This window comes from Burkholderia ubonensis subsp. mesacidophila, assembly GCF_002097715.1.
In the GTDB taxonomy this organism is placed as follows: Bacteria; Pseudomonadota; Gammaproteobacteria; order Burkholderiales; family Burkholderiaceae; genus Burkholderia; species Burkholderia mesacidophila.
On sequence record NZ_CP020740.1, the window covers coordinates 57,672 to 114,703 of the forward strand.

General features: G+C 61.5%; 53 protein-coding genes and 2 pseudogenes (1 of these 55 only partly in view). 28 read left to right on the forward strand and 27 right to left on the reverse strand.

Annotation, left to right across the window (positions count from 1 at the left end):
- The 5 genes from B7P44_RS35290 to B7P44_RS35310 all read left to right on the forward strand — a co-directional run.
- Positions 1-328, forward strand: partial view of a hypothetical protein gene (locus B7P44_RS35290; RefSeq protein ID WP_133118016.1) — the 3' portion only. It extends 8 nt beyond the left edge of the window; the window shows 328 of its 336 coding nt (coding positions 9-336); its start codon lies beyond the left edge, outside the window; the stop codon is at positions 326-328.
- The gene (locus tag B7P44_RS35295; protein ID WP_084910842.1) at positions 325-1,554 is read left to right on the forward strand and encodes a DUF1173 family protein; all 1,230 of its coding nucleotides are present in this window, start codon (positions 325-327) and stop codon (positions 1,552-1,554) included. Before B7P44_RS35290 ends, B7P44_RS35295 begins: the two co-directional genes overlap by 4 nt.
- Positions 1,555-1,607: 53 nt before the next feature.
- Positions 1,608-2,027, forward strand: a complete 420-nt coding sequence (locus tag B7P44_RS35300; protein WP_084910844.1) for a hypothetical protein — start codon at positions 1,608-1,610, stop codon at positions 2,025-2,027.
- A 110-nt stretch (positions 2,028-2,137) separates the two neighbouring features.
- On the forward strand, positions 2,138-2,809 hold the full coding sequence (locus B7P44_RS35305) for a Lar family restriction alleviation protein (RefSeq protein ID WP_084910846.1): 672 nt from the start codon (positions 2,138-2,140) through the stop codon (positions 2,807-2,809).
- 82 nt (positions 2,810-2,891) lie between these two features.
- A complete protein-coding gene (locus B7P44_RS35310; protein ID WP_084910848.1) occupies positions 2,892-3,476 on the forward strand; it encodes a cold shock domain-containing protein in 585 nt (194 codons plus the stop codon).
- 201 nt (positions 3,477-3,677) lie between these two features.
- Here the strand turns inward: B7P44_RS35310 and B7P44_RS35315 are convergent, their stop codons facing one another.
- Positions 3,678-4,823 carry an integrase domain-containing protein gene (locus tag B7P44_RS35315; protein WP_084910850.1) on the reverse strand — a complete coding sequence of 382 codons (1,146 nt, stop codon included), beginning with the start codon at positions 4,821-4,823 and terminating at the stop codon, positions 3,678-3,680.
- A gap of 1,520 nt (positions 4,824-6,343) precedes the next feature.
- Between B7P44_RS35315 and B7P44_RS35320 the strand changes: the two genes are divergently transcribed.
- The 4 genes from B7P44_RS35320 (at position 6,344) to B7P44_RS35330 (ending at position 8,218) form a co-directional block, all read left to right on the forward strand.
- A complete protein-coding gene (locus B7P44_RS35320; protein WP_084910852.1) occupies positions 6,344-7,348 on the forward strand; it encodes a PRTRC system protein D in 1,005 nt (334 codons plus the stop codon).
- Between the two features lie 9 nt (positions 7,349-7,357).
- Positions 7,358-7,693 carry a hypothetical protein gene (locus B7P44_RS35325; protein WP_084910854.1) on the forward strand — a complete coding sequence of 112 codons (336 nt, stop codon included), beginning with the start codon at positions 7,358-7,360 and terminating at the stop codon, positions 7,691-7,693.
- A 118-nt stretch (positions 7,694-7,811) separates the two neighbouring features.
- The gene (locus tag B7P44_RS37310) at positions 7,812-7,967 is read left to right on the forward strand and encodes a hypothetical protein (protein ID WP_167389846.1); all 156 of its coding nucleotides are present in this window, start codon (positions 7,812-7,814) and stop codon (positions 7,965-7,967) included.
- Entirely contained in the window at positions 7,964-8,218 is a 255-nt protein-coding gene (locus B7P44_RS35330) for a hypothetical protein (RefSeq protein WP_084910856.1), read from the forward strand. The genes B7P44_RS37310 and B7P44_RS35330 overlap by 4 nt, the downstream gene beginning before the upstream one ends.
- Before the next feature lie 44 nt (positions 8,219-8,262).
- Here the strand turns inward: B7P44_RS35330 and B7P44_RS35335 are convergent, their stop codons facing one another.
- Together B7P44_RS35335 and B7P44_RS35340 are read right to left on the reverse strand one after the other, a co-directional pair.
- A complete protein-coding gene (locus B7P44_RS35335) occupies positions 8,263-8,490 on the reverse strand; it encodes a hypothetical protein (protein WP_231716887.1) in 228 nt (75 codons plus the stop codon).
- A 93-nt stretch (positions 8,491-8,583) separates the two neighbouring features.
- Complete coding sequence (locus B7P44_RS35340) at positions 8,584-9,726, reverse strand: DUF7146 domain-containing protein (RefSeq protein WP_084910858.1); 1,143 nt, start codon at positions 9,724-9,726, stop codon at positions 8,584-8,586.
- A 230-nt stretch (positions 9,727-9,956) separates the two neighbouring features.
- Here B7P44_RS35340 and B7P44_RS37705 point away from each other — a divergent pair, with 230 nt between their 5' ends.
- Positions 9,957-10,112 carry a hypothetical protein gene (locus B7P44_RS37705; RefSeq protein WP_231716888.1) on the forward strand — a complete coding sequence of 52 codons (156 nt, stop codon included), beginning with the start codon at positions 9,957-9,959 and terminating at the stop codon, positions 10,110-10,112.
- Between the two features lie 49 nt (positions 10,113-10,161).
- Here B7P44_RS37705 and B7P44_RS35350 read toward each other — a convergent pair whose 3' ends face one another.
- The 4 genes from B7P44_RS35350 to B7P44_RS35365 form a co-directional block, all read right to left on the reverse strand.
- Complete coding sequence (locus tag B7P44_RS35350) at positions 10,162-10,716, reverse strand: single-stranded DNA-binding protein (protein ID WP_084910860.1); 555 nt, start codon at positions 10,714-10,716, stop codon at positions 10,162-10,164.
- A gap of 11 nt (positions 10,717-10,727) precedes the next feature.
- Positions 10,728-11,561 (reverse strand): hypothetical protein, encoded by an 834-nt coding sequence (locus tag B7P44_RS35355; protein WP_084910862.1) that lies wholly within the window; start codon positions 11,559-11,561, stop codon positions 10,728-10,730.
- Positions 11,549-11,998: a hypothetical protein gene (locus B7P44_RS35360; RefSeq protein WP_084911021.1), complete on the reverse strand. Its 450-nt coding sequence runs from the start codon at positions 11,996-11,998 to the stop codon at positions 11,549-11,551. Before B7P44_RS35360 ends, B7P44_RS35355 begins: the two co-directional genes overlap by 13 nt.
- A gap of 114 nt (positions 11,999-12,112) precedes the next feature.
- Entirely contained in the window at positions 12,113-12,475 is a 363-nt protein-coding gene (locus tag B7P44_RS35365) for a hypothetical protein (RefSeq protein ID WP_084910864.1), read from the reverse strand.
- Between the two features lie 555 nt (positions 12,476-13,030).
- Here B7P44_RS35365 and B7P44_RS35370 point away from each other — a divergent pair.
- The 6 genes from B7P44_RS35370 to B7P44_RS35395 all read left to right on the forward strand — a co-directional run bounded on the left by B7P44_RS35370 (position 13,031) and on the right by B7P44_RS35395 (position 18,141).
- Complete coding sequence (locus tag B7P44_RS35370; protein ID WP_231716889.1) at positions 13,031-13,600, forward strand: nuclease-related domain-containing protein; 570 nt, start codon at positions 13,031-13,033, stop codon at positions 13,598-13,600.
- Positions 13,601-13,828: 228 nt separating this feature from the next.
- On the forward strand, positions 13,829-15,061 hold the full coding sequence (locus B7P44_RS35375; RefSeq protein ID WP_084910868.1) for a coiled-coil domain-containing protein: 1,233 nt from the start codon (positions 13,829-13,831) through the stop codon (positions 15,059-15,061).
- Between the two features lie 49 nt (positions 15,062-15,110).
- A complete protein-coding gene (locus tag B7P44_RS35380; RefSeq protein WP_084910870.1) occupies positions 15,111-16,313 on the forward strand; it encodes a FlhC family transcriptional regulator in 1,203 nt (400 codons plus the stop codon).
- Positions 16,300-16,497 carry a hypothetical protein gene (locus B7P44_RS35385; RefSeq protein ID WP_084910872.1) on the forward strand — a complete coding sequence of 66 codons (198 nt, stop codon included), beginning with the start codon at positions 16,300-16,302 and terminating at the stop codon, positions 16,495-16,497. The genes B7P44_RS35380 and B7P44_RS35385 overlap by 14 nt, the downstream gene beginning before the upstream one ends.
- A gap of 7 nt (positions 16,498-16,504) precedes the next feature.
- Positions 16,505-16,870 (forward strand): hypothetical protein, encoded by a 366-nt coding sequence (locus B7P44_RS35390; RefSeq protein WP_084910874.1) that lies wholly within the window; start codon positions 16,505-16,507, stop codon positions 16,868-16,870.
- Positions 16,871-17,091: 221 nt separating this feature from the next.
- Positions 17,092-18,141 (forward strand): CAP domain-containing protein, encoded by a 1,050-nt coding sequence (locus tag B7P44_RS35395; protein WP_084910876.1) that lies wholly within the window; start codon positions 17,092-17,094, stop codon positions 18,139-18,141.
- Positions 18,142-18,880: 739 nt separating this feature from the next.
- Here the strand turns inward: B7P44_RS35395 and B7P44_RS35405 are convergent.
- The 14 genes from B7P44_RS35405 to B7P44_RS35470 form a co-directional block, all read right to left on the reverse strand.
- Positions 18,881-20,095 carry a hypothetical protein gene (locus B7P44_RS35405; protein ID WP_084910880.1) on the reverse strand — a complete coding sequence of 405 codons (1,215 nt, stop codon included), beginning with the start codon at positions 20,093-20,095 and terminating at the stop codon, positions 18,881-18,883.
- Between the two features lie 9 nt (positions 20,096-20,104).
- Positions 20,105-20,698, reverse strand: coding sequence for a hypothetical protein (locus B7P44_RS35410; protein WP_084911023.1), 594 nt, complete (start codon positions 20,696-20,698; stop codon positions 20,105-20,107).
- A 10-nt stretch (positions 20,699-20,708) separates the two neighbouring features.
- Positions 20,709-21,839: a type II secretion system protein gene (locus B7P44_RS35415; RefSeq protein ID WP_407924056.1), complete on the reverse strand. Its 1,131-nt coding sequence runs from the start codon at positions 21,837-21,839 to the stop codon at positions 20,709-20,711.
- The gene (locus B7P44_RS35420; protein ID WP_084910884.1) at positions 21,839-24,100 is read right to left on the reverse strand and encodes an ATPase, T2SS/T4P/T4SS family; all 2,262 of its coding nucleotides are present in this window, start codon (positions 24,098-24,100) and stop codon (positions 21,839-21,841) included. The genes B7P44_RS35415 and B7P44_RS35420 overlap by 1 nt, the downstream gene beginning before the upstream one ends.
- Positions 24,097-24,681: a hypothetical protein gene (locus B7P44_RS35425; RefSeq protein WP_084910886.1), complete on the reverse strand. Its 585-nt coding sequence runs from the start codon at positions 24,679-24,681 to the stop codon at positions 24,097-24,099. Before B7P44_RS35425 ends, B7P44_RS35420 begins: the two co-directional genes overlap by 4 nt.
- A complete protein-coding gene (locus B7P44_RS35430; protein WP_084910889.1) occupies positions 24,668-25,999 on the reverse strand; it encodes a type IV pilus inner membrane component PilO in 1,332 nt (443 codons plus the stop codon). Before B7P44_RS35430 ends, B7P44_RS35425 begins: the two co-directional genes overlap by 14 nt.
- Positions 26,000-26,003: 4 nt before the next feature.
- Entirely contained in the window at positions 26,004-27,608 is a 1,605-nt protein-coding gene (locus B7P44_RS35435; RefSeq protein ID WP_084910891.1) for a type II secretory pathway protein, read from the reverse strand.
- A 5-nt stretch (positions 27,609-27,613) separates the two neighbouring features.
- Complete coding sequence (locus B7P44_RS35440; RefSeq protein WP_084910893.1) at positions 27,614-28,159, reverse strand: toxin co-regulated pilus biosynthesis Q family protein; 546 nt, start codon at positions 28,157-28,159, stop codon at positions 27,614-27,616.
- A 2-nt stretch (positions 28,160-28,161) separates the two neighbouring features.
- Complete coding sequence (locus B7P44_RS35445; RefSeq protein WP_231716881.1) at positions 28,162-28,503, reverse strand: lytic transglycosylase domain-containing protein; 342 nt, start codon at positions 28,501-28,503, stop codon at positions 28,162-28,164.
- An 80-nt stretch (positions 28,504-28,583) separates the two neighbouring features.
- Positions 28,584-29,870: a TrbG/VirB9 family P-type conjugative transfer protein gene (locus B7P44_RS35450; protein WP_084910897.1), complete on the reverse strand. Its 1,287-nt coding sequence runs from the start codon at positions 29,868-29,870 to the stop codon at positions 28,584-28,586.
- On the reverse strand, positions 29,867-30,673 hold the full coding sequence (locus tag B7P44_RS35455; RefSeq protein ID WP_084910899.1) for a transglycosylase SLT domain-containing protein: 807 nt from the start codon (positions 30,671-30,673) through the stop codon (positions 29,867-29,869). The genes B7P44_RS35450 and B7P44_RS35455 overlap by 4 nt, the downstream gene beginning before the upstream one ends.
- Positions 30,670-31,944 (reverse strand): TraB/TrbI/VirB10 family type IV secretion system protein, encoded by a 1,275-nt coding sequence (locus B7P44_RS35460; RefSeq protein ID WP_084910900.1) that lies wholly within the window; start codon positions 31,942-31,944, stop codon positions 30,670-30,672. The genes B7P44_RS35455 and B7P44_RS35460 overlap by 4 nt, the downstream gene beginning before the upstream one ends.
- 7 nt (positions 31,945-31,951) lie before the next feature.
- The gene (locus B7P44_RS35465) at positions 31,952-32,827 is read right to left on the reverse strand and encodes a TrbG/VirB9 family P-type conjugative transfer protein (RefSeq protein WP_084910902.1); all 876 of its coding nucleotides are present in this window, start codon (positions 32,825-32,827) and stop codon (positions 31,952-31,954) included.
- Positions 32,824-33,540: a VirB8 family type IV secretion system protein gene (locus B7P44_RS35470; protein WP_084910904.1), complete on the reverse strand. Its 717-nt coding sequence runs from the start codon at positions 33,538-33,540 to the stop codon at positions 32,824-32,826. Before B7P44_RS35470 ends, B7P44_RS35465 begins: the two co-directional genes overlap by 4 nt.
- 2,021 nt (positions 33,541-35,561) lie before the next feature.
- Between B7P44_RS35470 and B7P44_RS35480 the strand changes: the two genes are divergently transcribed.
- Entirely contained in the window at positions 35,562-36,413 is an 852-nt protein-coding gene (locus B7P44_RS35480) for a replication initiation protein (protein WP_084910908.1), read from the forward strand.
- Between the two features lie 128 nt (positions 36,414-36,541).
- Here B7P44_RS35480 and B7P44_RS35485 read toward each other — a convergent pair whose 3' ends face one another.
- The 4 genes from B7P44_RS35485 to B7P44_RS35505 form a co-directional block, all read right to left on the reverse strand.
- A complete protein-coding gene (locus B7P44_RS35485) occupies positions 36,542-37,618 on the reverse strand; it encodes a ParB/RepB/Spo0J family partition protein (RefSeq protein WP_084910911.1) in 1,077 nt (358 codons plus the stop codon).
- Positions 37,615-38,304, reverse strand: a complete 690-nt coding sequence (gene parA / locus B7P44_RS35490; protein ID WP_084910913.1) for a ParA family partition ATPase — start codon at positions 38,302-38,304, stop codon at positions 37,615-37,617. The genes B7P44_RS35485 and parA overlap by 4 nt, the downstream gene beginning before the upstream one ends.
- Positions 38,305-39,654: 1,350 nt before the next feature.
- Positions 39,655-41,298, reverse strand: a complete 1,644-nt coding sequence (locus B7P44_RS35495) for a site-specific integrase (protein WP_133118015.1) — start codon at positions 41,296-41,298, stop codon at positions 39,655-39,657.
- A 543-nt stretch (positions 41,299-41,841) separates the two neighbouring features.
- Entirely contained in the window at positions 41,842-43,977 is a 2,136-nt protein-coding gene (locus B7P44_RS35505; protein ID WP_084910916.1) for a site-specific integrase, read from the reverse strand.
- Between the two features lie 556 nt (positions 43,978-44,533).
- On the opposite strand from B7P44_RS35505, the gene B7P44_RS35510 reads away from it, so the two are divergent.
- The 10 genes and pseudogenes from B7P44_RS35510 (at position 44,534) to istB (ending at position 54,748) form a co-directional block, all read left to right on the forward strand.
- The gene (locus B7P44_RS35510; RefSeq protein WP_096645221.1) at positions 44,534-45,331 is read left to right on the forward strand and encodes a hypothetical protein; all 798 of its coding nucleotides are present in this window, start codon (positions 44,534-44,536) and stop codon (positions 45,329-45,331) included.
- A gap of 559 nt (positions 45,332-45,890) precedes the next feature.
- Positions 45,891-48,887 (forward strand): Tn3 family transposase, encoded by a 2,997-nt coding sequence (locus B7P44_RS35520; RefSeq protein WP_084910922.1) that lies wholly within the window; start codon positions 45,891-45,893, stop codon positions 48,885-48,887.
- Positions 48,884-49,249, forward strand: coding sequence for a Tn3 family transposase post-transcriptional regulator TnpC (gene tnpC, locus B7P44_RS35525; RefSeq protein WP_017335016.1), 366 nt, complete (start codon positions 48,884-48,886; stop codon positions 49,247-49,249). Before B7P44_RS35520 ends, tnpC begins: the two co-directional genes overlap by 4 nt.
- Before the next feature lie 231 nt (positions 49,250-49,480).
- Positions 49,481-49,777 (forward strand): hypothetical protein, encoded by a 297-nt coding sequence (locus tag B7P44_RS37025; protein WP_157721152.1) that lies wholly within the window; start codon positions 49,481-49,483, stop codon positions 49,775-49,777.
- Between the two features lie 42 nt (positions 49,778-49,819).
- The gene (locus B7P44_RS35530; protein WP_017335015.1) at positions 49,820-50,404 is read left to right on the forward strand and encodes a DUF1003 domain-containing protein; all 585 of its coding nucleotides are present in this window, start codon (positions 49,820-49,822) and stop codon (positions 50,402-50,404) included.
- Positions 50,405-50,615: 211 nt separating this feature from the next.
- Positions 50,616-51,119, forward strand: coding sequence for a hypothetical protein (locus B7P44_RS35535; RefSeq protein WP_017335014.1), 504 nt, complete (start codon positions 50,616-50,618; stop codon positions 51,117-51,119).
- Between the two features lie 252 nt (positions 51,120-51,371).
- Positions 51,372-51,644 carry a hypothetical protein gene (locus B7P44_RS35540; RefSeq protein WP_017335013.1) on the forward strand — a complete coding sequence of 91 codons (273 nt, stop codon included), beginning with the start codon at positions 51,372-51,374 and terminating at the stop codon, positions 51,642-51,644.
- Positions 51,645-51,687: 43 nt separating this feature from the next.
- On the forward strand, positions 51,688-52,227 hold the full coding sequence (locus tag B7P44_RS37710; RefSeq protein WP_231716882.1) for a type II toxin-antitoxin system HicB family antitoxin: 540 nt from the start codon (positions 51,688-51,690) through the stop codon (positions 52,225-52,227).
- Between the two features lie 176 nt (positions 52,228-52,403).
- A pseudogene (istA, locus tag B7P44_RS35555) lies at positions 52,404-53,978 on the forward strand (IS21 family transposase).
- Between the two features lie 2 nt (positions 53,979-53,980).
- Complete coding sequence (gene istB / locus B7P44_RS35560) at positions 53,981-54,748, forward strand: IS21-like element helper ATPase IstB (protein WP_017335011.1); 768 nt, start codon at positions 53,981-53,983, stop codon at positions 54,746-54,748.
- A gap of 182 nt (positions 54,749-54,930) precedes the next feature.
- On the opposite strand, the pseudogene B7P44_RS37715 reads toward istB, so the two are convergent.
- A pseudogene (locus tag B7P44_RS37715) lies at positions 54,931-55,247 on the reverse strand (acyl-CoA desaturase); the annotation flags it as partial.
- A gap of 168 nt (positions 55,248-55,415) precedes the next feature.
- Entirely contained in the window at positions 55,416-56,288 is an 873-nt protein-coding gene (locus B7P44_RS35570) for a slipin family protein (RefSeq protein WP_084910924.1), read from the reverse strand.
- Positions 56,289-56,543: 255 nt separating this feature from the next.
- Here B7P44_RS35570 and B7P44_RS35575 point away from each other — a divergent pair, with 255 nt between their 5' ends.
- Positions 56,544-56,966, forward strand: coding sequence for a type II toxin-antitoxin system HicB family antitoxin (locus B7P44_RS35575; RefSeq protein WP_084910926.1), 423 nt, complete (start codon positions 56,544-56,546; stop codon positions 56,964-56,966).
- Positions 56,967-57,032: the final 66 nt, after the last annotated feature.

A 57,032-nucleotide genomic window follows, 5' to 3' on the forward strand; every position in this document is an offset into this window, starting at 1 on the left:
CACACTCGCGGTCGCGGTGATTGTCGACCTTGTGATGTTCTTCACCCGGCTCGGCCCGCACACCACGATGGTCTTTGCCTGCGCGGTGGCGGGACTGTTCGCCGGCGGATGGGCGATCGCGGAAATCCTCCGACACCTGAATCATTGGCGCAAGCATCGAAATGCCAACGAGACGATGCTCATGGAGCAGCGCTTTCCTTTTTGCCACGTTACCCGGCTGTCGCACGGGCAGTGGTTCCTTACCGAGAAAGCCACTGGACGCAAATTCGATCCGCCGGGACTCCGCACGCACCGGCCCACTAGCCAGATAGACCGGAGTGCAACATGACCGATGTTTTCTTCGCCGGCGTCACCGTGTCGCTCGAGGACGTCCAGGAACATCCCGTTGCCTTCGTCCGCCAGCTCGAGCGCGCGAAGATCAATCCGGGCCACGCGCAGTGCCTTTGCCGTGGCGCCGCGGCCCCGCTCCGCCTCCAGATCCGCCGATACGGTAGCCTGCTGCACCTCGCCGGGTGGCCGGATGAAGGTCCTCTGCACGACCGCCAGTCTTGTTCGTTCCACAAGGACGCGAACGAAGGCGGAAGCGACGCAGGCAAGACCCTGCCGGGAATCGTTGCCACCGCGGCGGGCTTGCGGGTGAAGCTCGACGTCGCCCTCACGCAGCGCGCGGTCGGCGCGGCGTCCAAGAGCCCTCGGCAAGCCGGCGCACCCGCAACCTCACGCCGGTCGGCGCCGCTCCTCGGCTTCCTGCAAGCGCTCTGGCAAATCGCCGGTCTGAATCGATGGTCCGGGACCGACCGAACGCGGAACTGGGGTGTCTGCAATGCGCGTGTCCTCGCCGGGGTGGGTGACGCCGTGATCAACGGCGAACCTGCTGAACAGGTACTGCACGTCATGCGCAGGTACCAGGAAGCCGACCGAGCAGCGATCAACGCCGAGTTCGATGCATTTCTCGGCCGTGTCGGCCAGCGAGAAGGTACGAACCATCGCGGCCTCGTCGTCGGCGAGATCTCGGAAATCGGCACGACCCCTTACGGCCGGTCGATCACTTTGCGCCAGAGCGCGAAGCGGTACTACTGCAGCACCGATTTGGTCGCCCTCGCAGAAAAGCGGTACAGCCACGCGCTACGCCCGCTCGGTAACCGTGACGCCAGGGTGGTTGCAATTCTCGTAATCGAGTGCACGCCCAAGGGACATCACGTGGTGGTCAATTTCGCCGCCATGCTCTGTTCCGCCAACTACATCACCTGCGATTCGATCCACGAAGTCGCAATGGCAAATCGGCTCGTTGCCGAAGGCCGCCGCTTCGACAAACCGATCCGGCTCGAAGATGGGGCCGAGATGCTGCCCGACTTCATCCTCACGGACACGACAGTTCCAACCCACATCGAGGTGTACGGCATGAACGGCGTGGCCGAGTACGAGGCTCGCAAACGAGAAAAGCGGTGTCTTCGAGTCGCGCGCGGGATCCATGCTGTCGAGTGGGATATCGACGTGACCGCGCTCGGCGACGTCCCATTACCACCCGCCGCACGACGAAACGCCGGGCCTTGACTTCGCCGTGCGCGCGGCAAGATGGATGCACCTTCTCAACCAGGATGGTTCCAATGCACGGCAAGGCGCTGTTCCTCCAACGCGCGGTCTCCCGAACCGACCAGTGGGGCCCGCAATTCCCCGCCCTCTCCATGGCATGCCACCAGAGCGACTCCATCTCCGGCGGCCGCCAACTCGCCATCGCGGTCACCGATGCTCACGGCATGCGGTGCGCGGTCTTCACCAGCTTCGGTGCGATCCTCGAGTTCCGGGCGTCGTGGGGCGAGCTGGAACGCGCGAGCACCTGGTGGCACTACGCGCGCGCGTGGCATTTCTGGGTCGTCGACAATCAGCAGTCCGCGCTGCGAGTATCTCCTACCGACTCGAGTCACGTCGTCGTGACATCCTCCGGTAAAACCAACCCCTCGGGACCATCTACTGGCGCGCTCTTGTCCCTTATTCGCGCCGCGGAGAAGCGCGCGTCGGGCGGCTAATCCGGACGGAGCAAACAACAATCGGAAGGAATATCAGCGCTTTTCTCGGTATTGCCGACTCGCAAAAACAGGAATAATGCGGGCGACTTGAAAACAATATTCTTTCTAAAATGATCGAACAGCTCTATCCATGTGAGCATTGTGGCGGCCGGCCGACCGTCGGCCGATCGCAACGACTCGTTGAATGCGACGAGAATCACCGATTCGATTTTAGCCAGTTCGGCCGTTTCGGCGGCCCTCCTCGTTTTGGTGATGTACTTCCCCGCCCCCCTGAAGCCCCTCTTACCGAATCGCTGGTCTGCATCTGCTGCACCGGATGCGGGATGTCGACGCAATGGGAACCGGTTGGAGACGACGAGACGGCCGCGAAAAACCGGTGCGCTGAAACATGGAACCGGCGCCTCAACAGACCGGCGGTGACGCAAAATGATCTACGCAAGCTCATCGAGCGCGAGCTCGGCGCGTGCGACGCGCAGCTGGTGCTCGACATGTTGTCCCGCGCAGACGGAGACTGGACGGAGATCGGCCCGATCTTCAAGATGCTGGCCCAGCGAATTGTCGATGCGACTGTCGTGACCTTCGACACTTGGCCAATCGCACCCGTACTCGAAGACTCGGCAAGGTATCGAAAGCTCGTGCAGTTGGCGAAATGGATCGAGATCGATGGCGAGGACTACGTTCAGTTCCCGAAGATTCACTCTCCGAACGAGCACCGCGACTTCCTGTTCGAGGATCGGATCGCAGTCGCCGTCGACGCCATGCCTGATCGCGACCGCTGGTAGAAATAGAGCAACACTGCGGAATCCGGCAAGAGAGTGCGAGCCGGATATCATTACGCACTCAACCAACTACAACTACAGAACTATGCGAGGAACCATAAAGTGGTTTTCGAAGGATAAGGGCCACGGCTTTATCCACGGGGAGACGGCCACCGACTATTTCTTTCACGTGAGCGACGTCATCGGCGCCGAGGCCCCACGCGACGGGTACGTCGTTGAGTTCGAAGCCACTTCGGGAAAGCGGGGTCCGCGCGCCGCGAAAGTGCACATCATTGAGAAACCAGCATCCAGCGGCTCGACTTCGCAACACCGTGATGACCGAGTCGAATGCATCGCCTGCAAGAAGAAGATGGTCCCGCGCATTATTACGCATCGGGGCCGGCCTGAGCGGTCCGTTTGCCCGTACTGCGCGGCTACGTTCAAGCGGTTCGGTATGTGCTTTATCGCGTCGGCCGTCTACGGCGATTATGACGCGCCGGAAGTTCTCACTCTCCGCGCGTACCGTGACGGCGTCCTCCGGACCACGAAGCTGGGGCGATGGGCAATCCGGACGTACTACCGGACATCACCGCCGCTTGCGCGATTCCTCCATGCGCACCCGAAACTTGCGTCGGGCATCAGACCACTACTTGACCTGGTAGTGCGTGGCGCTCAAAGACACCGGCGCTGAGCGAAAAAAAAGCCGGCTTTCGCCGGCTTAAAGATGGTTCTAGCGATTTCCGAGGGCCGTGCCAGAACCTGAGAGACACACTCAGTTTAGCCGGCGAAGGTGCGTCGCAATCTCCGTATCACCGCATAATTTCAGGCGCATTCCGGCGACCCGATCATCGACCACGGGAACTGCGCGATCCGTCTGCGTCAGTGCGTTCAATCAAGTCACTTCTCTCTTGGGCGCGCCAAGAATTCGGTACAACGCCTGGCGCGAAATGCCCAGCGCCGCCGCGGCATGACTCTTGTTTCCTCTCGCCGCCTCGAGCGCAAGCTTCACCGCGTCGACGGTCGGCGGCGCCTTCTTCAGCTCCTCCTGCCGGGCGAAGGTCGACAGGTAGGCATTCGCCTTGGACGTTCGGCTATGACCGGCCGCCTCGACCACCCGCCGCTTCGCATCCTCATGTGCAGCAGGATCGGGGCGCGCCGACGAACCCTTGATAGGCGCCGCCACTTCGGCTACCTCCTCATAGAGTGTCTGCAGATATTCATGACGCAGTCCGTGGCTCGTCACACCGATCCCGCTTTTTGTCACGCCGTGCTTGGCAAGAACGTAGTAGTACCAGTCACGCCACTGCTTCAGCGTGCGGCCGACCGGAATCGTAGACCCCGTGACGCCATTTCTCAGGCGTGCAGCCTCCTCCAGGATCGCGATCTTCCGCTCGATCGGTACTTCACGTGGTCGACCACCCTTCGTTCCCCTCGTCACCGCAAGCGTTCGCGGATCGCGCACGGCTTCCACTGGGCGGAGCATAAAGCTCTCCTCGACGCGCAGCCCAAACGCCGCCTGCAGCTTGAGTTGTACCGCCGTGTACGGACACGTCTTCGCGATCTCCTCGATCTTGGCCGCGGCGTCCACCCCGTTCGCCACCCACGATTTGTCCTCTATCGCCACGTAGCTCCGCTCAAGACCCGCCTGACGACGATCGACGTAATCGCCAAGCGTGCCGACGAGATTCGCCTTGCCCAGCCACTGCGCGAGCGCCCGCAGATACGTGAGCTTGTTCTCGATCGTGCCGCCCGACTGCTCATCCATCACCCATCGATCGACGAGGTATTCGACGTGCTTGGTTTTCAACGACCAGGGGGTTTGCAAGGCGAACCCGCCTTCGCGTAGTTCAACGAACGCCTTGCAAATCGCCGTTGCCCGGTATTCCTGCGTCTTGATCGACAACGCGCGTTTGCTGATCCGCGTCGTGCTGTGGATCTCCGCGACGTGCTGATCGAAGAGCACCAGCAGCGCATCGCGCAACTCGGGCGACAGTCGATAGCGGCCCACAACAGCGCGAACGTTGAGGATCGCAGCCATACACCTACTCCTTGCGGCCGACGCCGCTCACACCCGGCGGGATTCACCCACCGCTCAATACCGTTAACCGTTCATCCCGAGCTCGTCGCACCTTTCCGCGGCGCCCGCGCAGATCTCACGCTCCGCGACGTCGTCGGCCTCAACCGATAGAGCGAGTGTCGATCCTATTCGCGAACCCATCGTACGACGCGAGGGAGCACCGTCAAGAACCGACGTTCGCTGCACCACGCTCGAGTGCCGCCCCACCCAAGAAGCCTACTTCGTGCGGCGCCGTCGGCTCGCGCGACATCCGCTCGGTACCGCGGATCGTGCATCAATCAACGGCACTCGCTCCGCGCTGCCTTTCCCAAGGTCGGCCAGCGCGATCCATTCCTGATTGTTTGTGCCGTCTCAAGAAGACGCTCCATCATCCATCGCGTGAGCGCCCCTACCTGGCGCTGCCCCGGTCCCTTCCTCTACCGCCATTGCTCTCGCACAAATGGCTCCGCCGATATCCGTCGGCGCGGTCCTGCTGCTTCCGGTCCTTTAGCGATTCCATCCGATCAGCCCGGTGCATGGGAAGTGCATGCAATCCGACCGTCCATCCTGCTGCCGTGACCGACGCAGCCCGCGCTTCGCGCAAGCCGTCGCCGGTCATTTCTCGCCCGCTTTGTCGGACGCGCTGCGCGGATTGTCTCCGCACAGTTCAGCTTCGTGGCTACCCTGCCAGCCTGACGCTTGCGCGTCTCGACGTCGACGATCCTCGCGGTCGCCGGCGCCGGGCTAAGTGCCGGGCAATTCCTGCTGCGCATTTGGGTTACGGCTGCGCCTACCGTTCGTTCTTCCAATCAGGGAATCGCGATACCGGTCTCTCCGGGTCGCAAGACTTCCCCCGCCCCCAAGCACGTTCATGTCAGCCGCGGTGTATCGGGCTTCCTGAACGCACCCAGCTCGTTCGCTGAAAGGGCGTGAGCAGACGCCAACGAGGCCGCGTGGACTGTCCGGTGTCCGGTGTCCACATGTCCTCATTGCGTCCCATTGCGGCAAACCGCCGCCGATCGTATGGATATCGCACTGTCCAGGGGTCCTCAAGGTGGACCACTGTGTATTTGATTTGCTTCAGAAAAAGGCCGCTTCAAAGTGCGGCCCGGACATTTCACTGCGTAGGAGGCCCAGGACGGGCCAGAAGGGGGGCTTGAGCGCCTGACGCTCAGGTTCGATGCGTCGATGACGCGGTAGGTGATGCCAAGAATAGGCCGATTTGTCACGCACGGACGCGCGAAAGCTGGTGGGAAGTGCGCCGCTTTCCGAAACTTGACTTTGCACCGCGCTAGATAGACTGAATCACGCAATCTCGGACTTTATCCGGGAGATTCAAGGGCTCGCCACTGCTATCTCCCACTTTATGTCCGACTTCGGAAATGGCCCGTTGTCAACGTCCGACTTTATCTAGGACTTTTGAATGGATGTTGTGCCGGAGTCCGACTCCGGGTTCGACGTTGCACCTGCCATCCCCAAACCATCGACCGAAGGAGTCGCTCTTGAGAACTGCAGTCTTTGCTATCGACGTCGGCTACGGCAATACGAAGTACGCCCACAGGGCCGCGAACAACTCTGTCGCCACCGGCATGTTCCCCTCCCTTGCGCCACTTGCGGCCAGTCGCTCCCTCGCCGGCTACGGAGAAGGGATTCTGACCGCGCGCAAGGTCGCCCCGATCGTAGTCGATCAGGTCGAGTACGAGGTCGGCCCCGACGTCTCGCTAACCGCCGCCTACGGCAACACGGGGCGCACACTTGCGGACGACTACGTCCTCTCGGACAACTATGCCGCGCTGCTCTTCGGCGCAATCCACTTCGCCGGCGTCTCACACATCGAACGCCTGGTGCTTGGCCTGCCGGTCCACAATATGAAGAAGTACGCGGCCGAACTCAAGGAACGCTTCGCCGGCGAATTGGATTTCGGCGCCGGCCGCGTGAAGATCGACAAGGTCATGGTGATCCCGCAGCCGCTCGGCTCGCTCGTCCTCGCGTCCAGCAACCGCCAAGGCGGCTTCGCGCGAGATGTCGAGCACCTCGTCATCGACGTCGGCTACTTCACGACAGATTGGGTCTACGCGAGCGGTTTCACGATGGACGACAAGCGCAGCGGGGGCATGCCGGGCGGCGCATCGCAGATCTATCAGCGGATCGCGTCGCTGATTGCGCGGGACCAGGGCGACGCTGTAGAAGATATCGAGCGGATCGACAAGGCGCTGCGCGAACAGAAGCCTTTCTTCTTCTACGGTACCAACATCGACCTCGCGCCCTATCTCGAGCAGGCGCAACCGCTGATCTCGGGTGTCGTGAAGGAAATACAGAACAACGTCGGCCGGCTGGCGAACGTCCGGTCGATTATCCTGGCCGGCGGAGGCGCGGCACTATACGCGGCGATCATTCGCCGCGCGTTTCCGCGCGTTGTGATTGAGGTGATCGACGCGCCGTGTTACGCGAACGTTCGAGGATTCCTGTTGGTCGGTGAATCGACCATCGCTCGCGAACGTCGATAAGGAGCCGACATGAGCGACAAGATCGAGATGACCATCACGATCAACGAGCTCGTGTCGCCGCTGCTGTTCGAGCGGTTGAGCACGTGTCCCTCGGCCCGTCGCCGGGCAGCCGTTCTCAAGTCGCTGGCGGAAGCCGCGCTGCGTCAGGAGTTGACTGGGCACGGCATCACCGCCCCGCCGGCGGCCGCGACGTTTGCGACGCCGACACCACGACAGGCACCACCCGCACGCAACACGGACGCGGGCGGTAGCGAGGAGTTTCAGATGCTCCGCGTCGGGGATGGAAGCCTCGACAGGGTGGGCTTTGACGACTCGCTTAACGATCAGCTCGGGACGTGGATGTGACAGGAGACCACCGCGTTTGATCGCGACTTGCTTTTCGAATAGACCTGAGAAAATGGCAGTACGAGGTCGGTGTTCAAGGCGTGTTCCACGCCCTGCACCGGTGGATAAGGAGAACAACATGCTGGAACTGATCGACTGGGTCCGCAACGGGGAATTGATCCACAAGCTGGCGTCCCCGTTCTTTTGGCTCGCCGCAGCGGCGGCCGTCATCGCAGCCGAGTACTTCGTCGCCGCGTGGCACGCCCACATGGCCAACAACAAGGACGGGAAATGAACGCCGTCGCCGGAGCGCTGTCAGCGATCGCCCGCAGGTTCCGCGCCCTCCCTTTTGTGCTGCGCCGCCTCCTCATCGTGATGGCGTGCTCGGCGATCTGGCTGGTCGGTTGCTTCATGCGCAAGGCGGGTGCGGGTGACCTCGCCATGCTGTTTCTCTTCGGTGGCGCGATCGGCGCACTGTGGGCCAGTGGGACGTGGCGGATCTTCCGCTTCGTGCTCCTCCTGGTGCTCATCCTCGTGGGCGATTGAGCAAAAAAAAGGCGACTTCCCGAGGGAAGCCGCCTTTTGCCACGTTAATGCGTCTTGCTCTTCGCTTTTTCTTCGAGCCAAGCCATACAAAAATCGACCGCCGGCTGGAACGCTTCATCCCGGAGGATGTAGCGATCGTCACCTTCAAGCTGCCGGTCGATCACGTCGAAGCGCGGGCCTTCGGAGTGGTCCGGCGATCCCTCAGGCGCCACCGCAGGTGGTGCCTCGACCACCTCAAACTCATCCAGCACAAGTCGAAACGAGCCCATCATTCACCTCGTGATGTGGCCCGGCGCTATACGGCCCGGAGGGGACGTATCCCCACCGGGTAAGAAAAGATGTGCCGGCAAACGCCGGCGTCAAAGTCACACTGCTGCGCACATCTCAAAACTGCGGATTCGCGCCAAGTTCCGCTTCCGCGTTTCCTCGCGCGCTAGTTGTCGGGCCCGGACGAGTTCACGCTGTCGCGTCCGCCGCTGGTGCTGCATCTTCCACACGTCGCAGAAATCCACGCCGTCGACCACTGACGTCACGATCGAAACGCGCTTGCCGTGTTCGCGAATACGATCGGCAAGGACCTGCGCGTGATGTTCACCTGGCCTAAAGCCCCGCAGACGGTCGACCTCATCGCGATCGGCGTAGATGATCACGTGGTCGTAGTCGGTCCAGTTGATATCGGCATGTTCGAGGGCACCGCAATTCAGCAGGCTGCGTACCTCGATGCGATTCTCATACCGAGCGACGACCGCAAAACCAGTCTCTGCGCCTTCCACCAACGCCAGCGTGCGAGACCGCGTCGTGTTGAGCAACACCGACGACCCGAAACTTCCGGCCGGCGCGCTCATCTCCAACTTCGCTCGCTGTTTCCCTTTCTTCGTGCGAAAAGGAACCTTCTCGCCGTCAACGGTGACGTAGGTCCGGTGGAGGCGCCGCGGCTTTCCGACCTGCGATCGCGCTCGCAGCAGCATCACGGGAAACTTCCCCTGCTTCTTCCCGAAGGCGTCGATGTACTCCATGCCAGGGTGATAGCGCACATCACGTCCGATCCATTCAAGCCGCAGCCCCGGAACTCGCGTGGACAGGTAGGTCCACACAGGCGAATCGCTCGTGACCGGGGCGGCACCATCCCATGCTGCCTGCATCTCGCAACATTTCTGCTTGTCGCTCTTTTCAGGCCGGGCCGGGACAGGCTTCGCCTTGCGCGCTACTGCGACGGGAATGCCGCCGTTGTAGTTGCCGGTCTCGAGCTCATAGTAGATCTCGCGATACGGCTTGCCAGTCACCTCACGGATAAGCTGCACACCCGTGCCCCCCTTCAGGCAACGTGCGCAATGCCAACCGCCGCTAGGGTCTTTTTCGGCGGGAAAGAGCCGAAATGTCTCTTCCCCATCACAGAGCGGGCACGTCCACCAACGCTTGCCATTGCCAAGAAATCGACTGTCGATGTAGTGCGGAAAGATGTTGTTCCAGTCCAGGGCCGCAAGATTCAGCTTTTTCAGTTCACGCATGATTCGTCCTCCATTCGACCGACGGCGGAAACGCGTGCATCGGCCGCCACTCGAGCAGTCAGCACGGATGGATCACCAACTCCCTCGACCGTCGAGTCCTCCAACGTCGCGTCGAATCGACGTGACACGAAGAGCCCCGTGCGGCGCGAAAGGCAAAAACACTTCACGTTCATAGATCTCTCCTTTCGGATTGCGGGTTTTATCGATGCCTGAGACAGGCGCAGAAACGCTTGCTCAACGAAGCCGTGCGCGAGCGCGTCGGCTTGGTTCAGCAACGTCAGCGGACCAAGGAAATGCGGGAAGGAAGAAAGACGGCGTGTGACGTGCCCAAGGGCACGTCACACGCTAAAGGTGAGAAAAATCGGGAGAGCGAAGCTGAATGGTGAGCTTTCCCGGGATCAGAGCGCGGCCCTCGGCTTGCTCGGATACGGGAAATCAGAACGGAATGTCGTCATCCATGTCGTCGAAGCCGCCGCCGCCACCATGCGACTGCGTCTGAGCCGGCGGGGGCGCCGAATGCTGGGGACGTGCCGAGGTGTTTGCAGGCGGTTGGCTGGATGCCGGGCGCGATGCCGGGGCAGCTACCTGACGGCGCGTGCCCTGCTCGAACTCACCATCGCCACCGTGACCACCGCCTTCGCCGCGGCCGCCATTATTGCGGCCGCCGAGCATCTGCATCTGGTCAGCAACGATCTCGGTCGAGTAGCGATCCTGCCCGTCCTGGCCTTGCCATTTGCGTGTGCGAATCCTGCCTTCGATGTAGATCGAGCTGCCCTTCTTCAGGTACTCGCTCACGATCTCGGCCAGCCGGCCAAAGAACGCGATGCGATGCCACTCGGTCATTTCCTTGAACTCGCCGCTCGCCTTGTCCTTGTAGCGGTCGGTCGTCGCAAGACGCACATTTGCCACGGCATCACCACTCGGCAGGTAGCGTACTTCCGGATCCGCACCGAGATTGCCGACGAGGATCACTTTGTTAACAGAGGCCATCTAGAACTCCTTCATTTGGTAATTGACCACAGCCACTTGTCCCACATGACTTGCTGGCCGTTCTTGTGAATGGGTGAACCGTCGTCCTTGCGGAACGCCGGTACCTTGATCTTGCGCAGACGCTTCACCGTGACGATGTCGCCGACGCGGCAACCACAGTCGTTGATCGCTTCTTTCAGTCCCTCGCCCTGTAGTACCTGCTCACCGCCCCGCGTCTCGAGACGAAGTGCAAACGAACGATAGGTACGAGATTTACCCTGTCGACGATCGGGGAAGGTTTCTTCGCCCCAACCCGTGATCCGGCCTTCAACCGCGGACGAACGCCACGCGTCATCACTGCCACCACGCTGATTCCAGGACCGACTGGACTCGCCTGTTGGTGATGAGCGGCGTCGTTCGCCTTCTTCGTCAGATGTCGATTGCGGCGCGTCCGACGGTTGCGGCGGCCGAGGATCCGAATCTGCAGATGCCGAGGTACCGCCCGGTGCGGCAGACGCCGGTACGCTTTCGCGACGGATCGCCGTGGCAATCGCATCCTTCAGCGGAACCGCGTGCTCGTTCACCAGCGCCCAATGTGGCGCCAGCGCCGGCAGGATCTTCGTACCGAACATCGTGTCGCCTGGTGCGTCGTCAAATGCCGGTGCGAACTCGACCACGCAATCGCCTTCGTCGACGAACAGATGGGCGATCCCATCGATCGTCACGAACGTTTCGTTGGATGCGCCAGTCCCGACCGTGCGTTCACCGCTTCCAGACGCCGGCGGCTGATGTGCCGTCGACGCCCGGGGGCCGCCGGGAAACGCTTGCGCGAGCAGGCGTGTGAAAAACATCGCTACGCCACCCATTGCGCCTCCAGCGACAGTTGACCGCTACACCAGCGGTTGAGTCGGATGAAGTCATAGTTGAGCAACGGATTGTCTCGGATCGCGTCCTGCATTGCGCGCGGCCGCACTCGCCCGAGCGCGCAGACGACTTGGTACGGGATCGCTCCCGTCCAAAGCTCCATGATCCAGCCGAGCGTCGCGTAGTAGTCGACCTTGTCGACCGGCCGGTTGCACAGCCGTTGATGCAGCATTTCGGCGCAGTCGATCAACGCTTCGGGCACGTTGTCGCTATGTCGGCTGTCGAGGGCGAAGAAGACCACCGCCTCGGCAAGCTTTTCCCGCACGTGCGGCTCCCAGAGATCGGGATCCGGCAGGGGATCGGGTTTAGGTGGGGTGATGAGAATCGGCGATTCGCTGCCGAACATGTCGAGCTGCCAACCAGCCACATGCGGTTCCATGAACGTGCTCCGTGTATCGACCGGGCACCTCATTCCCCTTACCGGGAACGTGGTTCCCGGTGGGAGATAGGGGGCGACCGTGCGAATTTCTTCGCATGGTCGGACAGGGGCGACTTACTTCGTGCCCGTCTTCAGAGATTGGGCGCTCGTCGGACTAGACCGCGCCTTCATGGGGATGACAACGGCCGATTTCGCGTACTGCCGTTGCGGGGTCGGCGATGCCTGCACAACGGAACGTGCAGATGCGCCTTGGCGGCGATTCGCCTGTTGGGGAGCCTCGTCAACATCGTAACGGTCGCCACTATCGCGCTCGGCAGAGCGCGGTGCACTCTTCGCGCTGTTCTTGAAGTGGTTGAATGTTGCAGCGATCAGGAAGATGAAAACGAGAACTGAGTGCGCGGCGATATATACCGCCAGGCACAGAGCGAGGAGCTTGGCCGGCGATTTGACCGCGCCGCTGATCAGGGACTTCAACATCTTTCTCTCCAGAGAAAATCGAACAAGGGAATGTCCGGACAATGCCCGGTGGTTTCGATGCTCAGAACGAGCAAGGAAATCGGCGCGAAGCACTTTCGTCCGCAACCATGTGGTCAGCGCACGAAACAGCTCAGGGCCGATCGAAAGGAAGGTGCGGGCAGGCCGCGAGGTGGCAGAGCCAGTTGGCTCAGGAATGTCGATGCGTCAGGAACGCGTGATAGAGGTAGAGTAAGCCGCGCCGAAGCGCGGTCCGCGTGGAATGCTCGCCAATCGGGTACAGCTTTGGCCCCATCGCTCGAACGCAACCGGTTGAGGGACTAAACCGAGAATGCTCCAGAAAATCGTATAGCTTTCTCCGAAACTTGACTTCGAAAATTCGGCGGCAAACTGGACGCGTCACTTCAACAAACGAGGCGCATCCACATGGTCTTGACGATCATTCTTCTTTGCGGTGCTTGGGCACTGTACAAGCAGTACGCGAAACCCCACCCGCGTCGCATATCGACGCCAGCGGTAACACGGAGTCAAGCATCGGGCAACGAAGGCGAGGCGCGCGTGAACGACGAACTGCGCCGCATTCTGTCCCAGCTCTGCGGTAGCGACTTCTATGTGCATCCCACGGCGCTGTTGTTGCTTCACGCGCCGGGCACCGAGTTTCCGACCGCCGAGGTCGATCACCTCGTCGTCACGCCGTTCGGCATCTTCGTGATCGAGACCAAGAACTGGGCCGGCTCGATCCTGCCCGGCCGGACCCCCGATCTCCTTGTTTGCCACCTGCCCGGCGGCAAGGTGGAGGAGCGCCGCTCGCCGATCAGCCAGAACCGCGCGAAGGTCGCCTTCCTGCGTGGCACGCTCCCGGCTACGTGGGACGTACAAGGCCTCGGCGTCTTTGCTCACGACGCATGTACCCTTTCCGCTGACCTGCCCCTCGCCCTGGTCACCCTCCGCGACCTCGGCTACTGGTTGCGAACCCAACGGGATCGGCATGCGAAATCCGGGAATCCGAGCATCAACGTCCCGGCAGCCTGGGGTGTCGTGCGTCGTCTCAGCGTGGACGACCCAACCGGATCGGCGCTATCCGCACACCGCCATAAAGTTGCGGGAAATTCAACCGTAAACATATGACCGGCAGTTTACCTTTTCTTACAATCTGTAACATTTAGTTTCAGATTGACGGCGGGCGTCATTCCGCGAAAGGCACATTGTTTCGTGCAGCTTTCGGCCCCTGATTCGAAAAAGCGCCGCGTAAGCTGGTGCACACCCCCCCAAGTCTCGCTTCCGTCGGACGGCCCCGCCCAACCCGACTTGCTGCCTAACCCGTGCCAGGGAAGGCCCCTTTTACTGGAGAGCGCTTTGTCCAAGAAAACGTCGAAGTCTGTAGACGACGAAACCTTCAACCCCACCGTCCCCGACAATCCCGCGTCAGATATCGACGAACTCGACCTGCCGGCCACGTTTGCGCACGTCCCCGACAAGCTCGAACTCAGTGCCACTGCGCGCGAGGTGTTCGCCGATCTGCCCGAAAACCTGGTTCGGATCATCATCCATGAGAGCGAGGAGGTCGCGCATTCGACTCGCAAGATCCTGCAGGAACATATGCGGATTGGCGGCAACTTTGCGCACATCCATGCCTCCGTGATCGGGCATTTCGTCAGTACGCAAGGGGATAGTCGGAAGGTCCGGAACCACGCCGCCGAGCTCGTCTACGCCTTTCTCACCAAGCTCTTCCGCAAATCGAAGTCATCGGTCAGCTTGTACATCCGGTGCTACAACAAATTCTCGAACAATATTGGCGCGGTCGAAATGCTGACGATCAGCGACATGTCTCTGCTCGTCCACAACCACATCAGCGATGAAGTTGTCGAGAAGGTGATCGAGGCAAAGCGCGAGAACCCCGACCTCAGCAAGAGCGAAGTCACACGCCTCATCGCGTCACTGAAGGATCAGATCGCGGGAAAGGACAACAGCATCGAGGAGGCGACCTCCCAGTTGACCGCCACCGTCGGACGGCTGGACGACGCACAAAGGGAGATCGACCGCCTTTCCGCCGAACTTTCAAACGTGCGACAGGAACAAGCCCGAGAGAAAGTGAAGGCGCAGGAAACTCAGGTCTCACTCGCCTCGACCGGCAAGCAGGTGAGCACACTGCAGCACACGATCGCGAACAGGGAACGCGAAGTCGAGCAGCTCACCGCCGAAATCGTCAAGCTGAAAGCGAACCCGTTGAAGACCGAAGTCCCGGTGCCGACGCTGCCGGAGTCCTACACGACCCTGCAGGAAGCGATGTCGGCAAAGCTCGCCGAGTTCGATGCAGCCAGCGCCCAGCTTGAGCAGGCTCAAGCACAACTTTCAGAGCTTGAGGCCCGCGTGCAGGAGCACCGTGCGTCGATCGAAGCGAGCGAGGTGCTCGAAAAGAAAATCCGCGGGCTGATCGACACCTTCAGCTCGTTCGTCCAGGACTACCACAGCGCGCAGTTGCTCGCGACCGCTGACGGAAATCCGGCCCGCTTCAAACCGCTGTTTCAGGCATTCAGCGACCTGATCGGCAAGTTCCATGGCGAGGTGGCGGCGGCCTTAAGGGCCTGAATTTGGCGGGCCGAGCAACATTGTTGTGCAGTAGAAGAGAGATAGAAAAATGGACAAGAAAAACTCGCGCGAGACCTACCGGTCGATCGAGCGACTATACGTACCACACTGGCTAACCGAGCGCATCCAGGTGACAAACTTCGACCTCGTCGACCAGATGAAATGGCTGCTTGAGATGGATGGCGCCTTCAACGACATTCTGGCCGTCGAGCGCAAAGAGATCGACCACGTCAAGCACAACGAGGCGTCGTTGCGAAACCTCTTGCGCACGCCATTTTTAATGGTCGCTCCAACCCTCGAGTCGGTGGAGGACTGGCGCTGCTTCGTCGACGATACCCCCACAACCGTCGCGGTCGATCAGCTGTTTCGCAAACTTCCCCCGCTGGACGCGCTCGCGAAGTTCTCGGTTGAGCACCACAACCGCGTCTTCCTCGATCTGGTCACGAGCGTCATTCACCTGAGCGTGCTTGCTGCCCCGCTCCTCGGGATCACGACCGAGGTAGCCGCCTACCTTGCGTCGGTACCGACCTACAGACTGAGAATTGCTCTCGGTCGAATGAACGGTCTGCCGCTGTTCCGGTGGCGCTTCAACTCGACGACGTTTTGGTACCAGTTCACCGCCAGCGATTTGAGCGACGAGATGGTCGCGCACCAGATCATGGCGACCTCGCCAATCCGAATGAACAGCGCACCCGGCAAGGCCGGTTGGAGCGAACTGCGCCTGCCGCGCGACAAGAACGAGACGTACGCCCACGCCCTGATGGCATATGGCTGCCGCGCATCGACGGCCGCCAGCCTGTTCCGGCTGAATCAGAACGCGATGCGCCAGCGGTATGTCGAGATGCACGGCACCAGCTCGCCGTGCGGCAACACGCCGAACTCGCTCAACTGGTTCGTCGAGACGCCGACCAATCGCCTCCACGGAACGATCTTCACGTGGCTCTACCGCGCCGCGCTGGCGTCCGGCGCCAACGCACCGCAAGCCCTGATCGCCACCAACGACGTCTACCAGCAGATCTTCGGCGGCCAGCACTCGATCTCCGTCGACCGCGGCTGCAACCTGACTCGCGCGATGGCAGCAGACAACCGACTCACAATTGCACCGTGCCGGACCTGCCGAACTGAATACATCGTCAGCAATAACGAGACGAAAATCGAGATGCACCATAGCTTCGACTGTCCGGCCTGCACGGGGCAGCTTGGCGCGAAACGCCGCGGCGGCAAAGCGAGGGCGCGCAATGAGGAACAGTAACGATCGCCCCGACTCCGATGCCCTCCCCGACCTGCCGGCGAGCCTGATCGTGATCAACGGCGATCGCAGGCCGCAGTTCGCGTGGTACGACGCCGAGACTGAGCAGTACTACTCGGAGGCCGACGGGCAAGTCATCGTCGACGTCCGAGCGGCGATGCCGTGGGCGGCGGTCTACGTTCACTAGGCGCCCTATGGACGACCTCGCCTACCTCGTCGCCGAAAGCAATGCCGCCTGGCTCGACGGCCGTGGCGACGGCCGATTCGAGCGATACGAACGGTTCTACCAGTCGCAGCGCGAAACGCAGGCCGAGTCGTTCGAGCTCGAGCAGATCAACGAAGCCTACCCCGCGTGGGCTGGCAGTCAGCCGCCACCGATGCTCGGACTGCTGGTCAGGCCGTGGTTCGGCAAGGTGCTGGTCGCACTCACGTGCATGTACGTCGGTGCGCAAGTCGTCCCTGCCGTGTCTTCGGCGATTCCGTACAAGTCGACCGTGCTGTTGGGCGTGGCTTTCGTCGGGTTGCGGGTATTTCACTGGAAGCGACGACGAGCCAGATGAGCGCCAAAACTTGATTCCCGCCCTATGGCGGGATTTTTTGCCAGAACCCCATTAAGTCTGATGAAATCGGGCCGTAATTTAGAATTGGCGGTTTTTTGGCTCGCCCAAGCCATTTTGAAAAGTGGGCCGTCGGCCACGCGAACTTGACTTCGCCGCCGCGTCCGTAGGATGGAATCAAGGGTTCGCAAGGTGCGCACCCGACAACAAAATGAGGACCAACAATGAAGAAGATCACGACCATCAGCCTTTCTGCCCTTTCGGTAGCGACGGTTCTGGCGCTCGCAGCATGCGGCGGAGGCGGTGGTGACGGTAGTGGCAGTTCCAACGGTGCGCCGAGCAGCAATTCTGGCTCCTCGGGCGGGAACTCCGGATCGTCCGGCGGCGGCTCGACGCCGCCTGCCGTGCCCGGTACGGTCGGTAGCCCTCAATACAGCACACAGAGCGCGCAACTTGCCGCATTCAATTTGCTGAACCAGTACCGTCAACAGTGCGGCTTCCCTGCCCTCAAGCAGAACACCGTGCTCGATCAAGCCGCCCAGAATCACGCAAAATACATTGGGCTCAATGGCGCGGTGACAGATTCGGAGCTGGCCGGAAATCAAGGTTACACGGGAGCCAGCTATGTTGATCGGGCGACCGCGGTGGGTTTTCCGAATGGCCCTATTGGAGTCGGAGCTAGCGGAGCCGGGAACGCCGTATTCACGAGCAACTTCAATGCGGCCCTTGCTGGGCAACAGTTCGTCTATTCGCTGCTAGGTGGCGCATACCACGCCGTCGTTGCTGCATTCCCGGTCGATAACGCGGGTTTCGGCGAGTATGAAACTCAGGCCAGTTCGGGCTCCTACACCTATACGGAATCTTGGCAGTCGATCAGTCTGTACAGCACAAGCGCGCAGACGATTCAAAACGGACCGAAAACGTTCCCATGTGATGGCGTGACCGGTGTCCCGTATCGCGAGGTTGGTGAAATTCCGGCTCCTCCGAACGTATCGTCGTCTGGCTCGGGCACTCCGATCGTCGTGATGGGTAACCTCTCCGACTCAATCACGCTGCAATCCGCATCCATGACTGGACCGTCCGGTGCTGTTGCAATTCAAATTCTCAATGCGAACACCGATCCGAACAAGCTACTCGGCAAGTATCAGGCGATTGCATATCCGACCTCGCCGTTGTCGCCTAATACCACCTACAGCGTATCAGTTACGGGCACGGTGAACGGCACCTCGTTCTCCCGGACCTTCTCGTTCACGACTGGGAATGTCGTCGGCTGACGTGAAGCGTCATTGACCTGCCGAGCAATCCGTTCGGCAGGTCGTTTTCGACATCTCGATATCGTCATAGCCCCCAGGGCGCAGTCGGGAGGCGACTCCATCCGTAACCGATGACATGAAGGTTATTATCGATTACGCATCCAAACTCCACCGGCCAAACTCCTGAATGCCCCATCGCTATAACCGCCCGGGTTCCATTCGGGCTGATGACATCACCGAAAACGTCATCGTGATCAACGAGGGTTGAACCAAGGTCCGTACTCATGGAGACGGATCCCCATGCCCACATATCATTCGAGTACGTGACGAATTTGGAAGGCGTAAAGCTCGGGTACGGCGCAGGATTCGCGAAATACAGCGCCCTGCATTGCGAAAGTGGCGTCGCAGACGGCTGCGGGGTTACATGCGGAGTGCAGGTTGGCTGGGTCCAACTGGAACCGCTCCACGAGGACGGTAAGACCATATCGTAACCACTCGGACAAGCAGGGGGTGCCTGATAATTGCATTGCGGTGCACTCCAACGCGATCCCTGCCAGACTGCCGCTGAAACTGTTGTCCAGCCCGCCCCGGACTGGCACTGCGGCTGGGGAATCGGTGCATTCTGGATCGGTGTCGTGCACGAAGAATCCTGGTACCCGTAAGAGCAACGGACTGGCGCTGCGTCAGCCCGGGCCACTAAGGCCAGCCAAACAGCGAGCGCAAAAAGCACTCGCGGCATAATTGTCATTCTTTCTCTCCGCTAAAACGCGCAGTAGGTCTCGGCGACAGCCGAACCGGCGATACCGCTATCACTTCCATCCGTAATCCATACGGTCCACGGTCCTGATCCAGACGTCGTGACGTTCACCGTCGCGGTTGTGTCGACATAGACGTTCTGCAGGTTCACGACAATTTGCGGGGTTCCACCCGCCGAGCAAGACGGGGCCGGCACCCCCCAACCGTTTTGCACGACATAGTAGTTGTAGCGAAGCGCTGTGCCCCCGATCGGCAACCACACGTGGTCCTGGCAGGACAGCCATTGCCCGCGGCCGTCGGTATTCTGAGCACCATCACCGTTGATTGGGCACCAGGTTCTCGGCACAGCAACGGCTCCCGGCCGCACTACGCCTTCTGAAATCACGTCACCCGAATGCAAGGGCGCGTAAGTCGAGGTCCCGTCCTTGAGTACCTGTAGCGAACCGCTCTGATAGACGTTCGTGTTTCCGGACCCGTCGTTCGCGATCCGAGAAACGTTTCCGTTGGTGCTCGAGAGCAGTTGCGCACCCTGTACGTTGCCGGTCGCCGTCAGGTTCTTCAGGTTGTTGATGCTGACGCCGTTGGCGTTCTGGTCGCCCGTCCAGGTCAGCGAACCGTCGCGCCGGATATAGACGGAATTGCCGTCCGTCGTTGGCCCGTTCGTCGCCATCACGACCGCTGCCGGCGCGCCGGGTACGGGATTGGCCGCGTTCCACGCGCCGTTTAGCCCGAAAACCGTCGCCGAGTTCTGTGCCTTCGAGAAGCCGAATCCGTTGCCGGCGGCCTGCGCGACGATACCCGCGCCCGCGACATCCGGCTGCCCATCCCTCGTCACCGGCTTCGACGGGTACAGGAGATAGCTGACACGACATCCGCTCGCACTGGTCGAACAGCCAGCCGGCCCGACACTCATTTGGACCGTGTACGTGCCGCCCCAGAACGGACCCGCCGCGTAATTTGCCTTCAGGTAGCCGGAGGACTGCAGTTGTGCCAACGTCGGCGGCGTAACGGCCGTCGGCCCGGGCGCAACCAGTTGAGCGACCAAGTTGCCATAGTTGTCGGTCACCCAGTTCGCCAGGGCAGCATTGATGACCGCTTCGTTCTTCCCTTCGGCAGTCAGCACCTCGCGCCGGCGCTTCGCCACGTCATCCTTGATGCCCTGTAACGTCAAGAAGGCCATGGCGACGAGCACAATCGTCGTTTCGATGATGCTGAGCATCGCCTGTCCTCAATGGTCGTGGGTCGCGTACATCACGACGCTCGCTGTTGCGCCCGCCGACGCGCAGGCGCTGGCTGACGCGCTCGAGCTGTACGTCGTACCCGGCCCCGAGATGGTCGTGTTGTTCACCTTGACCATCGTGTAGGCGGACGCGATCGCGTCCGCCGAGAGCGTGCAGACTGTCGAAGGAACCGGATAGGTGACTGCCACGGCGTCGTTAGACGCGGTCACCGTGGCTGCTGCTGCGGTCACGGGGCCACCGAAGAGCCCGGTCAACGCACCGGTCGTGGTACTGAGACGGCGGCCCGCGGAATCGAACGCGTGGTTCTGGGTCAGCGACAGCATGGACACACTGGCGAAATCGACATCGCCCGACGTAGCGTCCTGAATCCCACTGCGGAAATACTGCGCCTCGCTCTTGAACTGGAAAGCGTGGACGCGATCCATGATGTAGCCGCGCCCCATATACGCGACGAGCGTGATCAACGCAGCAGCAGCCATGACGGCTGCGGCCTCGACCAGCGACAGCTCCCCCTTTTGTCGACGGAGCCCTTTCCCGACAAAACGCGGCCGACTCATCGGTTTCTTGCTGGTTTGCTTCATCATTCGACTCCTAGAATTTCTGATTGATAGAGGTAGAGGCACCGTCAAACGCGACAGCACCGGTTGCGAAGTACGACCCCACGCCAAGTGTCAGGAACATCAGCGCCGCCCCCGCGAGGAGCACGTAATGGGTCACTTTCGCGTTGCGCCGAACGGCCTCGACAACGCGGGTCAGCGAGTTCTGCCCGAGATCCTTGATGGACTCGACGAACTGATCGCGCCCGGCGGCGTCGGTCATGATGTCGATCGTGCGTTCCGAGAAGATCCCGGTATCGAGCGCGCGCATCGGTTGGTCTGGGTTCGCCGTCAGTCGCGCGTTCATGCGGTGGAGGTGCCATCGCATCCACGGATCGGCAGATTTCGTCAATTTGTTCAGCGCTGCGCGCAACGGCATGTTTGAATCAAACAATCCCGCCAACGACACAATCAGCAGCGCAGCGCGCAGATCGCGGCGATTGCGCCACATCAGCGGCATCGCGTCGACTCGGTTGCGCAGTTCACCGGTCCATCGTTTGAGCGTGTGAAAGTACGCTGTCACCAACGCCGCAACGATCGAACCCGTCAGCCACCAGTACTCTGCGCAAAACGTGTCGACCGCATAAACGAACTGGCCGAACGCGGACCATTTCTCCAGTGGTTTCACGTCGAGCGTCGCCGGCAGGATCTCGGCGCCGAATAGCACGAGGAAGCCGTACAGATAGACGAGCAGGAAGGCCGGGTAAGCCATCTGCATCGACGTCGTGCCGGACAACACGCCCTTTGCGTGTGCAGCCATCTCCGCAAGCTCGAGGCCCCGTACCGCCGCATCGTCACGCGGCGACTGTCCTGCCAACTCCAGCAGCGTGAACTCGTCATTTGGTACAAACGGTTTGATCGCGACCGCGAAATCGTCCCCGGCACGCATGCGCTGTGCGATCTTCTGGAAAGCTAGCCACGCCATGTTCTTGCGGGAGCGATGCCGCTGCTCCAGCGTCGTCAGTCGCTCGAGTAACGTTTCACTGTTGCGCAGCCCTTTCTTCGCGACGTCGAGGCGGGTCTCGCGATAGAACATTTCGCGCATAGCGCGAAAGCGCCAGGTCGCGACGCGCATGCGTTCGTTTGCCGGCAACATCATGGAGGCTGAGTAAATGAGCGACTTCATCACGACGGCAGCCCCCCACCCGCCTCCGGAAACACGCGATACAGGTCAAACGCGCTCATCGATTCGTCGATGTACCGCGGATCAATAACCCCACACGCAGCCTTGTACAGCGCGTGCTCATAAACCGTCTTGCCTGTCATGTCCGGGTTGCCAAACTCGGACTTGCGGCTCGTCCGCCACACGTGTTCCGCTCCGCGCCAGTCGCGCGCCGCGACGCGATCGAGGAATTCAGGCGTCGGCTGGTACAGTTCCATTGCGAGCGTTTGTCCCTTGATCCCGGCTGCCACCTTGCCCGAACGGGTAAGCAGGCCCGGTCGGCGGCAATGCTGGCACCCCTCTTCGTCGCGGCAAGCCATCTTCGACGTGTCGAGACCGAACTTCTTCTCGAGAGTGGCGAGTTGCTGCGGCGACAACACGTCGCGTGCCGGCCGCTTGCAGTGCGGACACAACTTCGGAATGAGCTTCTGGTTGCCGACGGCGTTCAGAAATTTCCCGGACGCGACTTCGTCCATCGGCAGCTTGAGGCGACCGCCCACCAGCCGCATCACCGCACCGATGATGTTGTCCCCGTGCAGCGTGGCCCGAACCGGGTGACCGGTCAGCGCGAGTTCGGCGACCAGGCCAGCGAGCACCGCATCGCGCACTTCGCCGATCGTCAGGTCGTCGGGGTCCATCCGCATCAGCGTGCGAATCACTTCCACGATCTTCCGGTTTGCGTCTTCCTCGGTCTCCCCGGGCCGCCTCTGGATCGAAATATCAGACAACCACGGCGCGGGTATTTCGGACGGCTCGTTGACTGCAAACTGCTTCTTCCGGTCCCGGTCGGGGAGCAGGTACGACAGTGCGCGCAAGAGCGTCGTCTTGCCGGAACCCGTTTCCCCTGTCAGGAAGGTCGCCCCGCCGCTGACTTTGCCGAGCGTCTCGATGATCGCCAGTTGGCTCGGCTCCAGGCCCATTTCCTCCGGGAGCAGCACCTTGTAGTTCTTGAAGTTGCCGTCGAGCAGTCGCAGCGCGACGTCGAAACCGCCGACGGTTGGCGCACTCTGCCAGCGAATATTTACGATATCCATGTGGGCGACCAGCGGGATCATCGCGGACTGCGGCGCGGTCGGCTGAAACGTCTCGCCCGAGTTGGTATTGCGTTGGACCAGATCCTGATACGCCGCGGATAGCGCGCGGCGCACCAGCGCCTTCGGCATCTTGCGGTACGAATAGAGGTCGCCGTCGACGCGCAGCCGCAGCTCGACCTCGTCCACGTAATCGCGGTACTCCCAGTGCGCGTCGGTGGCGCCGTAGGCATGCGCTGCCTCCAGCACATCGCGAAAGGTGCCGATAGCGCGGGACGATTCGGGAACCACGTTGGCCGCCCGCTGTTTCTCCTTGTCGTAAAGCGCAGCGATGACGTCTTCGTCCGCGACCATTTCTTCGTGAACGGCAATGTCCGCACGCCCGAGATCCTTCAGATATGTGGCGTACAGCTGGCTCTCGTGAAAGCGCTGCGTCGTCACGACGATCGAGATCCCGGCCTGCAGCTCGACGGCGATGAACTCGCGGCGCGCCGCGTCGGTGATTCGAAGCGCGGCATTCGGATCGCGCTGGCACAAGATCCGCTTGAACTGGAGTGCTTCAGCCGAAACCAATTTCGGCAGACCGATGCCGACCTCCATGGCTGGCGGCTCGACGAGATCCGGGCCGACACGGCGAATCGTGGGGGGCTCGTCAGCCTCGGACGTCGGGCACGCCTCAGTCGCGTCGTCTACACGCACGTCGCCCGTCGGCCGCTCTGCCACGGGGTCCATCACCTCATCCGCATCTTCTCGGTTCGTGAGCGTGCGCATATCATCGCCCTCGCCCCTTGATTGCGGTTGGTCGGCACCCGTCACCGGCGTTGCAACGACATCGGCGCTGCCCGGATCAGAAGCCGCATGCGCGTGGCGGTCTTCTCGTACCGGTGCAAACGGCGCATCGTCGACAACGACGACGTCTTCGACGTCCGCCTCCGCCATTCGCAACAGCATACCCATCGTCATCGGCTGACCTTCCATCGCCTGACGCGGGTTCTTCGGCTTGCTGGTCGACCTGAACCGCGGCTCCTGCGGCTCGAACGGCGACGCTGGTTCATCGATATCAGCGGGTGGCTTGCCGACGATCGGCATTGCGCCGGCGGACGGCTCGATAAAGCCGGCCTTCAATGCTTTGAGCCGTCCAAAAAGGCCGCGCTTGGCCTTCTCCGGAACTTCGTGATCTGCGAACATGCTCATTGCGCCCTCCCGATCGGCGTACCGGGCAGCGGCCCTCCTCCCGGCAACGGAGAATTAAGATCGATCAGTGATCGAATCGCGGTCGTCGCTGCGGACGGGACCGGCGCAACACCACGAATCGGCTCCTTTCGGGTGCTGCCGCCTTCGGCGACCGTCACGGTGTAGCCGTCCACATTCTTGACGACCCAGCCATTGAGCAAGGTCGTGCCAACGTGCGCCGGATAGATCGCATCTCGATACGCGTACAGAACGTACGAACCGGTCTCGTCGCGATACGCGCCCAGAAACGACACGGGCTCTGCGCTGGCTCGAGGGGCGCGCGCCGGCTTATCCGCCGGTTTCGGGGTCCCTGGGACGGCAGGGCCGCTTGCCGAAATACCAGGTTGCAGCGTCGTCATGCCGCCAGCGTTTGGTGGGAGTGCCGAAGCGCCCGGTGCGCCTCCGGACAGCTGACGCACGACGTTGGCTCGCGCAATCTGGTCGATATCGTCGATCGACAGGCGAGGCGCTGCCGGGTCCGCGTGGGCGGTCACGGCGACCCCTACACCCGCAACGACGAGTGCGTGCTTAATCGTAAACATAGAATTTGCCTTTCGCGGTGAAATGGACGCCATACGGCGAGTCGCCTGTTTCGCTGTTCGTCGTCGCCCCAACCGCATCGTTGAGACGGAGTTCGACTTTCAGTGATTCGAGCGTCATGTTGGGCGGAAGCTTCGCGAGCAGCGGGGCTTGCCAGCGAAAGCCCTCGATCGCCCAGTCGCCCTGCTTGATCAAGCGGCCGCCGTGACCGCCCTGTCCGCCGGCAGGGGCATCAACAAGGAGCGGGCGGGCTTCGCCGAGCGTTACGGTGTAACCGTATGCGCGGAGATCGAACGGATGCGACGACATGCGCTGCGGCGGCGTTTGCAGCATCTCGATGAAGGCCTGTTCCGACGGCCATTGGGACGACTCCTCGGGCGACAGCATGTGCACCTTGGGAACCGCCGGCCCGCGCGCAGTGGACGTGCGCCCGTCCCGCGAAAACGTCACTGGTCGCATCGCCGGTGTCGCCGCCCCGTCAAAATCCTCGAACGTGCCGCCTTGCCGCCGAAAGGTCATCGTGCAATAGCCAGACGACGGACAATCCGCCTCCCTGAAAATCCACCCTTTGCGCACTGTTTCACTGCCACCCACGGCCACGAGCAAGGCGGGCGCAAGCGCCGATGCACGCGGCAATGCGTGTGAGAACGTGCCGCGTACGGCTTCGGCATAACGCTCGGCGTAAGTCGGCACGTGTGGAGGCGGCGGCGGCGGTGACAAAACGTCCATCAGCTTCAGACCGCCGAAGACGGTTGTGCCCACGATAGCGAGCACCGGAAGCGCCGTCGGAATCGCAACCGGAACCTTCGCGATCCGCCCGGCTTTCCGGTTCGCGAGCAGCTCGCTCGCTTGAAAAGGTTCGTCGACGTCGCTCACCTGGTCGCCGACGCCCAGCGTCGCCAGCGGCAGATTGCTGCGCAGGCATTCCTGTTCAATCTCGAGCCGGCGCGCCTGTGCGGTTTCGGGGGACAACACCTCGTCGCTTCGGACCGCACCGCGCACCACGAACACTGCGTGCACGCGTACGCCGTCCTGCAGCAGCACCAGCGCCGCAGGCCTGGACTTGATTCGATCGTGCAGCGCAATTCGCGCGGCTCCCGAATACAGCCGCGCGCCCTTGACGTCGGCTGGCTCGGGCATGGCGAAGCCGCCGATCAGCTCCGTTCCGACCTTGTACTCGACGAAATGGGTCGCATCAAAAGCGTCGGCGTAGCGGCGCCGGTCGGCGCGCCCGCCCTTGACGGGGTAGGCCCGCCAGTCGAGGCCGAAGACGAGCCGCGCGCGTTTGTCAGTCGGCAGGGGTTCCGTAATGTGCATCATTGCGTCACATCGACGGAACGACCGTCGCCTTCAGCATGATGATCTGGAACGTCTTCGACTTGTTCCAGGCCCCGGTAAACCCGCCGATGCCAGAATTCGTCGTGCTGTCCGCGTGGTCTGTCATCGCTCCATACAGAACGACCGTCTGCCCGTCCGACAACGCGATCGTCTGGTCGTCCTTGGTGCCGATAGTGTGCGCCAGCTGGATCTGTTGCTGCGTCTGGCCGGATCCGACACCAGCGCTCGTGAAGGGCCCGTTCAGCTTCGAGCTATCCGCCCAGTACGCGAGAACGATTTGATTGTGGTCGTTGACCGCCGGCAGTACGTTCACGAAATCACCGGTCGTGATCGTGCCCGGCGTCAGGCCCGGTACGCCACCCGATGTCGAGTTGAGGGTGCCGGCTGACGGCGCCGTCGAGCGCAGGTAGTCGTCGCTCTGGAACGAGGCGACCGACACGGGCAGCCCGTTCAGCGTCATTTTGGTTAACGTATTGTCCTGCACGGTTCGGCCGTACTTGTTGAGCGCATTGACCACTGCGTTTGTACCGGAGAACGGCGCGTCCGGGCGCAACACCGAGACCCCGACGGAGCCGCCGCCCGTCGCGATCGACGTCGGCGACATGAAGCTGATCGCGTAGCGCGCGAGGCCTGCATGCATCGACTGAAACACAACGTCCGCATTCATGCCCGCCTGGCTGCCGTTATTCAGCGCGATCTGGATCGTGCGTACCGTGATCGCGACCTGGCGCGTCGATATGGCGTTCTCGCGCTGCAACAGCTTGCCGATGTTGTCCGCCGCTTCCTTCGTGTCGCGCACCATCACGAGTCGACTCTGCGGGTTCACGCTGACACGACCCATCGGCGAGCGCAGCTTTTCGATTTCCGCGGTAATGGCCGCGATCTGGTCGAAATCGCCCTCCCGCCCTGTCGAGGTCTGCGCAGAGAACGAACCGGTGTTGCCGCCGGACCCGCCGCCCGAGCCGCCGTTGGACTGATTGCCCGTCGACGTGTCCATACCCTTGCTCATCGTCGATTTGATCGACACCTTGCCCGGGATCGCAGCGATCTGGTACATCCGCGTCACAAACCGGGACACGTTGATCGTGCCGCCGTCGAACGACCAGTCGAGACCGAGATCGGACGTCATGCTCTTCATGTAGAGGCCGACCTTGCCGGTAAAGGCTTGGCGGTAGACGGGTTCTTCCGTCTTCGCGCCGCTGCTTTGGGTCTTCCCGTCACCTTGGCCAGGCACGAGCGAGTCACGCGACACGAACACGTCCGGGCTCAGATGCACCGGATAGCCAGTGGCCGTCGAAACCAGCGTCGCGATTTGCTTTATTCCAAGGTTCGCCGGAAGCGTAACGGCCTTCTCGCGGAACACGGCGGGCAGCGTTGCCTCGTACGCAAGTGGGACGAGTCTGTCACCAAGGAAGGCAGTCGGCACGTCCTCGACGAGCGCCATCGACGCCGGGCCCTTCGCCAGTGCGTCGCTGATCACGCGATGCGCGGCATCGTAACTGTCATTCACGTCCTGCTGCGTCACCGCACAGCCGGCGGCCAGCAGAGCGGCCCCGATCGCCACGGCGGATTTCAAAAGGTGCATGCGCATGGTTCTCAGTCCTGGCAGTTGCCCGCGCGCGCGATCACGCGGATGACGTTGTTGGTGTGTCGGCACGCGCGCGTGGGCGTGCGCATGTGGTTCGTGGCCTTCATGACCTGCTCGAGGACAGACGTGAAGTCTCCCGAGAACGCTGCGTTGAACTCGAGCGGCAGGTCGTCATCAATCTTCCAGGCCAGTTGCCAGCCCTGTTGCTGCAGCCAGCGATCGAGCGCATCGCGCAGGTTGACGTCCTGCGGCGTAACCGAAAAGGTCAGCGTGCTGGGAGACCGCGGCGCTCCCGCTCCAGGCAGCACGACCGCGGCAACATCGGTCGCGTTCGACGCCTGACTCGAAAAGGCGTTGGCTGCCGGCGCAGCGACAGCTGGCGTTGCGTCCGGCGAGCCGCTCACTGCCGATGGCTGAGCCGTAGCTTTCGGCGCCGCGGTAAGAAGCTGCCAACCGTCAGGATCAACTGCCGCACGAACATGAACGGCCGTTGCGAAGAGGGACACGGCAGCGAGGACGCGCACCAGCGCGCGGGTTCGGGTGGTGATCTGCATGATTAATGGCCCTGTTGCATAAGGCGGCGATAGATCGCGCTCGCGTAGACGAGCTGCTTTGAAGGGGTGACCGCGTTGTACGCACCGACCGCCTTCCAGTTCGGCCCGAATTGCTTGATGTTCGACGCGAGAATCCACGCGCCGACGTACGCGCTCACGCACCCGTTGAACAGGTTTTCGCGACGGATCCCGTACTGCGCGAGCTTCGGCAGCCAGGACGAATTGATCTGCATCAGGCCGATGTCCTCGCTGCCGTTGGAATTGCGATTGATCGCATCGGGACGCATACCCGATTCGTGCTGGGCGATCGCACGCAGCAGCCGAGGATTCAGCTGGTGGTACATTGCCGCGTCGTCAATGCAGTCGGCGCGACCCGCTATCGCGACGCCGAACAGGGTGCACGTGAGAATCAAATGACGGACGGTCACGGCGCAGACTCTCCTTTCGATTGCGCCACCGCGGAAGACCCTGCCGGACTCGCGGGCGGCACTTCCCGATACGTCACCTCATGGCGGCGCTTGACGTTGATCGTATTGCCGTCGGCCGTCACGATGAACTCATCGCCCGTGCCTTCGAACATGTAGTAGCGGCCCTTCTGCTCGCCCGTGCCCAGGTGACGCGGGTCGGTCACGCTGACCTTCACCACGGATTCGGCGAACTTGAAGAACGTGCGCCCTTCGCGATCGAACACACCTTCGAGACGCACACGGCTCGCCTGGTCGAAGTCGTAGACGGTCTTCGCATCGCGCGTGACCTCGACGCGGTTGGTCGCGTCGGCCACCACGAAGCGCTCCGCCCGATCGATCGTCATGACGCCAGTGGCGTCATCCCAACTGGTGCGCAATATTTTTCCGTCCGGCGTCTTGAACGTTACGGCTTTGGCCGGCTTCGACGTGAAGCGGATCTGCATATGCGTGTCGTCGCCGTCCCGGATCGCCTGCGCACCAAAGCGTTCTGCGAGGCGCGAAGCCGGGGCCGGTTCGGCCGAGACACGCGCGACGATACTGTTCAACCCTGCTTCGTCGGCATCGCGGTTCGACGACGCGTAGTTCAAGGCCGCGGACTTCGGCGGATCGCGATGCAAGCGTATGTGCCGCGAACCGAAATCGACGTCGGCGTACAGCCCGGTTTGCGTCATCAGGCGATCGAGCGCCTGCATCCAGTTCTCGCCATCACGCGTGCCGAACAGCTCTGACGTCGTCAGGTCCACGTCCTTCTGCGCCGACCCGGTCCAGCCCTGCGGGACAAGCGACTTGACGACGTTGCCGACCGGCATCGACGCGTGAAGCGCGCGGACTGGTGCGAGCGCGGTCCGCGTGCCGATCAGCACCAGCCGGTTCGTGAAACCGTCGAATCCGGCCGGCTGATCGTCTTTCATTGCTGGTAGCGCGCCGGTACCACCGATGAACGTGTTCGCTTTCTTCCAGCGGGCCGTGGCCGAATGGGTACCGACCTTGTAGGTGATCGACGCCGGCGTGCCTTCGACGACCACATACGGGCCTTCGGTATGGCCACCTTCGGCGACGATGACCTGGCCCGCGCGCGGCTGGATATAGGTCTTCGCTCCGTCGTTGAAGATGAGCGCCGGCCTTTCGGAGATGCCGCCCAGGATGTCGTAGTCGAAGTCGAACGGATCCGTGTTCGCCGCCGAGGCGGATGCGCATACGATCACCGACGCGGCGCACGCGAGTAACTTAGTCGTGTGCTTCACAGACCTGCCTCGATCAGGGATAGATGTCGGACGAACCGTGCAAGGTACGAGCGACCGGGATTGGGATTCGCGCTGTGGTAATAGGCAATTGCCTTCGCGACCGAGTCAGTCCGAGCGAAGTTCTCGGTAAGGATCGCCTCGGCGACCGCGACGTTCGTTGCGGGCGCGAGCGCGTCCCACGCCGACGCAAAGCGCTTACCGTGGTAGCACCAGTTCACCTGCATGAGGCCGACGTCGAAATTGCAGCGCTCACGCGCGAGCAGCGCCTCGATTGCCTTGTAGGCTTCCTCGCGCGACTTGAAGAAGTAGCCCTGGCCCGCGATATTCAGCGTCCAAGGCCACGCGCGTCCCCGGTAGTTCGATTCGTTCAGCGCGATGCCGGCGAGGATCTTCGGATCGACGTTGGTGTGCAGCAGCTCGAACGGGACAACCGCACGGGAGCACGCCCATCCACCCCGCCGCTCGGCGAGCGCCGCCTGCGCGCCGTCATCCAGCACGAGCGGCCGCAGCCAGCCACGTTCGATGAACAGATCATCCAGCGCGACATCGCGCCCATCGATCGATACGGTGATGCCCGCGTTGCGCGAACTGCGCACTGTCTGTCCGATCAGCGGGGACGCCCATTCGACAAAGGCATCGAGGCCGCAGTAATAGACCGGCTTCCCGGGGAGCATCGCAACCTGGCGCCTCGGTCCGTCTTGAATGACGACGCTCACCGGACTGATCACCCGGGCAATCACGGCCGACTGGGCGTATGCGCTCGCCAACGCCATCGCGGCGACGAATGCCATACGGATGATCATCGCGGCCCCCTGTACGGCTCGAGCACCATGTCACGATTGATCTTGAGCATGAAGTGGCGTTCACCCGGCGCCGACTTGATGGTCGGCGGGATGTTCTTGTAACGGTCGAGTACCGACTGCGCGGTTTGCGCCGCGATCTGACCCGCCGTGCTTCCTACTTGGGTGACGCCAAGCGGGCCCGTCGTCGTGGACTGGTCGCCTTTGCTGAACGCTCTAACCAGAATGGCCGTCAGGAATGAGGTCGAGTAGATCTTCCAGAAATGGTTGTTCACGTGACCACTGAAGCCGGCCGCGCCATCACCGTCCGTTCCTTGTGCGCCATACAACGGCACGTGCTTGCCGTTCGGCAGACGCATTTCTGCACCGGCCACGAGAATCGACTCCTGCCCAGGTTGAATGTCCGAGCTATACGGCGCGACAATCGTGGTTCCCCACGGAATTACCAGACAGCGACCGTCACCGTTGTTCGCGTACACATCGCTCTCGACGGTCAGCGACGCCGTGCCGGGGCGATCCGAGTTGAGCAACTCGCTCGAAAGAACGGGAATCTTTGCAGGCGGCGACAGCGTGCAGCCTTGCGATTGACCAACAAAGCCTGTCCGCGCGAAATCCTTGTCGCCTTCGCTCAGTTGCGCTACGTCGCGCATGAAGGCGTTGTCGCGCTGTTGAGTCGTCGCCGGGCCAGCGACTTGGCTTCCCCTCGAAGCCAATGCCGCCTGCGCCGTCGCGTCTTTCATCGCGGCGTCTTGAGCTGCCGCCTGCTGGAGCAGCATCTGCTGCGGCGAGATGACGCCGTTCGGCAACTGCGGTTGCTGCGGCTGGGCGTCCTTGACCTTCACACCCGGACGGAAGATCGGCGAGGCGTAGATGCTGTCTTCGTCGTTCGCCGCTTTGAGTTCCGCCGTGCCCGCGCTCGGCAAAACGGCGTCGGCCGACAGCGTCGGCTTCTTCGTATTCGCTGCGGCCGCGGCGCTGGCGGCCGCAGCGGCTTCAGCTGCGCGCCGATGTGCCTCGGACTCTTGTTGGTCGATGATCTTGTCGACGTCCGCCTTGTCGGCATTGCTTTTGTCAACCGCTTCGGCCGCGCGTTCGCGTTTCGCCTTCAGCGCCTCCGCCTCTGCTTTGTTGGCTTCGAGGGTCTGCGTGTAGAAGCCCAGCGTGCCGATCGCGATGGCAGCGATCGCGCCAATGGCAATCATGACGTTGCGAGGCACCTTGCCCTTGAGCAAGGTCTTTTCTTGCGGGCTGGTCGGATCGGTCTGCGTTGCCATACCGTCCTCAGAAGCCAAACAGACCGCGACGGCCGCGGGTGATCGTCACTTCCTCGCCCGGTCGCGTGAGCGTCACCTCGTCAGCCAGTCGCTGGATGACGAGGTACGGGCCGCGGCGGATAAAGTTCGGGCTGACGACGTCGCCGCCGTCTTTGATGGTTGGCACAGCGAATGGCGTACGCGGAGGCATCCGAATCCAGATGAACGTGCCGTCGTCGAAGACCGTCTCAGGTTTGAGCGAGTTTGTGCCGGACACGGTGTACTCGAAGTTCAGCTTGTCGGGTGACACGCCGATGGGGCCGGAATCCGAGGGGCCAGCATGGTCAGAATCGCGATCCTCGCCCGCCACGATTTCGCGCGCACGCACCTTCGACATCAATGAATTCGGGTAGTTGAAGCGCACACTCTGATAGAACAGGCCGCCCACGGGCGACGAGACAAGCGTCAGCTCGTATTCGCGCTTATTCGTGCTCAGATGCAGCGTGTTGACGAGGCCTGGCTTGATAGGCTTCACGTACACGTGGTTTGCGCCATCGGTATCGATGGCCCACTGCACCGAGTCGCCCATCGCCGGCTCGCTGATCAGGCTCTCCCCTCGCTCCAACTCGATCGTCGTGAGCTTCAGCGGCGCCGTCATCACGCGGAAGATCTGGTCGCGGCTGTACGGAAACACGGCCATGCGCGCGTCGCCCGGCATCGTGATCGGGTCGGCGCCCGAGTTGTAAGGGTTCACTGGGCTCATCGCGTCACCGATGATGCTGCCGACGTCGAAGTTCGGGATCGGTGCAATCGGACTGGCGGCCGTCTTCGCGGCGAACGCATTGACCGACGCGGCGATCAACGCGAGCGCGCCCCAGGTCGGGAGGGAACGTGGTCGTTTCATGCGCCGGTTTTCTGCAGGGTGAAGAACGGGTAGTAGAGGCCGTACGGATTCGTGCCAAGCACGTCTTCGGCGGTCGGGGGAATGATCTGGTAGCGCATCGTCAACGCGAAGCGGATCTCGACAGGCTTGTCGGTCGGCGATTGCCGCGTCGATGTCGTGAGCTCGACGACAACCGTCGAATCCTCGAGCAGGGATACGTTCGTGACCTTCGTCTCTCGCACCAACTTCGGATTCGTCGTGATCTGGTCGAACGGCTTGTCCTCGCTGATCCACGTTGCGAACTGATTCTTCGCGTTGCCGATCATCTTGGCCTTGACCGCGTTGATGTTTTTGGCGAGGCGGGAGGTCCGGATATCGTCGGTGAGGACCGGCTCGATCGTGAACCAGTGCTCGACGTCCTGTCTGATCGCCGTCCGCTTCGCTTGGTCGTCGGGGTTGTAAGCGGCCAGCTGCTTGACCATCGGATTACCGCCGGCGTCCGACGAAACGCCATACGACTTCACAACGGACGGCGGCGGCTGCCGGGTGTAGACGGCGCCGCCGGCGATGATCGCGAGGATGAAGCAGAAGGTCTTCCAGTGATTGGCTTCGACGCGCAGACGCGTCCCCTGATCGAAGATGATCTTTTCGGGATCTTCGTTCGAGTAGTGGCCGGGCGCCGGCGACAGCGCGACCTGCTTCTTGCTACGGGGAAAGAGTCTGGGGAATCGCATCGCGGAGTTCCAATTGGTACGGATCAATTGGAACAGCGGGGGCGACCGCGGCACTTGGGAAAAGAGCGGTGATTTCAGAGACCTTTTCGCGACCGGTACATGAGCAAGCGCGACGACCGCGAGCACCCAACCGGTTGCATGGGATGAAGGAGAAAGCCACCAAAAATAGGCGAGCTTTCCGGTCTTGCTTTTGCGTCTACAACGATAAAATCGGGACGCCGATCGTTGCACGCGTTGCACGCAGAACGATGACCGTCACGTAAGGACGATCACTGCAAGTTTTTTAAAAAACAATGACTTGCGATCGATCGTCGTTCGAGACATACCGGTGTACCGCCACAACCGGTTGCGCGGCATTTTTCAGAAACCGCAACAATCTGTGGCAAACGACAGTCCGCCTCTATGACCCGTTCCAGTTCGCGCAAAAATCCATCCGTTGAGAATGACGACGCCCCTCAAGACCGCTTGACCGCAATTGCGCAACATGACGATCTCCGCCGGGTCGATACCCCTCCGGTGGTGTTGGGTCGCTTTTATCGTGAGCAGCTAGATCGCAGGCTTTGGCCCAGCCAAGCACAACTGGCCGCAGACCTCGGCGTGTCGAGGGCCATCGTCACACGATCGATCCAAGCATCTCAGCTTCCGTCCGAAGTGATAGCGGCGTTTGGCGGCCCGGATCGTGTCTCATTTCGTGCAGCGGAAATCGTTACGAGATTGGTCCGGGAGCTTGGCAGCGAGGTTGTAGCCCGCAGGGCATTGACGGTACCGGCCGGAACCGCTCCGGGGAACGTGAGATCGATATTGTGTTCAGGCGTTTTTCGAGCTGAGGACGGACTCGCACTGAGGTTATCTCCAGGAGCAAGCGGTCGACACATCCGAATCGACTCCCCGCATATTCAACGCGTGCTCCCTCACCTTTCTGTATTGGAAGACCTAGTCAACGCACTCCTGCCGTCCTTGCTTAGCCGCTGCAGCTAAGCGCGTCGGATAGGGCGGCGGTCCCAAAGAAGGCAACCCGTGCCGGAGCGTTCGGCCAAGAGGTGACAGAAACCGACCCGTCAGCTGTGAGTCACCGGGTCGGTGACATTTTCCGACCGGAGCACGGCGCGAAACTATGACAAATTCCGACCTGCCCGTACGCCCCAAAGGTGACGAATTCCGACCTACTGAGGGACGCAGAACAGTGACAGATTCCGACCCACGACTCAAACACCAGAAAGGTGACTTGTTCCGACCTACCGGATCAAGGGAAAAGTGACGCAATCCGACCCACAGTAACGGCCGAATGGTGACCTATTCCGACCTGCGGGACTACCCGCAAAGGTGACATATTTCGACCTGGCGCTACGACATTTGAATCTGGGTATGACACCGCAGCAACGCGACACACCACCGTGTGCACGAGCGTAACTCCAGAACGGTGACATTTCCCGACCCGGAAACGGGTCTGTTGAGAAGTGACTTTTTCCGACCCGTGGGTGCGCGCTGGGCGAAAGGTGACTTTTTCCGACCCGCTAGGCGCAATCACGCCCCCGCGTGGCTACCAAAGGCTTGAAGCTAGGACGTATTCAGCCTCTTTGCCGGCACCGGGTCGGAAAGTGTCACTTTTCAGGTGAGCTTTCGGGTTAGTCGAGCTTTCGGTCGACTGAAACTGGTTGATCGGGTCGGGAAATGTCACCTTTTAACGGGGAGAACCAGTGCGGAGCACGTGCTAGGGTTGGGTTTTGTTGTTTCAGGACGACATTTCTTAGATGGTCCTTTGTAAGACAGATAGTAGAACCGTTTGTAAACACCTTTGTAAACGGCGGACCGATCCTCGGAATGCCTTGCTAGACATGGGTTTGCGGCAAGTCACAGTCTTTTAACTGTGACTTGATCCGACCCCGGAGTGACTCAATCCGACCCAGAGTGGACACGACCCGGGCTGGACATGACTTTTTCCGACCGTTATCCACAAGGGTGACTTGCGCCTATCCCGTGTCACCTTATAATTGTGACATCCCACCCGGAAGGTCACCTTTGTGAAAAAGAAGGCGAAGCAAGCGAGCAAAGAAGCGCAGGTCGAGATCGTCGAGATCGAAGCACTTCGAATCGAGCCGTCGGATGAGCCGGCGCTTGATACTGACGGCCGGGTAAAGGGAACTGTGGCGATGAGTCGAGCGCTCGTCAATGCACAGCAAGGGCTCACCCTCAATGAAAAGCGCGTGATGATGGCCGCATTGAGGTGCATCGATAGCAAGAAGTCTCCATACCTACATGGTCGAGGTAACGGCTACGTCAGTGTTCGAGTTCGAGCGGACGAGTTTGCCGCGCTTGCGGCCCTTGCGCCCCGATCTGGTGAGAAGCAAGCGACAGCCGCTTACGAAGGGCTGAAGGAAGGGTGCGCGAGCCTGCAAAAGCGGACTCTGACTTACATGGACGGCCCTCGCAAGGTGATTTTGAATTGGGTGTGGAAGGCCGTCTATCACGAAGGTGAGGGTTGGGCAGAAATCTCGTTCTCACCGGACCTAACGCCGCACATATTCATGCTTCAACGTAGGTTCGTGTCCTACCAGCTCGAGTTTGCGCGTGGCCTCCAGTCGCTTTACTCATGGCGGTTACTTGAACTCTTGATGCGCGAGCGCGATCGCGGCCGGTTGCTCATTACCTTGGCGGACTTCCGAACTGTTCTCGAGATCCCGGAAACGTATCGCTTCGCAGACATCAAACGTCGCGTGATCGAAACGGCGGTGAACGAGCTGAACGCCAAGGCGGACCTGGTAATCACATGGACTCCAGTGAAGCTCGGGCGAGCCGTGAACTCATTGGACTTCAAGTTTGACCAGAACCCTCAAAGCCGGTTGGATCTGGGCGAGGTAGCTGAAGTCGCGTAGTCGGACCGCGGAGGCCCACTGCGAGGCCGGCAATTCAGTTGGGGCGCGCGCCTCGTCGCGATCGGCGCGACGAAGGATGCAGTCTTCGTGTTGTGATAGGTGGGCAGGTCAATCCTGCCCATCGGCCGTCAGTCTTGTCGGTTTCCGAGATCAAGAGAATCGGAATCCTTCATTTCTTCAGCGAGCAGCGCAACGATGTTGCGTTGGATGCGGTCACGGACTTCGCGCGGTAATCCCTGAAGTTCGAGACGTAGCTTGTCGTCACCGTACAGACGAAGGTCCCCGACCTTCACGTTGCCGTGCATGTTGATGTCTACGCGTTCGGAGTATCGTTGGCGGTTGGGTGCGGTCGCCAAGTTTGCGTCAGATGCTCGCTTGACTAGATCGTTAACTTTCCGGACGCTGAGCCCTTCGTCGACGATCTTCCGGATCAACTGGGTCGCTTCCTTTTCACCCGTCGCGCGGTAGTACTTAACAATCGCGTAGGCCATGTTCATGCCGAATGTCTTCGGCTGTTCGAGCATCTCCTCAATCAGCGCGTCGGGGAGCTCCGCGACCGAAAGCGTTGCAGTTACCGACGATTTGTCGACGCCAAGTTGCTCGCTGAGTGCCGTCTGGCTAGCGAAATGACCTTCGTTCAGCAATCGCTTCCATACGACTGCATCGTCGAACACTGTTTGAGTCTCATGCTGCGTGTTGAGGTCGTAGCCAAGCTTGTAGCTCTCGATGCCCTGAGGCACGTCGACTACGATAGCCTTCACGCTGCTCTCTTTCGATTCACGAAGTGCCCGGGTCCGTCGGCCGCCGTCGACGATGAAGTATCCCTCACCCTTTACGTAGTCCGGAGTAACGTGTACTGCGTGCTGCTGCCCTTGTGTTGCGATGTTCAGGGCCAGCGTTGTGATCGATTGTGCGCGATAGAAGTGGCGCGGATTGAAGGGGCTTGCCTTCACCGACGCCAGGGGCAGGTCGATCGGTGTTCCGGGCGTATAGTGGTTCGCAACACACCATTCGCGATAGGCATCGGAACCCGTGATGCCACTAGCATCAGCGGTAGTTGCCGGGACGACTCTAAGTTCGGGGTGTGGCGCTTGCCTCTGACCGTCCCCTACGATCGCATCGACGGCGGCAAACCGATCAATAGCGGTGTGCTTCGCCGGTACCGCGACCGTAAAGCCGGCATCAAGACTTCGTCGCCCCTTCATACTGCTCCCTCCTTAACTTGCTCGATGTCCAGGAACTCGAGAATCTCATCGGTGATGGCTTTGATCTCGTCGCGGGCTGCGCGAGCCCCCTTGTCCGAGAGGGCTGATACCGCTACCCCGTATGCTGCCGCTTGCTTGAAGGATTCTCGATCGCTGAGGCTAGTTTTCAGCACCGGAATCCCCGTGTCAGCGATGGCCTTGCCAAGCGCACGTGTGAGCAGGCGCTTGGGCTTTGCTTTGTTGAGCAGCCAAACGGCTTTCAGCTCATCGTTGGTTACGCGGGCTTGCTCGATTAACTGAATGAAGCCGCGGCTGGACCAAAAGTCCGTCGGCGACGAGGACGTTGGCATCACCACCAAGTCTGCGATCATCAGGACGACAGCTGGTCGCGGATCCTCAACGGATGGCGGGCAGTCGATCACGATGAAATCGTAGTCGTTGATGTATTTTTTCACCTCGCGGTGGATCATTTTTCCTGACGCGGCGAGGTTTGCGACCGGAAACGAAAGTCCTTCTTCGCCCTCACCTGCGGCAGCACTCCATTGCAAGAGAGTGTTCTGGGGGTCCGCATCGATCCCAAGGACGCGGTATCCGCGCTCGGCAATGTCGCTTGCTACGTTGACGCTGATCGTGGACTTGCCCACACCGCCCTTCTGATTCGCTATCGCAAAGATTTTTGCTGTCATTGATCGGGTCCTCAAGAATCCACCCAATCATAATTTGAAAATACAAAAACTCAAGCATTTTGTTGTAGAACGGCAATTATTCGTATCACCGAACTGATCGTTGCGGACCCATACCCTGCCCTCGATCCCGTACCCTGACTCGTTGATACGTACCAACGAGTCGCCCGCTGGCTCGGAGGCAAAGGTCCAACTTTCGGCTTGAGGTGTAACGGCGGTACCTGTCGCGCAGACGCGGACGCATGACATTGAATAACCGACCTGTTGATACGTATCAACGGTCCCTCGCCGTCCCAGAGGCGAAGAGCCAACTCTCGACTTGAGGTGCAACGACATCACTGCCGTTAGGACATTGACACGGGATATTGTGTCGTCGGTCTGTTGATACGAATCAACGCAGCACACGGAGGATGACAGGTGATGTCCCAATGGAATGGCGCGCGGTGTTGATACGTATCAACAGTGGGATCAGTGATCGGATCGCAGGTGCGGATAACGTGAATGTCATCCGGTCGAATTTGAATCGGCGAAGACGACGAAGTACCGCGCTATCGCTATGAGGAGCGATTGAAATGGCACTTGATGGTCATGGGGGTGTTGATACGTATCAACACCCCCATGACCATCAAATATTCGTTGGTGGACTGATTCACGAATTCTGGATTGAACCAAACAGAGTATGAGTGACCGGGCCGGGCCGTTGATACGTATCAACGGCCACTTTGCATCTCCGTACGGCGGCGAGAGAAGTCGACATCCGGTCGCGCGGCTCCCTGGGTCACGCGGCTTCGCGCAAAGACATCAGAATGGAAGCCGTGTGCGACCCCGGCGCAATACATCGAGCGTGGGTGATACGGCCTGGTCGTTGATACGTATCAACGGCGGCTTTGTCTTGGGCTGCGACCGTCAGAACGTTGGTTTCCTGTCGCGCGGTTCGTTGCGTCAGGGGACTAGCGCGGAATCTCCGTGGCGGACTCCGTATGTACTCTGGCGTTGATACGTATCAACGCCAGAGTACATACAAGGTCACACGAAGTCATAAGGGATACGGCCACGTGGAAAGGCAGAACTTCCACCCGGAGTGACGCAGAGTCGGTGGGACCTCGATCATTCTGGCGTACCTTATATACTGACTTGGTCTGGAGCGCCTGAAAGTGTCGCGAGACTAGAGGCTTCAAACTCCGAGTAAATCTGGGAGATTGCTTATCAATGAAAGAAAATGTCCAAGATAATCTAGGACTTGGTGGTTCCGCTTCGCCAAAGTCGGACCAAATCTGGGACATACCTAAATGACGGCCGTCGGGGAGGGGGCGCGATGCAGGCATATCAGGCCGAGAAAGTCCGCGAGCGACACTACTCGTTAGACTCCGGCTGACCCCGTCCGAAGTAACGAGACACCTCCGCGATGACGCGCTGCTGTTCGGCCTGCACGTAGATCGATGTCGTTTGCAAGGACGCGTGGCCAAGCACCTTCTGCACCACATCGAGCGGAACGTCATTCGCCACTGCTTGGGTGCCGAAGGTATGGCGAAAGTCGTGCGGCGACAGACTGGCCAGTGCGTAGCGGGTCGGTTCGTCGATGTTGTCCAGTTCGGCAATCAGTTTTTTTCTAACCCACTCGATCAGGTCTTTGAGTCCATTTGGGGAATAGGGCTGGCGCTCGGGCGTGCCGTGCTTCAGCTGCGCGAACTTGGTCCGCGGAATCCGCATAGGTGAGACAAGTGGCCCGCTTGTGGCAGCGTCGAAATTTTCGCCCCGATCAAGCGAGTGCGCGCGCAGCGCATCGATCGCGTCCGGGCTGACGGGGACTGTCCGCTCCTTGTTGCGCTTTCCGACCAGGGTCAGCTGCCACACTGGTTGATCGGGCTGGGCGTGCGGCGACGGACATAGCGCGCCGCGCTGCGCCCCGACGACTTCTTCGCGCCGCAAACCCGAATCCCCCATCAACAGCATCAGGGCGAGCGCGACGCGCCATTGCGGCGGAGTCGGGCGCTTGGCCGAGGTATCCCCGAGTGCTCCGGCCTGCCGCGTTGCATGGGCGCGGATCTGCTCCCAGAGCGTAGCCGGCAGGGCACGCTCGACCTTCAGCTTGCGCTCGCGTACCACGACGGGCGGATCGTTCACGGCGGTCCACGGGTTGCCCGCGAGATAGCGCACTTCAACGAGCCAGGCGAACGCCGCACGCAGCGTGCGTACGGCATAGCGCTGCGAAGAACCTCCGAGCTGGCCATCGGCGAACGGCCGCCAGCGATGGGAGCCGCGAGGCGCGCGCGGGCCGACGAATCCCGGCGTCGGAGCCTTTAGAAAATCCTTGTATGCCTCGCAGTCGTCGACGAGCAACGAACTGAGCGGCTTGCGCCGGATCGTGACGGCCCAGAGCAGGAAGCGTTCGAGTTCCTTGGTGTACGCGCGCAAGGTCTTCGGCTGGTCGCGGTACTGGTACAGGTAGCCGCGCACCGCTGCCAAATCGTTCGGTGCCTGAATATAGGGGAAGAGGGCAGCCCGGTTCTCGCCGGTACTGCCGGACAAGGGATGCGCAACGGCCATCCGTTCGAGCGGCGCGAGCACGCTGGCTCGCCCGCCGACCTCGACGATCTGGCTGTCCGGCGCTGCGAGCGGGTCACGAGCGTCGACGTCGTCCTCGACCCGCAAGCCGATCGTCGCTTCGTGGCGACGCAGCCACGCGACGATGTTGCGCGCCCGGCCGGCGCCGATGCGCGGCACGGCTCGCCACCAGGTGCCGCCGCGCGCGTTGCAGAACGCCACGAGTTCCGCGAGCGTCGCGATGTGCCGCGACTTCAGACGGACGGCGACCAGCGGCCGGAACCACATCCCGACCGCGTGAGCGGCTTCCGGCTGCGCGACGGCGAGCTGCGCCGCCTGCTCAACCATCTTCAGGGAGACGGCAGCGAGCTTGACGCTGCCGTGCTTCTTCGCGGAGGCCTTCAGGTGCTCGGCCAACACGGGCGAGCCATGCTCGAGCGCGAGCGCGACCAAATCGCGCGCATGCGTCGCTCGACCGCGGCCGAAAGCGGGTCACCGTTCTCGTCCTCGCCCAGATACAGGCGGCCGATGGTCGCCGCCGCGACGTGCTGGACATAGGCCCGCAGCGCGGTGAAATCGTTGCGAGTCTAGGTGCGTTGGTGCGCGACGGTCTGCGGCCGATTGAACACGGCGGATCCTCAGAAAGCAGGTTGGTCGGTGTAGCGTGGTCGGTCGAGCTGCTCGCGCAGCCAGCCGTCGTCGGCCAGCGCGATGGCGAGGAAAGGGGGGACGGTCAGCCAGCGCAGACCGAATTCCTCGTCGTCCGCGGGATTCTTGCGACGCCGATACCACTCGGCGAGCCCCCGGCGGACCGGGGTGACGAGGAAACCTTATATACTGAACTTCCCTCGATCGCGCGAAAGTTACGGCGGCGCCTCCGCCGGTGAAATGACTCCAGTTTTTCCGCTAAAGTCGCCTCCAGCACGGCTGCACTGCTTGTCGGGCAGGGGGGGCGCCGTCGGGTAGTCAGCGGCGTCGCGCGATTCTCCATTGATCTCAGGCGCCGGCGCGTCGCAGGAACGACTCCGCTTCCCGGTACTGACGACCGAGTTCGGCAGTCGCGTAGATCGACGTGGTATCGAGGGAGTCGTGACCCGCAAAATTTCGCGCGCTCTCGAGGCTCATGCCATTGGCGAGTGCATGCGACACGAATGTGTGTCGCAACCAGTGCGGACTGGCTGCGCTGAAGGCGCGCGCATGGGGCGAGTCCTCGCGCAGCGCCGCGGCGGTCGCGGTCGCGAAAAACTGCTTGATCGCCTTGTAGAGCTGCACCGGATGGATCGGCCCGGCTTGCCGCATGCGGCTCGCGAGCTCGGGCGCCGGATCGGTCTTGCTCGCCTTCGCCGCGCGCCGGATCTGGCCGATCTCGGCATTCGACAGCAGCGCCGGGATCAGCGGGGTCGCGGCCGGGCAGGCGAGGGGATCGCGCGGCAGGCCTCGCGATTCCAGATAGTCGCCCATCAAGTCCAGCACCGCCGGCACCAGCGGCACGAAGCGTTCCTTCGCGCGCTTGCCGACCACACGCAGCAATCGGATCGTCCCCAGCTCGGGGCCAGCGTAGCGCTCCTGCACGTCGTCCGTGAAGGCCTCGCACAGCTCGGCGCGGCGCAGGCCGGTGCTGTATGCAAAGCCCAGCACGAAACGCATGCGTGTCGCGGCGGCCGTGTCCGGCATCGCGTCGAGCACGCGCATCGCGAAGCGCCAGGCATCGGACGTCAAGCCGCGCTCGATCTGCAGACGCGACTTCGCGGCCACGCGCCGCTCGTTGCCGGCGGCGTCATGCGTCGACCCGGTGAACACACGAACCTTCGCGAACGCGCTGTGATCCAGGTACTGCGCGTCGACCAGCTCAGCGAAGAACTTCTTCAGCGCGGACAGCGCGTCCTGACGGCTCTTGACCGACAGCGGGCCGCGGAACGGACGCCATTCCAGGGCATCGCGCGGCGCGGTGCCTTCCATCACCCATTGGGCGGCCGGTTGCGGATTGACCAGGAAGCCGTTGATATAGCCGCGTGCGTCGTCGGTATCGAGGCTCGACAGCGCCTTGCGCTTCACGAAGATCGCCCACAGCAGCAGTCGCTCGGCTTCGGTGCGGTAGCGCTGCCGCGTATGCGGGTTCTCGTAGTCGGCGAGCCAGAAATCGATCGCCTCGCGATCGTTGTGGGCGCGGCTGTTGTTCTTGACCAGATTGCGGTGCGCCCCGTGTGAGCCATCCAGCTCGGGCGGCAGCAAGAAGCGCTCGAGCGGCACGATCGCGGTGACCGGGCCGGCCGCGGCGAGCCGCGGCACCGGCAGCGTGCAATCGGACGGGTGGGTTTGCACGCCGGCGGCCAGCTGCAGGCCCGCGACGTCCCCGTAGTGCGCCAGCCACGCGGTGATGCGGCGGGCGCCGATCTCGCCGAGACGCGGCACGCGTCGGTACCAGCGGTAGCCGACCGCATTGATCGTCTCGACCAACTTGCCGATCGTCGTAAGGCCGACGTCGGACAGCCGCAGCGCGACGGCGGTGTCGAACCAGCCGAGCACGTGGTGCTCGGGGCGCGGATCCTCGACCACCAGGCGCGCGAGCGCCTCGAGCGCCGTCATCTGCCGGGCGCGCAGGCGGGCGTTGCGCTGCTGCCGGCGCAGGGTCGCGCCCGCGTCGGCGTCCGCGCCGGCATGCCGGGCGGCGAACAAATCGAGCAACTCCTTCTCGGTATAGAAGCCGTCCGGATCGAGCTCGGCGGCAAAGTCCTCCAGCGACGGCGTGGCGTGCGCCGAGACGTCGACCGCGGGCGTCGCGGCGAGCACGGCCGGCCGGATCGCGAGGAGGCGCGCGGTCGCGAAGTCCTGGCGTTTGCGCGCCGCGGCGACGAACGAGGTTACGAGCCAGCTGCGTGTGGCGGCAGCCTTGCGGGCGTCACGACCGAACTCGAGATACTGGTCGGCCAGCTCGGCGAGATCCAGTCCTTCCAGATAGCCGCGGAAGAACGCGAGGTGCTGCAGGCCGATCCGGCGCTGCGCGGCCGCCTCGCGCCGAGCCTGGCGCGTGCGCGCCTTGCGCTGGGTCGCCGGCGCGGTCGCACGGCGTGGCGCGGCCGGCAGCTCGCGAAACTCGACATCGAGCACGTCAGGGTCGTCGGTGATCGGCATGGGTGTTTTCAGGGGCTACGGAAACCGTGTTGTTCGATACAGTGCCGCGCGTCGATCGAGGTGGTCGCCGAGGCGCGGGGGCAGCGGTCGTGCCGGCCCGATCGCCGGCGACCGGCCGCCAGGCCTTGCTGAATAAGGAGGCGGTGAAGATGCGCTTAGAAACAGGGCGATTTGGCCAATAAAATGAAGGGTAACATAGTAAGGGCTATGTTCCCCTTCATTTCGGGACACTTTTCAGGAACCCACGGATCACCCCTGCAGCGCTGCTGCGTGCGGGCTGAGGCTGTCCAATCGGTGCCCTTGGCGGGCCGCACTGCCCGTGGCTGTCCCGCGCGCCGTCAGGCTGACTGCGCGACAGGGGGCCTCCTGCAGCATGTCAGAACCAGTCATCCGGATATCAGAACGGCTGGCTTGACTATCCGAGTCTTGCGCCGGCGACGCCGGCGAGCTCGCTCACACATTGGTGACGAATCGGTGAGAATTAGAGCGTGCGCTTCGACCCCAAGTCCGAGCGCCGGTCTGTTATTCACCGTGGTTTTGCTCATCAAGGGGAACCGTGCGTCCGTCATCTTCCTTTGCTCGGCGCGCCCGCGCCGGTCGCGCGGCATCGACCGCATTACCCGCGCATATCGTCGCAGCGGTCAATCTTGCCCTGAGTGCGGCACTGTGGCTGACCATCATCAGTGCGCTGCTGTATAGCCAGGGGCGGGCATTTCGGGACGCTTACCTGATCACCTACGGGGTGGATGCTGAGTTGTTGCCATGGGATCGAGGCGCGCTCGCGTATTGGGGCATGGTGGTCGGGGTGCAGGGTTTCTATAGCAGCGTCCTGCTCCCAACCGTTGCGATTGCGATGTGGTTCATGCTCGTGTGGGTGGTCAAGGAGTGGCTTCTCGCCCGACGGGGACCGCGGGCACCTTCACGCGCGCCAGCCGGCGAGCCACGAACAATCCCGTTTGTGATCTGGGGCTGCGTGGGCGTGGCCGCAGCCGTGATATTGGTGGGTGTCGTGTTGTTGGGCTTCCAATGGATACAGTATGAAGCTGAAAGACGAGGCATCAATGATGCGCGACACGAGATGCGAACGATCGATAGCTGCGCATCGTCGATCTTCGGCTCGTCGAGCTACCGGCCGGTGCATGTTGAACGGGCGATCGCCGGCGGGCGCGAGAATTACGATGGCTTCATCGCGACATGTACCGACAAACGATGCGCCTTGTACGATCCGCTGCAGCACCGTACGCAGGTTGTTCCGCTTGATCAGGTGATCCGCTTTGACACGGTGCAGCCCGAGCAGGTGTATTGGCGAGGATCGTCGGAGGTGGGCACCAAGTCGTCAGCTGGTACCAAATGAGCGGAGTGGCCTTGATTGAAATGTCGGAGCATCCGGGCGGAGGTGTCGAGGGAGATCAGCCCATGTTGGTCGCGCGATGGCGTGTGAGAATCATGTGGCCGGAACCGAGTCTCCACCAGGCGATCAATCAACGAGGCCTAGCGCTTCGGGTCTCGGTTTCATTTGCCGACGATCGCGAGAGAACATACGACGCCCAGGACCGACGCGGCAATGGGCGAGCGGTGAATCAATTTCGGGGAAGACGATGCCAGACGACATTTCGATCAGTCGATTTTTTGAGAACATCGGCATGCGCTTGCACAACGCCCGGTGGTCGTGGGGCGCGCAACGGGATCATGTGATCGTTTTACGTACGTGGGAGGACCAGTGTCTCGTTCGCGAGCGGCGGGTCGCGGTGCTTCATCAACGCACGTTGATGGGGCATGAACAAGGTAAGCGCGAATTCCTATCATAAGCCTTGTAGTTATGAAAGCGGCCCCGGTTATTACGACGTGACGCAGTAACGCCGGATTTTTCTTGCGCTAATCTGAGCGGCCCTCTGCGATCCGGACGATCCGCAATGGCTACCCTCGAACGCACGGCGTACCCGCGCTTTCCCGAGGTTCTGTCGCCCCGGGAATTACAAGCCTGCTACACCCCACTGCCCGACGAGCTCGAATGGGCGCGCCGGTCGACACGCGGCGAGCGACCTCGACTGGGCCTGCTGGCGCTGTTGAAGGTTTTTCAGCAACTACACTATTTCCCGCCGGTCGACACCATTCCGGCCACCGTCGTCGAGCACATTCGGGCAGCCGCGGATATCGGCGACACCGTACAATTCGTCTACGACACAGAGACCTCCCCAACGCTGTTCCGGCATTACGCGGCTGTTCGCGCCTACCTGGACGTGAAGCCGTATTACGGCACGGACGCGAACGCGATTGCGACTCGGGCAGCGCACACGGCGTCGCTGACAATGGACCAGCCGGTCGACATCATCAACGCGACGATCGACGAGCTGATCGCGCGCGATATCGAACTGCCGGCGTTCTCGACGCTCGATCGGCTCACCGAGCAGATCCATGCCCGGGCGCAGTCGAGACTCTTCAAACGCGTCACGCGACGCCTGACCGATGAACAGAAACGCGCGCTCGACCGGTTGCTCGCGCGTGATCTGTCGAGCCGGCAAACTGCCTACAACCGGATCAAGCGTCATGCGAAACGCCCATCGCGCCAGCATCTGGACCTGCTGATCAACCAGGTCGCCTGGCTCGACGAGCTCGGCGATTTCTCACTGGCCATCGCCGGGATTCCAGCATCAAAGCTGCGCTCGCTCGCCAATCAGGCGATGGCGCTTGACGCGTCGGCGCTCAGGAACGACTCTCTGCCCGAGAAGCGCTATACGTTGATCGTTGCGCTGCTCAACCGCATGCGCGTGCGCGCCCGCGACGATCTCGCCGACATGTTCGTACGGCGCATGGGCGCCATCCACAAGCGCGCGAGCGACGAACTGGACGCCATTCAGCGAAAACAGCGTGATCAGGTCGAGGATCTCGTCGGCTTGCTGGACGGCGTGGCCGACATTCTCGCCGATGAATCCGACGAGACGGCCATCGCCCGAGCGGTCAGGAAGCTGCTTGCACCGAAAGGCGATCTCGAGCCGTTGCGCGAGAGCTGTGCGGCGATCCGCGCCTTCAGCGGCCGCAACTATCTGCCGCTGCTCTGGAAGCACTTCAAGGCGCACCGCTCGGTCATGATGCGTGTCGTCCGTACGCTCGAATGGGATTCGACCAGCCCGGTTCGCTCGCTGCTCAATGCACTTGATGTGGTGCTGGAGAACGAATCGTTGCATCGGGAGTGGATCGATGCGGATGTCGACATGAGCTTTGCCGCGCCGCGGTGGCGCAGGCTCGTGCGGCGCTCGCACGGCGAGGGGTCTCCGACCAATCGCCGGTATCTCGAGCTTTGTGTGTTCTCGTACATGGCCGAGGAACTACGGGTCGGTGATCTATGCGTGTCGGGCTCCGACGCGTACGCGGACTATCGCGATCACCTGTTGCCGTGGCGGCATTGCGAGCAGCAGTTGCCGGACTACTGCGACAAGCTCGGCATGCCCACGACCAGCAGTGACTTCGTGCGCCACCTGCGTCAATGGCTCACGGACGCTTCCCACAAGCTTGACGCTGAATTGCCGCGCAAGCGCGAGCACGTCGTGATCGACCGTCATGGCGAGCCGATCCTGCGCAAGACTGTCGCCAAAGAGATCCCCGCGAGCGCAATCGCCTTGCAGGAGCGGCTGAACGCCCGCCTGCCAACGCGGAATATGCTGGACATCCTCGCGAACATCGAGCACTGGGCTCATTTTACGCGGCACTTCGGGCCGTTGTCCGGGAGCGATCCGCAGATTCGCAAGGCCGCCGAGCGCTACCTGCTCACGATTTTCGCGATGGGCTGCAATCTCGGCCCGACCCAGGCGGCTCGCCATCTTGATTCCGATGTCACCGCGCACATGCTGTCGTTCGTCAACCGTCGGCATATGAGCCTGGACAGGCTTGAAACCGCACAACGCGAGCTGATCGAACTGTACCTGCGGCTGGACCTGCCAAAACACTGGGGCGATGGCAAGACGGTCGCGGCCGACGGCACGCAGTACGACTTCTACGACAACAACCTGCTCGCCGGCTATCACTTCCGCTACCGGAAAATGGGCGCGGTCGCGTACCGGCACGTTGCCGACAATTACATCGCGGTATTCCAGCACTTCATTCCGCCGGGCGTCTGGGAAGCGATCTATGTGATCGAGGGCCTGCTGAAAACGGGCCTGTCAGTCAAGGCGGACACCGTCCATGCGGACACGCAGGGCCAGTCGGCCGCCGTGTTCGCGTTCACGTACCTGCTTGGCATCAACCTGATGCCGCGGATTCGCAACTGGAAAGATCTCGTGCTGTACCGGCCGGACGGCAAGACCAAATACAAGCACATCGACAAGCTGTTCACGGCGACCATCGACTGGACGCTGATCGAGCAGCACTGGCAGGAGCTGATGCAGGTCGCGCTGTCGATTCAGGCAGGCACGATTTCGTCACCGCTGCTGCTGCGCCGGCTGGGTTCCGAAAGCCGCAAGAATCGCCTGTACCTGGCCGCCCGCGAGCTCGGCAACGTCGTTCGCACCGTGTTCCTGCTCGAGTGGATCGGCAGCCTCGAATTGCGGCAGGAGGTCACCGCGAACACGAACAAGATCGAGTCGTACAATGGCTTCTCGAAGTGGCTGTCGTTCGGCGGGGACGTGATCGCCGAGAACGAGCCCGAGGAGCAGCAAAAGCGCCTACGCTACAACGACCTGGTCGCATCGGCCGTGATCTTGCAGAACACGGTGGACATGATGCAGGCGCTTCGCGAGATGGTGGCAAACGGCGAGAAAGTGCGCGCCGAAGACATCGAGTTTCTGAGCCCCTATCCGACCCACAACATCCGCCGCTTCGGCCACTACAAACTGCATCTCGATCGCCGGCCGGAAGCCTGGATCAGGGACCCGCTGTTTGGTCTGGCTGCCCGCACCTACGCATCCCGTTCATGACTGCACGCCCAGCCACCACTACGACCTGTTTCGGCGATGTCGACACCGCCGCACTCGAGCGGCTCGAATCGAGTTACGACACAACGCGCCTGCTGGCCGCCGTCGATATCGTCGATCGCATTCGCGTTCAACTTCATGATCCCGAGGGGCTACGCGACGATCTCCTGGAGATCCACAGCATGGCGCATTCGGTGCTGAATGGAGCACTATCAGTGCCGTCGCGACGCGAAGGCCCCTTGCCCGAGCGGGTGCTGGACGCGCTCGATCTGATTGACCAATTTGTCATGGAACTCACCCAGGTGAGAGCGATCCTCGAGCCTCTCGAAACGCTACATCCGGACGACGGTTTTGGCGAGGGTTGAACGGCGCCCGCCCACTGATCGAGACCATGGGGTAGCCAGTCCCGGCCGGTGTTATGCGACTGCAGACGGCCCATCTCCAGCCGCTCGCCCGCGCGCTTAGACGGGTACTCAAACGCCGGCTCCTCTCAGATAGCGGCCCTTCGCCTCCGACGCGATGCGCATGAAGAGCGACACCCGCGTTGTGGCAAGGAAGGATCGTCGAAGCCGTGACCGGATGGTCTTGAGACAATATTGTCCGGCATCGATGCGACGCCGACGAGTTGCCTGGACGAGTTCATCGTCAGCGCTTTTTTTGCGCTTCCGCACAATTCGACCGCACGCTGGGTGGGACGGATCTGGACGGCGACCAAACTGACGGCGGCTTTTTCGGCTGCTTCAGTTTCTTTGCTTCGCGATTGCTGCGCAACTGACCTTTTGCCATCACACTACTCCGATGGTATCGATGCTCTCCAAAAAGCGCGAGCGTCCAAGCAGTGTTCGCTGATTTCACCTCGCTGTCGCGAAGCGTTTTCAGCGATCTGGCCGTAGCAGAGGATTTTCTTCGACAGACACGACTACCGCGAGTGCAAAATGCAAAACCCCGCCGAGCTTGCCGAGAAATTTCTCGGCGTACCCTATGAAACGTTGGACGAGCGCGCCAAGAATGTTGCGCGACTGGTCGCGGAGCGCAGACACGTAGCAAGAGATGCGGCGAAAGAACTGGATGCCTCGATGACGCGAGGCCAGCGCGCAGCCGATGCCGTGGCGGCCTTCGGCGGATCGTGGATATTCATCACGTGTTTTATCGTGATCATGATTGTCTGGGTTGGCTTGAATTCGGTGATTCTAGCCAAGTACAGCGAGACTTTTGATCCATACCCCTACATTCTGCTCAACCTGTTTCTCTCGATGCTTGCGGCCATCCAAGCGCCCATCATCCTGATGGCGCAGAACCGGCAGTCGTATAAGGACCGGATGTCCGCCGAGCACGACTACGAAATCAATCTGAAGGCCGAACTCGAGATTATGTTGCTGCATGAAAAGGTGGATATCCTGCGTGACAAGCAATGGACCGAATTGCTGAACATCCAGAAGGAGCAGATGGAAGCGCTGAAGAACCTGCTCGTGTCCAGCAGGACGTCGAGCGACAAAGTGTCGGGGTCGCCCGCTGCGTAAAACGATATGACCGAACCGCGACGGTCTGTGGGTTCGGCCCGGCGGGGTCCGCTTTCCGGAATCGCTGTACATCCGCCAGGAAAGGTATACAGTGGGTTTTGTTGCGACGCAGCATTGGCAGTGCTAGTCGCTCCGACCTGCTGATCTTTAGCGAAACACTCGCCTCCGAAATCCCTTGGACGCACGTGCCGGGTCGATTCGGGAGCATACAATGAACACCACCGCCGTTGAACAATCCGCCGACTTCGGCCTGCGTACTTTACCGGCAATTTTTCGTTTGCAGAATGAAGGGTTCGAGCGTCTGCGGAAGCTGACGGAACTCAATCTCGCGGCCATAAAGGGGATGCTGGACGGGGGACAATCCGCCTTGTCATCGTTGCCATCTGGATTACCGTCATCCACTGGTGCGGTCGGCCTGCCGCAGCAATTTTTCGAGCGCGCCCTGGCGTATGCGGAGCAGGTCCAACAGATCGATTCGCAGTTCTTGGCAGCCGTGACACAGGCGGGCGAGGACCTGCATAACCAGTACAACGTCATCTGCAAGCAGTTGGCAGCGAATCTTGGGCAGACCGCGCCCTTTGGTTCTGACGCCGCCTACACCGCGATGCAGTCTGCAATCGGCGGGATGATGCGGTCCCAGGGAATGATGCAGGAAGCCATCAAGCATGCGGCCGGTGCGCGCACGCCCGGCAACCCAGTACCGGACATCGCATAGCCGATAGCGATGCGCGGCTTGCGCGCAAGCACGAAAACGACGCCCTGCACGAGCGGGTCGTTGGGCGGTCTCGCCGCCTAGTGGGAAGCCGGCAAGACGCCGGCTTTCCCCATTTTGTGCCGTCAAAATATAGTTGCTTTGCAATGGCATTGAGCGCATTGTGAAATGATCCAGATGTACCTGACCGCCCTTTTTCGCATCCGGATAAACACTGTTCGATGACGGTCAGCACCGCTTAAGGAGCACGTCATCATGTCCATCCCGACCATCGAATACAGAGGGTACGCACTCAGCGCATACCCGCGCCAGGAATTCCCGCTGCATCGCGATCCGTATGCCAAAGGTCCAAGGCAGTTCTCGTGCATCGTGAGAATTGACCCCATTCCGGCCGCCGGGGTCAAGGCCGGGCGCTATTCAACGTTATTCGGTACAGCAAGTCCCACCAACGAGGACGACGCCGTCGACCTCGCGATGCAATACGGCAAAGACATCATAGACGGCAAGGTTCAGGCGACCGAACTCTGACACGCCGAATGCCAGTCAGTCGACCGCTCGAGGGGAGTAGGTCATGGAATATCCACTTTACGTCCACCGCGATGGCGACACCGGTTTTCGCGCCAGTTTTCCCGATTTTCCCCGCGCCGATGCGCGCGGCAATTCGTTGGACGAACTGAAGCGCAACGCGCAAGAGATGGTCGAGTTGATGTACGACCGCAGCGAGCAACTCATACCCGCCCCCACCTGCAGTACATCGGAATTGCATGCGCTCGACGTGGACGACGGGGAAGGGATCTGGATGTTTATCGACATCAACCTGACGCGGGTTACCTCGAAGGCCGTGGGCGTTCAATTGAGCCTGCTTGAGAGTGTGCTGCAGCGAGTCGATGCGGCCCCTCGCTACACGAGCACACCTCACTTCGGAGGATCTATGAAATACTATCCAAGCACATTACCTGATCGACGCGATCAGGCGACCCGAGAAAAGGAGCGCGACGATCTGGCCCGAGCCGATATCGAACGGGCCGAAAAGCGTTCTCGCGACTATGCCGGCATCAATTCCAATGTGAGCAAGTGGCGCTATTCCGATTCCGACCGTCGGGTGAAGTAGTGGTACAGCGTTGCTCGCGATGCCGCCAGAGGGTGGCGCTCCCCGATGGGCGGGCAAATTCCCCCACCTGTGGGCACCTCAAAATCCTCCACCTAGAGACACGCGAAGCATGATGCTAGCGCGGTCTGGCAGGACGTTACCTTGCACCCCTCGAATGAATAAGAGGGGTTGTTGGAGTGAATGTCTTGAAGCCGCATCTGCAAACAACCATAGCCACGCTTGTGGCCGCAGGCAAACGTCAGCGGGAGATTGCCCGGATTACGGGCGTTGACCGGAAGACGATCCGTAAGTACCAGGAGCAATTCGCGGCGGCGCAGGCAAATTCCCCCACGGTGCCCACCGGCCCCGAGCTGCAAATTCCCCCACCCTGCCCACCGGCAAAGGGCAGCCAGCCATCGGTCTGCGAGCCACACCGCGAGTTCATAGAGGCCCAGTTACGGCTTCGACGCAATGCCATGGCCATCTACCAGGATCTGGTGGACCGTTTTGGTTTCGCCGCCGGTTACGACAGCGTCAAGCGGTTCGTCCGGACATTGCGCCAGCATGAACCGGCCCAGTTTGACCGGCTGGATTTCCTGCCCGGCGAAGAAGCGCAAGTTGACTATGGTGAGGGTGCCCTGACCAGGGTGCCGGGCACAAACCGCTACCGAAAGCCGCGGCTGTTCGTGATGACGCTTCGCTACTCACGGCGCAGCTTCCGCCGGGTCGTGTGGAAGTCCAGCAAACAGGTCTGGGCCGAGCTGCACGAGCAGGCCTGGCGCCACTTTGGTGGCGTAACGCAATACGTTGTCCTCGACAATCTGAAGGAGGGCGTTGTCAAACCGGACCTGTACGAGCCGGAGCTCAATCCGGTGTATGCCGCCATGCTTGCTCACTACGGCGTGGTGGCGGACCCCGCTCGCGTACGGGACCCGAATCGCAAGGGCACCGTCGAGAACGCGATCCAGCACACCCAGGGCACGGCTCTGAAGGGACGCCGGTTCGAATCGATCGAGGAACAAAACGCCTTCCTTGAGCAATGGGAATCGAACTGGGCGGCCAGAAGAATTCACGGCAGCACCCGTCGCCAGGTTCAGGCGATGTTCGAGGAAGAGCGCCCCATCTGCGTGCCTTGCCGACGCGCAATTTCGAATACTTCACCGACAAGCTCTACACGGTCTGCGACGACACGTGCGTACGGGTGGAGCACAGCAGCTACGCAGCCCGACCGGCTCTCATTGGCAGCCAGGTACTGGTGCGTAAATTTGCCCGTCGTCTGGAAATCCGCAACCTCCAGACACAGGCATTGCTGCGCACCCACATTCTGGCCGACAGGCCGGGCGGTGGTACTGCCGCAGGACGAGCGACCGTTCAATCCCTCCCGGGAAACACGTCGCATCCTCTCGCAGGCCAAGGCAATCGGGCCATCGGCCGAGCGCCTCTGCCAGCATCTGTTCGACACCGAAGGGCGAGTCGGTCAACGCAAGCTCTGGGGCATCGTCGGCCTGATTCGGCGCTACCCCCGCCGTCTGATCGAAGCAGCCTGCGAGATCGTCATGAGAGAAGGCGTACCGGGCTACAAACAGGTCAAGGCGCTCACCGAGCGTCTGCTGGAGCAGGCGCTGGCTGAGCTGGACGCGCCCGTTCAGGGCGAACTGCCCTTGACTCAGGAACATCACCTCATCCGGGACGGCGACGACTATGCCGACCTGTTCACCCTCGGCGCCAAACACAGCGCCGACATGCCATCCACCACAGGAGATCTCCTTTGAGCATGAGCTTTGCAGAAATCGACCGCGCCCTGCGCGAACTGCGCCTGTCCGGCATCAGCGCCACGCTGGAAACCCGGGTGCTGCAAGCCCAGACCAGCCAGCAGCCCTTCCTTGAAACCTTCTCCATGATTCTGCAGGACGAACTTGATCGCCGGCAGTCCCGGCTACTCGAAAGACGTTACCAGCAATCCGGCCTGGACGAGCGCAAAACCCTGGCCGACTTCGACTGGTCCTTCAATCCAAAAGTACCTCGTGGGGCCTGCTTCGAGCTACACACCCTGAAGTTCATCGCCGACAGCGACAACGCACTGCTGATCGGCAAAACCGGCACCGGCAAAAGCCACATCGCCAAGGCCGTCGCCTACAACGCCACCCTGCAGGGAATAAAGGTGCGCTACGTCGAATCCGATACCGTGTTTGCCGGCTATGCCGTGGAAACGCGTGCCGATCAGGACCGCCTGCTCAAGGCTCTCGTCGAACCCGAACTCCTCGTGCTTGACGATCTGTTCCTCGCCAAACGCATTCCCGATGCCGCAGCCGAACTGCTGCAGACCTTGGTCCATCAACGCTACAAGCTGCGACGCAGTATCCTCGTCACGTCCAACCGCATCGTCCAGGACTGGGGGCGCTACCTTCGCGACAACACCATGGCCTCGACGATCCTTGACCGTCTACTGCATCGCTCCAGACTCCTCGAGTTTGAAGGCAAGAGCTATCGCCTCCGGGAAGCTGCCACCAGGCTTGCCGTCACTGAGGAATCCGACGCATAATCCGATCGTCCTGCCTGGGGGAATTTAGCCGCCCACAAGTGGAGGAGTTTGAACTGCCCATCGGGGCGCTCGCCCCTCGGGTTGTTGCACGCCGATCCCGCGTGGCGCGTCGCGGACGTTCCGGGATCAGGTATACCGGCGCAGGCGTATCAAAAAATCGGCGATCGCCTCGACACCACTCTGTCGTCCGACGTGCCCAACCCATATCTGCGTAGCGTTTCCTCGTTCCGCGCTTCGGCTCGGTACAGCTCCGCGCCGCGGAGCTGTACGGTCGCGAAGCCCCGGATCCGCGGGCTGTGCGGATCTTCCGCGGTCTCGTCCCTGGCGTGTGCTTGCGACGCACCGCGACCCACTGCGTGGTCAGCATACCGGGCGTCAACCACAGCCAGAACCGGAAGAAGTGGCTGACGCCCGGGTGCAAATCCAGCGCCCGGTGCGCCTGACAGCGGTGCAGGTACACCGTCACGCTGATGATGGTGACATGCGTGAGCGCGAGCACGACCTAGGCAAGCTGCCACCAGGACAGTCTCAGCTCACCGTTCAGGAGAAATGCCGACATACCGGTCGCACTCCGAGTCACCTTCGTATCGCGCGGGCTTCGCCGTGGCGGCGAGTTCGCCTTCCGATTCGCATCGAATGCCGCGAGCGACGCGCACTATCCGCGTGGCTATGCCGCTGTCTTGAGCGTCAGCGGCGATGTCGACTCCGTCACGTCATGCCCGGCAATTGCCAACGCCAGAACCGGGTTCAAGCTGTCCACCATCGAACTCGGAATCAGGATCGTGGCCCCGCGCTCCTTTGTCGTTTCATAGATGATGTTCATTGCCCGCAATTGAAGTGCGGCCGGATGATTTTCGTAGACCCGCGAGGCTTCGACGAATTTCGCCGCCACCTCGGCCTCCGCGGAACCGAGTATCACGCGCGCCTGCTTCTCGCGTTCGGCTTGCGCCTGCCGTGACATCGAATCCTGCAGCGCGACGGGGATCGCCACGTCCCGGGTTTCCACGGACCGTACCGTGATACCCCAATCTGCGGTTTTCCTGCCGATCTCGTCTGCGAGGTGTGCATCGGCAGCTTTTCGATCAGAGAGCAGCGTGGCCAGCATCGATGAACCAATCATCTCCCGCAGCGAGGTTTGCGCGACGCGATCGATGGCCTGCCGGTAATCAGTGATGGCGAGTGCCGCTTTCTGAGCGTCGTGTACGTGCCAGAAAATGATGGCGTCGACGTTGACCGGCACTGTATCCCTGGTAAGCGCCTCCTGTGCGTTGAACGCAGTCGTTTGAATACGCTCGTCGATCACCGCGACAACGTTGTCCAGTATCGGGATAATCATAAAAAAACCAGCTCCCTTGACGCTCTGCAGTTTCCCGACGCGCAGGATTACGAACTTCTCCCAGACATTGGCCACTTTCACGGAGAGTGCGATAAGGACGGCGACGATGAAGAAGGGTAACGCGAGATACGGATTGACCAAGGTGCCGACGGCCAGCCCCGCCAACAAAAAGGCAGTGGAAAGAAATAGTGTGAGGGGGTTCATGGTGGCGCTCCATTCAGTGATGCCGACTTCCGGCAAGGGTTACGAAGCACGACATATGTTCGCCCGGTTGCCTCTGGCGCCCTGGCATCAGCGGATTGGGCGCTTGTCCTGAACGTGCGCCGGATTGCGATGCAATTCTGTACGGTGACGTACCTGCACGAGGGCGAATCACTGGAGATAGTTCTCTAGCGTACCGACTCGCCCAGCCCCGGGACGAATAATGATCCACGTCACGCAGGAATCCCGGAGCTGACCATGGAATACCCCATTTTTATCACCCGACAGGAAGGCTCACGCTATCACGGGTGGTTGCCGGATTTTCCCGGCGCGCACGTGGAGGGCAACTCGTACAGCGAGTTGGCAAAGGCCGCAAACGACCGGGTCAATGCACTGTATGACCAATGCGCGCGCCTCATCCCTTCCCCTACAACGGACATGGCGGCATTGCAGGCGTCGTGCATCGACGACGGCGAGGGAATCTGGAGGTTCATCGATATTGCCCGGCCGACGTCGTGTTCGGTGCTGGTCTTGCTATGCCTCCCTAAGCAGCTCGTGGAAAAAATCGACTCAGTGGCGAAATCGCGCCATATGAGCCGCGAAGCGTTGGTGGCCGAGTGTACGGAAGGAATTGGCGTACCAGCGTTGGAGTCCTCGTGCCGCGAACTTGTCTTGGCGTAGCTACCGAACGCGACTCTGCGGATTCATCTCATCTGCCCGGGTTGCGTCCCTTCACTGATGCTGGAG

Excerpts from the sequence above, each read along its gene's own strand:
- B7P44_RS35295 (WP_084910842.1), top strand. The coding sequence starts at position 325 with ATGACCGATGTTTTCTTCGCCGGCGTCACCGTGTCGCTCGAGGACGTC.
- B7P44_RS35300 (WP_084910844.1), top strand. The coding sequence starts at position 1,608 with ATGCACGGCAAGGCGCTGTTCCTCCAACGCGCGGTCTCCCGAACCGAC.
- B7P44_RS35305 (WP_084910846.1), top strand. The coding sequence starts at position 2,138 with ATGATCGAACAGCTCTATCCATGTGAGCATTGTGGCGGCCGGCCGACC.
- B7P44_RS35310 (WP_084910848.1), top strand. The coding sequence starts at position 2,892 with ATGCGAGGAACCATAAAGTGGTTTTCGAAGGATAAGGGCCACGGCTTT.
- B7P44_RS35315 (WP_084910850.1), bottom strand. The coding sequence starts at position 4,823 with ATGGCTGCGATCCTCAACGTTCGCGCTGTTGTGGGCCGCTATCGACTG.
- B7P44_RS35325 (WP_084910854.1), top strand. The coding sequence starts at position 7,358 with ATGAGCGACAAGATCGAGATGACCATCACGATCAACGAGCTCGTGTCG.
- B7P44_RS37310 (WP_167389846.1), top strand. The coding sequence starts at position 7,812 with ATGCTGGAACTGATCGACTGGGTCCGCAACGGGGAATTGATCCACAAG.
- B7P44_RS35330 (WP_084910856.1), top strand. The coding sequence starts at position 7,964 with ATGAACGCCGTCGCCGGAGCGCTGTCAGCGATCGCCCGCAGGTTCCGC.
- B7P44_RS35335 (WP_231716887.1), bottom strand. The coding sequence starts at position 8,490 with ATGATGGGCTCGTTTCGACTTGTGCTGGATGAGTTTGAGGTGGTCGAG.
- B7P44_RS35340 (WP_084910858.1), bottom strand. The coding sequence starts at position 9,726 with ATGCGTGAACTGAAAAAGCTGAATCTTGCGGCCCTGGACTGGAACAAC.
- B7P44_RS35350 (WP_084910860.1), bottom strand. The coding sequence starts at position 10,716 with ATGGCCTCTGTTAACAAAGTGATCCTCGTCGGCAATCTCGGTGCGGAT.
- B7P44_RS35355 (WP_084910862.1), bottom strand. The coding sequence starts at position 11,561 with ATGGGTGGCGTAGCGATGTTTTTCACACGCCTGCTCGCGCAAGCGTTT.
- B7P44_RS35360 (WP_084911021.1), bottom strand. The coding sequence starts at position 11,998 with ATGGAACCGCATGTGGCTGGTTGGCAGCTCGACATGTTCGGCAGCGAA.
- B7P44_RS35365 (WP_084910864.1), bottom strand. The coding sequence starts at position 12,475 with ATGTTGAAGTCCCTGATCAGCGGCGCGGTCAAATCGCCGGCCAAGCTC.
- B7P44_RS35380 (WP_084910870.1), top strand. The coding sequence starts at position 15,111 with ATGGACAAGAAAAACTCGCGCGAGACCTACCGGTCGATCGAGCGACTA.
- B7P44_RS35385 (WP_084910872.1), top strand. The coding sequence starts at position 16,300 with ATGAGGAACAGTAACGATCGCCCCGACTCCGATGCCCTCCCCGACCTG.
- B7P44_RS35390 (WP_084910874.1), top strand. The coding sequence starts at position 16,505 with ATGGACGACCTCGCCTACCTCGTCGCCGAAAGCAATGCCGCCTGGCTC.
- B7P44_RS35395 (WP_084910876.1), top strand. The coding sequence starts at position 17,092 with ATGAAGAAGATCACGACCATCAGCCTTTCTGCCCTTTCGGTAGCGACG.
- B7P44_RS35405 (WP_084910880.1), bottom strand. The coding sequence starts at position 20,095 with ATGCTCAGCATCATCGAAACGACGATTGTGCTCGTCGCCATGGCCTTC.
- B7P44_RS35410 (WP_084911023.1), bottom strand. The coding sequence starts at position 20,698 with ATGAAGCAAACCAGCAAGAAACCGATGAGTCGGCCGCGTTTTGTCGGG.
- B7P44_RS35415 (WP_407924056.1), bottom strand. The coding sequence starts at position 21,839 with ATGAAGTCGCTCATTTACTCAGCCTCCATGATGTTGCCGGCAAACGAA.
- B7P44_RS35420 (WP_084910884.1), bottom strand. The coding sequence starts at position 24,100 with ATGAGCATGTTCGCAGATCACGAAGTTCCGGAGAAGGCCAAGCGCGGC.
- B7P44_RS35425 (WP_084910886.1), bottom strand. The coding sequence starts at position 24,681 with ATGTTTACGATTAAGCACGCACTCGTCGTTGCGGGTGTAGGGGTCGCC.
- B7P44_RS35430 (WP_084910889.1), bottom strand. The coding sequence starts at position 25,999 with ATGATGCACATTACGGAACCCCTGCCGACTGACAAACGCGCGCGGCTC.
- B7P44_RS35435 (WP_084910891.1), bottom strand. The coding sequence starts at position 27,608 with ATGCGCATGCACCTTTTGAAATCCGCCGTGGCGATCGGGGCCGCTCTG.
- B7P44_RS35440 (WP_084910893.1), bottom strand. The coding sequence starts at position 28,159 with ATGCAGATCACCACCCGAACCCGCGCGCTGGTGCGCGTCCTCGCTGCC.
- B7P44_RS35445 (WP_231716881.1), bottom strand. The coding sequence starts at position 28,503 with ATGTACCACCAGCTGAATCCTCGGCTGCTGCGTGCGATCGCCCAGCAC.
- B7P44_RS35455 (WP_084910899.1), bottom strand. The coding sequence starts at position 30,673 with ATGATCATCCGTATGGCATTCGTCGCCGCGATGGCGTTGGCGAGCGCA.
- B7P44_RS35460 (WP_084910900.1), bottom strand. The coding sequence starts at position 31,944 with ATGGCAACGCAGACCGATCCGACCAGCCCGCAAGAAAAGACCTTGCTC.
- B7P44_RS35465 (WP_084910902.1), bottom strand. The coding sequence starts at position 32,827 with ATGAAACGACCACGTTCCCTCCCGACCTGGGGCGCGCTCGCGTTGATC.
- B7P44_RS35470 (WP_084910904.1), bottom strand. The coding sequence starts at position 33,540 with ATGCGATTCCCCAGACTCTTTCCCCGTAGCAAGAAGCAGGTCGCGCTG.
- B7P44_RS35485 (WP_084910911.1), bottom strand. The coding sequence starts at position 37,618 with ATGAAGGGGCGACGAAGTCTTGATGCCGGCTTTACGGTCGCGGTACCG.
- parA (WP_084910913.1), bottom strand. The coding sequence starts at position 38,304 with ATGACAGCAAAAATCTTTGCGATAGCGAATCAGAAGGGCGGTGTGGGC.
- B7P44_RS35505 (WP_084910916.1), bottom strand. The coding sequence starts at position 43,977 with ATGCCGATCACCGACGACCCTGACGTGCTCGATGTCGAGTTTCGCGAG.
- B7P44_RS35520 (WP_084910922.1), top strand. The coding sequence starts at position 45,891 with ATGGCTACCCTCGAACGCACGGCGTACCCGCGCTTTCCCGAGGTTCTG.
- tnpC (WP_017335016.1), top strand. The coding sequence starts at position 48,884 with ATGACTGCACGCCCAGCCACCACTACGACCTGTTTCGGCGATGTCGAC.
- B7P44_RS35530 (WP_017335015.1), top strand. The coding sequence starts at position 49,820 with ATGCAAAACCCCGCCGAGCTTGCCGAGAAATTTCTCGGCGTACCCTAT.
- B7P44_RS35535 (WP_017335014.1), top strand. The coding sequence starts at position 50,616 with ATGAACACCACCGCCGTTGAACAATCCGCCGACTTCGGCCTGCGTACT.
- B7P44_RS35540 (WP_017335013.1), top strand. The coding sequence starts at position 51,372 with ATGTCCATCCCGACCATCGAATACAGAGGGTACGCACTCAGCGCATAC.
- B7P44_RS37710 (WP_231716882.1), top strand. The coding sequence starts at position 51,688 with ATGGAATATCCACTTTACGTCCACCGCGATGGCGACACCGGTTTTCGC.
- istB (WP_017335011.1), top strand. The coding sequence starts at position 53,981 with ATGAGCTTTGCAGAAATCGACCGCGCCCTGCGCGAACTGCGCCTGTCC.
- B7P44_RS35570 (WP_084910924.1), bottom strand. The coding sequence starts at position 56,288 with ATGAACCCCCTCACACTATTTCTTTCCACTGCCTTTTTGTTGGCGGGG.
- B7P44_RS35575 (WP_084910926.1), top strand. The coding sequence starts at position 56,544 with ATGGAATACCCCATTTTTATCACCCGACAGGAAGGCTCACGCTATCAC.